Below are 54,677 nucleotides of genomic sequence, written 5' to 3'. Positions count from 1 at the left end.
GGTGAACTCCTCCACCGACAGCCCGCGGTCGTCGCTCTTGTAGGTCGCGGCGAGCATGCCGATGTCGATCTGCGAGGGGCCGAGGTCGAGCGTGGTGAGGGCCCGAAGGAAGGGCATCGTCTCGGTGACCGACAGCTCCGCACCGGCGATCTGCCGGGCGAAGCGGTGCGTCTTGAGAATGCTGACCACCGACTTGTTCACCAGGGAGCGGCTGTGCAGCAGGACGGTGACGTCCCGCTCACGGTGCAGCTTCCCGATCATCGGGATCATCGACTCCGCGATCTCCTCGCGGTTCTTCCAGTTGGTGAACGAGTCGTCGTTGACAGTCACGTCTCTATCTTTCGAGCTAGGCGGCGCTCATATGCTAACCCGACCGCCCCTGTGATCGATCAAGTGGGCCCCCTGGCGATCAGATGAGTGCCCGGCGCGTCCGCTTCCGGGCTGGCCCGGCCGCCCCGCCGACGGAAGCGGGGGGTCGTGCACTCCACCCGGGTCCCCTGGCGCGCGAACGCCCCGCGCACCGCCGTGCACCGGGCGTTGCTGGACGCGGACGCCGTCGCGGCGGGTGCCCCCGTGGGCGCCACTCATCACATTCCGGGCGAATCGTCGAACAGGATTGCGCCCCGGGCGTTCGGGTACGCGAGGCTGGACCGCCCCCGCGCCGATCACCGGGGCGGAGGCATTACCGCCGCTACCAGGGATCTGTCATGGAAACACCCGCGAACGACAACTCCGTCTCGCCCGCCCACCGCGCGCTGGACGCACTCGCCGAGAACACCGAGGACACGGCGGCGCTCGACACGCTCGCCAGCAGCGACGTCCTCGTCCCGGTCCCCGACGACGCGAACGACCAGGAGTCCGCCGACCCGGGGATGCTGGCGCTCCCGGTGCTGGAGCAGCAGGGCGGCCGACAGGTGGTGCCTGTCTTCACGTCCGAGCTCGAGATGGCGGACCTGCTGCCGTACGTCTCCCGCTACCGCATGGTGCCGCTGGGCGCCCTCGCCGCGCAGTGGCCGGCCGACGACCTGTCGCTGTCCATCGACGCCGGCTCCGAGCACCGCCTCACGCTCACGTCGGACGGCGTGCGTACCCTGCTGGCCCGTCCCTAGGAGCGGGAGCCCTACCCCCAGGGGTGAGGGTCCGCGTCGTCGCCGAGCATGCGGGCCAGTACGGCCCGCTGCAGCGGCAGCACCTCGGTGTGCAGATCGCGGCCCTTGCGGGTCAGGGCGATGTACACGCCGCGCCGGTCCTCGGCGCACATCGAGCGCACGACCAGCCCGTCCTTCTCCAGCCTGGCGATGAGGCGCGACAGCGCGCTCTGGCTCAGATGGACATGGCCGACGAGGTTCTGCACCCGGCACTGGGAGCCCTCCTCGGGCCCCTCGGTCGCGAGGATGTCGAGCACCTCGAAGTCGCTCGCGCCCAGGCCGTGCGGATGCAGCACGCGGTCGATCTCGCAGAGCGTGCGCGCGTGCACCGAGAGGATCTCCCGCCACCGTTCCGCGAGCCGCGCACCGGCCGTCCTGGCTGCCATGTCTGCACCGTAACACCGAAACCCCGGCTCGTTTCCCGTGCAACAAGTGTGCGCGCAAGCGCGAGGGCAGGGGGGCCGAACCTCGCCGGGTGGCCGGCACCCACCTGGCACTGCTCGCGAGACTCGGGCTGCTCCGCGCCACCCGCATCCGGCGGCGGACGTACTGCCGGCGTGACGAGGTGCGCTTCGCCGAGGTGGCGCGGTTGTCCGAGTCCGAGAAGGGCTGGTAGCGACGCTCACGGGGGTGACACCGGCCGACGCGCTCCGGCGGTGAGGGGATCCTCTTACCCGTCTGTAGTAGGACATGGATCCCATGAGCGCCATCAGCATCGGTCAGGCCGTCCTCCTCGGAGCCGTCGAAGGGGTGACCGAGTTCCTCCCGGTCTCCTCCACCGGCCACCTCAAGATCGTCGAGGGGCTGATGGGCATCCCCGTCGACGACGACGCCGTCATCGGGTTCTCGGCGGTCATCCAGGTCGGCGCCATCGCGGCCGTGCTGGTCTACTTCCGCAAGGACATCGCGCGGATCGTCTCCGCGTGGCTGCGCGGGCTGACCGACCGGGAGCAGCGCTACCACCACGACTACAAGTTCGCCTGGTGGGTCGTCCTCGCCACGATCCCGATCGTGCTGGTGGGCCTCGCCGCCAAGCCGCTGATCAAGGGGCCGCTCGCCTCGCTGTGGGTGGTCGCCGGCTCGCTGATCGTCGGCAGCGGCGTGATGTGGGTGGCCGACCGGACCGGCCGGCACAAGCGGGGCGAGGACGACACCTCGTTCAAGGACGCGATGCTGGTCGGCGGCTCCCAGATCCTCGCCCTGCTCTTCCCCGGCTTCTCCCGCTCCGGCGCCACCATGTCCACCGCCCTGATGCTCGACCTGGACAGGGTGGCCGCCACCCGGCTCTCCTTCTTCCTCGGCATCCCGGCCCTGACCGGCGCCGGTCTCTACGAACTGAAGGACGCCCTCGGCGCCGGTACGGGTGCCGCGCCCCTGGTGGCCGGCACCCTCGTCTCCTTCGTGGTGGCCTACGCCTCTGTCGCCTGGCTGCTGAAGTTCGTCGCCAAGCACTCCTTCAACGCGTTCGTGATCTACCGGATCGCGGTCGGCCTCCTGCTGTTCGGGCTGCTCGGCACGGGCGTACTGCAGAGCTGACCGCGGCACGCCGGGACCCGGCACGCACCGCTCAGCGGGCGTTGCGCAGCGGTTCCCCCACGCTCCTCATGTGGCGCAGTGCCTCCCGGTGCGAGGCCAGCAGCCCCGTCTGGTGGTACGGGACGCCCAGTTCGGCGCAGTACCGCTCGGTGATGACCTGCGCCTCGCCGAGGGCCGGGGTCGGCATGCTGGGGAAGAGGTGGTGCTCGATCTGGTAGTTGAGGCCGCCCATGAAGGCGTCGACGAGGAATCCGCCGCGTACGTTGCGGGAGGTGAGGACCTGGCGGCGCAGGAAGTCGAGCCGCGTGCCCTCCTCGATCATCGGCATGCCCTTGTGGTTGGGAGCGAAGACCGAGCCCAGGTAGATCCCGAACAGGCCCTGGTGCACGGCGATGAAGGCGAGTGCCTTGCCGGGGGAGAGGACCGTGAACAGGCCGCCGAAGTACAGGACGAAATGGGCGACGAGCAGCGTGCCCTCGAGGACCGGACGTTTCATGGACGGGCTGCGCAGGGCTTTGAAGCTGTTGAAGCTGAGATTCAGCCCTTCCAGCGTCAGCAGCGGGAAGAACAGGGCGGCCTGGTGCCTGCCGATGAAGCGGGGAAGCCCCTTGGCCCTGCTCGCCTGGCCACGGGACCAGACCAGGATGTCGGGCGAGACGTCCGGGTCCTTCTCCTCGTGGTTGGGATTGGCGTGGTGGCGGGTGTGCTTGTTCATCCACCAGCCGTAGCTCATGCCCAGCAGCAGGTTCGCCACCAGCAGGCCGCCCGTCTCACTGGGGCGCCGGCGGGTGAAGACCTGCCGGTGGGCGAGGTCGTGGGCGGCCAGCCCGAGCTGGCCGAAGACGACGGCCAGCCCCACCGCCACGAACAACTGGCTCCAGCTGTCCCCCAGTACGAGAAACGCGGCGACACCGGCCGCGAGCGCCAGGGCGACCACGCCGAAACGCACCGTGTAGTAGAGCGGGCGGCGCCGCAGCAGCCCCGCGTCGGCCATACGCCGGTTGAGTTCGGAAAAGTCGCTTCCCTTCGCGCGTCCCGTTTCCTGGTCGCGCGTGGGCAGGCTCTCGACGAGCACCGTTGGATTCACCATGTACTTCAGTATGTGAACGGATCCCCGGCCGCAGAATGACGCTTGCCCCCGAGCGGGGGTGCAGCCAGCACCACCCCCCGGCCTGGGGTCCTCCCCGCCGCTGCGCGCCGGGACGGGCCCGGAGGGACAATGGCGATCATGAGTACGCCGACGACCTTCCAGCCGGTCCTGGAACGCATCGCCGAGGAGATCGAGCGGACCCCGGGCAGCGGCCGGCCCGCGGACTACATCCCGGCGCTGGCCGCCTGCGACCCGCGCCGCTTCGGCATGGCCGTCGCCGAGCCGGACGGCACGGTGTACGGGGTGGGGGACTGGCGCGAGCCGTTCTCCGCGCAGTCCATCACCAAGGTGTTCACCCTCGCCCTCGACCTCTCCCGCGAGGGCGACGCCCTCTGGGAGCACGTGGGCCGCGAGCCGTCCGGCAACCCGTTCAACTCCCTGGTGCAGCTGGAGTACGAGAACGGCATCCCGCGCAACCCGTTCATCAACGCCGGCGCCCTCGTCGTCACCGACCGCCTGCACACCCGTACCGGAGACGCCGCGGGCGAACTGCTGGCCTTCCTGCGCGCCGAGAGCGGCAACCCGGACCTGACCTACGACGAGGACGTCGCCGCCTCCGAGACCGCGCACGGCGACCGGAACGCGGCCCTGGGCCACTTCATGGCGTCGTACGGCAACATCGACAATCCCGTGCCGGTCCTGCTGGAGCAGTACTTCCGGCAGTGCTCCGTCGCCGCGTCCTGCGCGGACCTCGCCCTGGCGACCGGGTTCCTGGCCCGGCACGGCATCCGCGCCGACGGCACCCGGCTGCTGAGCCGCAGTCAGGCCAAGCAGGTCAACGCGGTGATGCTGACCTGCGGGACGTACGACGCGGCCGGCGACTTCGCCTACCGGGTGGGCCTGCCGGGCAAGAGCGGGGTCGGCGGCGGCATCATCGCGGTCGTGCCGGGCCGCTGCACGCTGTGCGTGTGGAGCCCCGGCCTGGACGAGCGGGGCAACTCGGTGGCCGGGGTCGCGGCCCTGGACCGCTTCACGACACTGACGGGCCTGTCGGTCTTCTGAGGAAGCGGTCGCCGAGTGGCGTCAAGTCCTGTTGGCCCGGACGAGCTTGAGCCGCAGGACCAAGGCCACGGCACCCGCGCCGAGTCCGGCGACGCCCACGATCGCACCGGTCTCAGGCCAGCCCGGCTCCTCCCGTGACGGCCGGGCAGTCGCGACCGCCGCGGGCACGGCCCCGGGGCCCGGCCTCGGGCGGGCGGCCGCGGGGACCAGGGACCCGACCGGTTCCACGCGACCGCCCGCCGCGAATCCCCAGTCGAGCAGTGCCCGGGCCTCCTCGTAGACGGCGTGGCCGCCGCCCTCCTGCGGGTTCATCACGGTCACCACCAGGGTCCGGCCGTCGCGGCGGGCGGCCGCGATGAGCGTGTTGCCCGCGTTGCTGGTGTAGCCGTTCTTGACGCCGATCAGACCCGGGTACGGCTCCACACCGTCAGCTCCGGTGAGCAGGCGGTTGGTGTTCATGATTCCGTACGAGCCCCCGTTGCGGCCGGGGAACATCGCGTCGACCTTCGCGCAGTACCGGGCGAAGTCCGGGTTCCGCAGCCCCGCCCGGCCGAACACCGCGAGGTCGTACGCCGACGACACCTGCCCCGGCGCGTCGTAGCCGTCGGGTGAGCGCACATGGGTGTCGTGGGCGCCGAGGGCGCGGGCCTCGGCCTGCATCCGGGCGGCCGTGGCGCGCCAGCCGCCGGTGAGCGAGGCGAGGACGTGGACCGCGTCGTTGCCGGAGTTCAGGAACACACCGTTCCACAGGTCGGACACCCGGTAGGTACGGCCCTCGATGACACCGACCAGGCTGCTGCCGGGTCCGATGCCGGACAGTTCGTCCGCGCTCACCTCGTGGCGGATGCCGCCCGGCAGGACCGGCAGCACCGTGAGTGCGAAGAGGGTCTTGAGCGTGCTGGCCGGCGGCAGCTTGCGATGCGCGTCGTGCGCGGCCAGCACATCGCCGGTACCGGCGTCGGCCACCACCCAGGACAGCGCGGAGACTTCGGGGACCCCGGGCGCGCCCGGCCGGGGCCGGACCTGGGTGCCGGAGCGGTACAGGAGCGCCTGCCCCGGCGCCGCGGCCCGTGACCCGCCGGGCGGACCGGGGTCCGGCCGTTCCGCGCGGGCGGCCGCCGCGGCGGGCATGAGCGTCAGCAGCCCGGCCGCACAGAGCACACAGGTGGAGCGAACCGCCCGAGTTGAGAATCCGATAGTCATACCGCAAACGTAGGAACGGGCCCTCGGACCGCCACGCTGCCCGGGCCGAGTCGCGTCCGCTAGCACCCGGATGCCGTAGGGAGGGCGCGCACGGCCGCGTCGGACGGACACGTTCCCCGGCCAGTCACACGGCCGCGTCGGACGGACGCGTTCCCGGCCAGTCACACGGTCCCGTCGGACGGTGCGCTCTCCGAGCCGCCGCACGGGCCGCGTCGGACGGCCGGCTCCCCGAGCCGGCGCCGGGTCGGTCGACGCGCCGTCAGTCGGCGTCCCCGCCGGACGACGGCCGTCAGCCGGCGGGCAGCGTCGGCTGGACGGTGCGCAGGAAGGTCGCGTTGTCCGGCGTCCGCCGCATCCGCTCCAGCAGCGTCTCCAGGCCCGACTGCTCGTCCCGGGTCTGAAGGGCTCGCCGCAGCCCGGTCACGGCGGCCGACTCGGCGGGGGACAGCAGCAGTTCCTCGCGGCGGGTACCGGAGCCGGTCACGTCCACGGCCGGGAAGACCCGGCGGGCGGCGAGCTCACGGCTGAGCCGCAGCTCCATGTTGCCGGTGCTCTTGAGCTCCTCGAAGTAGTAGTCGTCGGCGCGCGAGCCGGTCTCCACCAGGGCGGTGGCGAGGATGGTGAGGGAGCCGGCCTCCTCGGTCTGCCGGGCGGCACCGAAGAACCGCTTCGGCCCCAGCAGCGCCCCGGCGTCGACACCGCCGCTGAGGGTGCGGCCACCGGAGGAGGCCGCGTTGTTGTGCGCCCTGCACAGGCGGGTGAGGGAGTCCAGGAGGACGACGACGTCCTCGCCGGCCTCGACCAGCCGCTTGGCCCGCTCGATCACGAGCTCGGCGAGCGCGATGTGCTGCTTGGCGCTGTGGTCGAAGGTCGAGGCGTACAGCTCGCCCCGCACGGCCCGCCGCATGTCGGTGACCTCCTCGGGGCGCTCGTCGAGCAGCACCACCATCAGGCGGGCGTCGGGGTGGTTGCCGGCGACCGCGGCGGCGATCTGCTGGAGGAGGACGGTCTTGCCGGTCTTCGGCGGGGCCACGATCAGGCCGCGCTGCCCCTTGCCCACCGGGGCGAGCAGGTCGACGAGGCGTCCGGTCGGCCCGGCCGCCGGGTGCTCGAGGCGCAGCCGCGTGTGCGGGTGCAGCGGTGTCAGGTCACCGAAGCGGCGTCGGCCGCCCTGTCCGTCGGGTGTGCGTCCGCCCACCCGGACGACGTCGGACAGGGCGCGGCGGTCACCGCGTACGCCCTCGACCAGGTCGCCCTTGCGCAGGCCGTGGCGGCGGATCAGCGCGGGGGAGACGGAGAGGTCGGCCGGCTCGGGTTGGAGGCTCGGGCCTCGCAGGTGTCCCTTCCCGCCCGCGTCGATGTCGAGGACACCGCTCACGGTCTCGGCCGGGGACTGACGTACAGGGGGGTGTTCGAGTGTGGTGGTCATGGTGGTCGGTCCTTTCGAGGACGCGGGCACGGAAGATGCGGAAGGGGTGGGGGTGAGAGGCCGCGTGAGGGGTCGGACGACACTCCTCCGGGCGGCGGGAACAGCACCTCGGACATGGCGGGTCGGAATTCCCGCTCACGAGGTCGTGCTGAGAAGCTGACGCGCCGGTCGTCAGGACGGGCGGGTCGGCGAACCGAGGGAGAAACTGGCACCGGCGCCCGAGACAGGGCGTACACAAGTGCTTGTCGCACCGTACCACGGAATCCGTGGGGCGGCGGAGAGGTGGGCGCCTTTTCCGGCTCCCACCTTCCTCGACGCGGCGGGTGCGACGGATGTTCCGTCTTCCGTGCGGGCGGGGCGGGGGATCAGTCTCCCGGTCGTGCCCCGGCCTCCTGCGCCTCCCGGGCGATCCGCTCGAACTGAGCGCTCATCGCCGCCTGCAGTGCCTGCGCGCCCGAGAGCGGGCGCACCATCACCGTGAACTCGTCGATCAGGCCGTGCGCGTCGAGGTGCAGGAAGTCGCAGCCGTCGATCTCGCGGTCGCCCACCCGTGCCGTGAAGACCAGCGCGTGGTCCCGCCCGTCGGCCTCCCCGATGACACGTTCGTAGCGGAAGTCCTCGAAGACGCGGGTGACCGCGCGCAGGATCGCCACCGTGATCGCCTTGCCGCGGTACGGCTTGAACACGACGGGACTGGTGAAGACCACGTCCTCGGCCAACAGGGCTTCGACGGCGTCGAGGTCATGGGCCTCGACCGCCGCGCGGAATGCCTGCATCACAGCTCCTGGGGTCGGTGATACCTGAAGTGATACCCAACTTTTTGAATAGGTGCGGAGCAGAGTAGTCCGTGCTTGCTAGCGTGTCGACATGTCTCTCAAGTACGCCGTCCTGGCCGCCCTGCTGGAAGGCGAGGCCTCGGGCTACGAGCTGTCCAAGGTGTTCGACGTCTCGCTCGCCAACTTCTGGCCGGCCACGCCGCAGCAGCTCTACCGCGAGCTGGAGCGCCTCGCGGGCGACGGACTCATCGAGGCCCGGACGGTGCCGCAGGAACGCCGGCCCACCAAGCGGCTCTTCTCGCTCACCGGAGCCGGCCGCGAGCAGCTGAGCGCCTTCGCCGCCGAGCCGACCCGGCGCCCCACCGCCGTCCGTGACGAGTTCCTGATCAAGATGCAGGCCATGGACGGCGTCGACCCGGAGCGGGTCCGCGCGCTCGTGGAGGAACGCAGGGCGTGGGCGCTGGGCAAACTCGCCCGCTACGAACGGGTCCGCGAGCGCCTCCTGGACGGCCGCACCGAGGAGGAGCACCTGCGGGAGTCCGGCCGCGTCGGGCCGTACCTCACGCTCCTCGCCGGGATCGCGTTCGAGCGCGAGAACGCCCGCTGGTGCGACCACGTCCTCACGGTGCTGCGGGAGCGGCGCGCCCCCGCGGGCCCCACCGGTCAGGCCCTAGGCTGAGCGGATGTTCAGCCCCGAAGGCCCCACCTTGCGCGAACTCGCCGTCCAGGCGCTGTCGTCGGTCGAGCACGGCTACGACCTGCTCGCGCCGAAGTTCGACCACACCCCGTACCGGACGCCCGACCGGATGCTCGACGCCGTGGCCTCGGCCCTGGAGCCGATGGGGCCGTTCGGCGCCGGACTCGACCTGTGCTGCGGCACCGGCGCGGGTGTGGACGTGCTGTCCCGGGTGTGCCGGGAGAGCGTCACGGGCGTCGACTTCAGCGCGGGCATGCTCGCCGTCGCCCGGGAACGCGCCGTGCCCGAGGAGCCCGCGGTCTCCTGGGTGCGCGCGGACGCCCGTGCCCTGCCCTTCGGCCCCGCCTTCGACCTCGTCGTCAGCTTCGGCGCCTTCGGGCACTTCCTGCCCCGCGAACTGCCGGGGCTGTTCGGCCAGGTGCGTTCCGTGCTGCGGCCGGGCGGCTGCTTCGCCTTCCCCGTCGTCGCCCCGCCCCGGCCCGGCTCCCGGGGCTACTGGACGCTGCTCGGCTTCGACGCCGCGATGCGGGTGCGCAACGCGCTGTGGCGGCCGCCGTTCGTCATGTACTACCGGACGTTCCGGCTCGGGGACGTGGGCCGGGAGCTGGCCCGCGCCGGTTTCCGCGCGGACCTGCGGGCCCTGCCCGAGTTCGGGTACCGGCCCGACGGCAGTCCGCGCGCCCGGCTGGTCGTGGCCAGACGGCTGCCGTGAGGACGGGGCGGGAGGGGGCCGGCCGCCTGCCGTGAGGACGGGCGCGGACGGGAGTCAGCCGGCCGCCGGAAGCGTGAACTCGTAGACCAGCGCGTCCTGCCGGGCGTCCAGGAGGAGGTCCGTGATCTCCAGGGGCCGCGCGTACTGGTCGTGCACCCGCCGGACGACGCGCACCGACGGCGTGTCCGCGAGCCGGCTGATCGTGTCGCGGTGGTGCAGGGTCAGGCCCGCCCCGCGCATCCAGTCGTACGCCCGCAGCAGCTGCGCCGACGCGGAACCGTCGGCGCGGTCGCGGTACCGGGCCAGTTCCTCGACCTCGGCGAGGGCCACGGCGGAGAACGAGGTCACGGCCGTCCGCCGGCCGCTCCCGTCGGCGGTCGAGGACGTGTAGCGGTGCACCAGGGTCGGCCGGCCCGGCGCCAGCCCCAGGGCATCGGCGTGCTCCCGTGACGGAGGCTCCCAGCTGACGGTGGCCCGGTCGCCGGTGCGCGGTTCCGCCGCCCGGGCGCCGACCGGGAAGGCCAGGGACGCCGGGCTCTGCGGGGCCGGCCCCGGCAGGGCGACGTGACTGCCCCGCCGGTCGGTGGCGAGCAGCCCGTCCCGGCGCAGCACCTCCAGGGCCTGCCGTACGGTCTCCCGGCTCACCCCGAAGTGCTCGGCCAGCCGACGCTCACCGGGCAGCCGCCCGCCCGGCGGGAAGGTCCCGTCGCGCAGCTCGCCGAGCAGCCGTACGGCCACCCGCCGGTACAGGGGCGGCGCGTCGGCGGGGGAGTGGTCGTGCGGGGCGGTGCGGGCCATGCCGCGCCCTCCTGTCGGTGACGTGCGGTAGCCGCGCGGGCTCGGTGCGCCACCAGAAGTATCATTGGTCTAAACCAGCAGGGAAGAGTCGCCTCCCGGTTCGGCCGAAACCTCACCCGCGCGTCGACCGTCCGTCACCACCCCACAAGGTGCCGTACAGGGCGCCCCCGCCCCGTCCCGGTCAGAGGCGGGCACGCAGCCAGCGGAGCTTGGCGGCCTCCTGGAAGGGCCCGCCGCCCTCGTGGTCGTTGAAGTCGTACACCTCGATCGCCTTGTCGTCGTGCGCCCAGGCGTTGAACGCCGCGAAGACGGTCGACGGCGGGCAGGTCTGGTCCTCCAGGGCCGCCGAGAAGAGCGCGGGGGCCCGGCCGCGCGCCGCGAAGTGCACCCCGTCGAAGTAGGACAGCGTGCGCAGCGCGTCCTCGGTCCGGCCGCGGTGCGTCTTGAGGTACAGGCCGATCTCCCGGTAGGGGTGCCGGTCGGTGAGCGTGGTCGCGCGCGGGAAGTCGCACAGGAACGGCACGTCCGGCGCGACCGCGCTCAGGTCCGGCACCAGCCCGCCGACGGCGATCGTGATGCCGCCGCCCTGGCTCCCGCCGAGGGCGACCGTGCGGGCCGAGTCGGTCAGCGGGTGGGACCGCGCCGCCTCCACCGCGCGCACGGCGTCGGTGAAGACGCGGCGGTAGTAGTAGTTCTCCGGGGCGTCCAGGCCGCGGGTCATGAATCCCGGGTACGCGGGGGAGCCGCCGACCGGGTCGGCGGTGCCGCCACCGCCGCCCCACGCGCTGCCCTGACCGCGGGTGTCCATGACGAAGTGGGCCCGCCCCGTGGACGCCCACAACAGGTGCTCGTGCGGCAGTCCGCGCCCGCCGCCGTACCCCACGAACTCCACGACCAGCGGCAACGGCTCCTCCGCCCCGGCGGGCAGCGTCAGCCAGCCCTTCACCGGGTGACCGCCGAACCCGGCGAAGGTCACGTCGTACACCCGCACCGTGGACAGTCCCGTGTCCACCGGCTCGAAACGGGCGGCAAGTTCGTGCTCGCGGGCCTCGGCGAGCGTCTTGCCCCAGAAGGCGTCGAAGTCCTCGGGCTCGGCCGACGCGCTGCGGTACGCGCGGAGTTCGTCGAGCGGAAGGTCGAACTGGGCCATCGAGAACCGCCTTTGCTGGGAGTCGGTGCCGGACCGTGCGGATGATCACACCGTACGTGAGTGATCGGATGTCTCGCCAGATCCCCTGGCGGATTCCGCTGGTGTTCGGTCCGTCGAACCGCAGGTCACAGGCGTGTGGCCGCGCGTACGGCGAGTCGGCGGCCATCGGCGGCCGGTACCGGAGGTCGGGTCAACGGCCCCTCGTTCAGGCCCGGCGATGGGTCCACTGCGGTTCGGTCAGGGCCCAGTCGCGGTCCCACTCGGCCAGCCGGCGCCGCAGGGTCACCTTGCGCACGGCGCAGTGCGCGAGGAGCACCGCGAGCGCCGCCCCGATGGTCGTGCAGGCACCGACGGTCACGCTGTGCTGCAGGACGGCGGAGGCGTCCGTCGGCGCGGGCACGTTCCGGCCGCGGGAGTCCAGCCACACGTCCACCGCGTCGCCGTGCCGGCTACCGGCCGGGACCCGGGCCGTGGTCGTCCGCTCCGTGCCGTCCGCCGTGGTCCAGCGCACGGTCGCACGGTAGGAGTACTGCCCGCCCCCCTGTACCGACGGGAGGGCGTCCGGGGTGGTTCTGTCGGCCACCGTCGCCCGCACGCGCTGCCGCTCGGCCCGCTGCTCCGCCGCGACCGCCTGAGCCCCGCCGTGGCTCCACAACGCGGTGGCCGCCCCCAGCAGCGGTGCCCCCAGGAACAGCAGGAGGGCGAAGGCCAGCATCGTCCACGCCTCGACGACGTCCGACCGGCGTCGCAGCGGATTGCGCCGCAGGCGCCAGCCGCGCACCCGGGTTCGCATGTCGACCTCCGCGCCTCGTGTGCGAGTGCCCGCAGTGGTCTGGTACCCCGTACGGCCGACCTCGTTCGCCCCGTCGGCACGCAGATCGCGGCGCACCCAGATCACCGCGCACCCACGTCGCGGCGCACCCAGATCATGGCGCACCCACGTCGCGGCGCACCCGGAAGGCGCCGCCCCCGGACGCGGTGGAGTCCGAAAGCGGCGCCGGATCAGCCGAAACGTTCGATCCGGATGCGTTCCACCGGCTGGCCGGCCGCCACCAGCAGGCGCGAGGCGTGCTCCGCGAAGGAGTTGGAGCCGCACACGTACGCCTCCCAGCCCCCGACGGGCGGGTCGGACAGCAGCGGCGCCAGGTGCGCGGCCGTCATCCGGCCCACGGGCGTGCCGGCCGGCGCACTCCGGGTGAACACCGGGGTCGTCTCCGCGCCCAGCTCACGGGCGTAGATCAGTTCCTCGGGGCTGCGCGCGGACACCAGCATCCGCAGCGGAACCGTCAGGGCCCGCTCCCGGTGGTGGCGGACCATCGACATCAGGGGCACGACCCCGGAGCCCGCGCCCAGCAGCAGGGCGGGCCGGTCGCCGGGCCAGGCGAAGAAGCCGCTCAGCGGGCCGCGCACCTCGATGCGGTCGCCCGGTCGGGCCACCCGGTGGAACCAGCCGGACACCTCGCCGTCCTCGACGTGGTCGAGGGTCAGCTCGATGTGCCCCGAGTCGTCCGGCGCGGACGCCAGCGAGTAGTGCCGCTGGGCCGCGTACCCGTCCTCGGCGGTGAGCCGCAGCATCAGGTGCTGGCCGGGAAGGTGGCCCGCCCACCCGGGCACCGCGAACCGGAAGGTGGACGCTCGGGGCGTCTCCCGGCGGATCTCCGTGAGGGTGGCCGTCTGCCACCTCGCGGCCACATCGCCCGCCACCTCGATGCGTCCCGGCACGGCGAACCGCGTCGGGGGAGTGAAGGCCGCCGTCGTGTGCGTCGTCGTCTCAGTCACCGGAGTACCGCTGCTCCTGCCAGGGGTTGCCGCGCGCGTGGTAGCCGTTCTGCTCCCAGAAGCCCGGCTCGTCGTGGTCGAGGAGCTCCAGGCCGGCGATCCACTTGACGCTCTTCCAGAAGTAGAGGTGCGGCACCACGAGGCGTGCCGGACCGCCGTGCTCGGGGGCCAGCGGCTGTCCGCCGTACTCCCAGACGATCCACGCGCGCCCGCCGGTCAGGTCCGCGAGCGGCAGGTTCGCGGTGTAACCGGTGTGCGCGTAGGCGACGGCGTGCGTGGCGGAGGGCAGGGGAGCCGCCGCCTCCAGGAAGGCGTCCAGGGACACGCCCGCGAACCGCACCCCGAACTTCGACCAGCCGGTCACACAGTGGATGTCGCCCTCGTACGCCGACGCCGGAAGGCGGTGGGCGCCCGCCCAGTCCCAGGTGCGCGCCTCGGCCACCAGGCCGCCGACGCGGAAGGTCCAGTCGGCGGGTGCCAGCTCGGGCGTGACCTCGGCGGACAGCACGGGCCAGTCGTCGCCGGCGTCGTACTGGCCGGGCGGCAGCCCCGGCCGGGCGCCGCGCGGGCGCCCGGTGAAGCCTCGGGTGGTGTTCATGCGGTCGGGCCTTTCGAACCGGCGCGAGCGGATGACGCGGCCGGCGTGGTCAGTGCGTACGCGGTCAACCGTACGTGTCTCCGGACCGGAGCTCAGTCCCGGTCCTCGTGGTCCGGGGAGCCCTGCCACGCGTTGTACCGCTCCAGATACGCGGCGAAGCGGACCAGGTCCTCCTCGGGCCAGTCCGCGAGCCGCTCCCGGAAGGCGGTGCGGCGGCTCTCGGTGACCTGGGCCAGGATGCGCCGCCCGGCCTCCGTCAGGTGCAGGACCTGGACGCGGTGGTCGTCCGGGTCGACGCGCCGTTCGACGAGTTCGGTGCGCTCCAGGGCGGAGACCTGGCGGCTGACGGTGGACTTGTCCAAGGCGTAGTGGGCGGCCAGGTCGGTGGCCCGGCAGCCGCCGCGTTCCTCCAGATGGCCGAGGAGCGTGTACGACACCAGGGACAGCTCCGGGTGCATGCGCCCGGCGGAGGCGCGGGCGCGGCGGGCGAAGGCCGTCATCTCCCGCTGGATCGTCTCCACGGCCGCGTCCGCCGGGCGGTCGCCGGGGGTGACAGTCGTCTCATCGGGCGTCCCGTCCGTCCTCACAGGTCCTCCTCCGCATTGCTAGTTGTAGAGTACAACTTGAATTAGAGGTTGTATAAGCCAACCATCACGGTGAACCTTTGGAGGTTGTGCGCGATGAAGTCGCACGCCCTGCGCCACGTACTGACGCACCTGATCACCCCGCTCCTGATGTGCGTCGGGATGGGACTCGCGTACATGGGGGCCTTCGTCACCCCCGAGCCGAACCACCTCCCGGTCGCCGTCGTCGGCTCCGGACCCGAGGCGAAGGTGCTCGCCCAGTCGGTGAAGGACGAGGCCGGTGACGCCCTCGACGTGCGCACCGTCGCCGACCGCGCCGACGCCGTCGACCTGCTGAAGGCCCGTGACATCACCGGCGCCTACGTGCCCGGCGCCGAGACCCCCGAGGTCCTGGTGGCCACCGCCGCCTCCGACATGGGCGCCATGGCCGCCGAGAAGGTCTTCACCCCCATCGCCGAACAGCAGGGCGTCCCCCCGAAGGTGACCGACGTGGCCACCCCGGTCGACGACGACCCCACCGGACAGGGCCTGTTCTTCCTGCTGATCGCGGTCAGCATCGGCTCCTACGCCTCCGTGGCCGCGCTCGGCGCCGCCGGCGGCGCCCTGCCGATGCGCGTGCGGGCCCTGCTCACGCTCGGTGTCTCCGTCGTGGTCAGCGGCATCGGCGCCCTGCTCGCCGGACCGGTGTTCCGGCTGGCCCACCACGACCTCGCGGGTGTGTGGGGCATGGCCTGGATGTACGCGGCGGGCATCCTCTTCATCGGCGTGGGCCTGCACACCTTCCTCAAGCGGTGGACCACGCTCGCCATGATGGTGCTGTTCGTGATGCTCAACTTCACCAGCTCCGGCGGTCTGTTCCGGCCCGAGCTGCAGAACGGCTTCTTCGGCACCCTGCACGCCTTCTGGAACGGCGCCGGGTTCGTCGAGGGCGCCCGCAGCCTGCTGTACTTCGACGGCGACGGGCTGGGCCGCAGCGTCTGGACGCTGACCGCCTGGCTGCTGCTCGGCCTCCTGGTCACCGCTCTCGCCGCCCTGCGCGAGCGGTCCGGCACGGCACCCGCACCGGCCCCCGCCCAGCCGAAGCACGCGCGGTCCGGCGAACGTGGGAGCGCGTCCCCGTCCACGGCCCTCGAGGAGGCGGAGGAAGAGGCCGAGGAGACCGTCGGCGTCTGATCATCTGGGGTAGGGTGACCGTCGGCCGCGGGCAGCCCCGGCCGTCGGACACCAAGGAGGTGAGACCCATTACCGCTGTGTCGCCCCGGGTGCTCTCACCTCACGGCAGTGCGGTCACCGGCAACGGATGACCGTGAGAGCGCCCTTCGGTCTGCGAAAGGCTCTCGGCTTCCATGCCCCCGCTGTCTCCATCGTCCCCTTTCCCCTCTCCCTTCTCCGCGTCCCTGCCCTCCCCTGACGCCGTCGTGGCCGCGCTGCGCACCGCCGGCTGCGTCTTCGCCGAGGACGAGGCCGAGCTGATCCTCGCGTCCGCCCGCACCGCCGGGGAACTCCTCGCCCTGGTGGACCGCCGCGTCAGTGGCCTGCCCCTCGAACTCGTCCTCGGCTGGGCCGGCTTCCGCGGCCTGCGCATCGCCGTCGCGCCCGGCGTCTTCGTGCCCCGCCGCCGTACCGAGTTCCTGGTGGCCGAGGCTCTGGCGCAGGCGCCGGACGCGGCCGTCGTCGTGGACCTGTGCTGCGGCTCCGGCGCGGTCGGCGCCGCCCTGGCCGCCGCACTGGACCGACCCGAGGTGCACGCCGCCGACGTCGACCCCGCCGCCGTGCACTGCGCCCGCGGCAACCTCGCCGACGCCGGCGGCCGGGTGTACGCCGGGGACCTGTTCGACGCGCTGCCCGACACGGTGCGCGGCCGCGTCGACATCCTCGCGGCCAACGTGCCCTACGTCCCCACCGGCGAGGTCCCCCTGCTGCCCGCCGAGGCGCGGGAGCACGAGCCGCTGGTCGCCCTCGACGGCGGCGCCGACGGCCTGGAGGTCCTGCGCAGGGTCGCCGCCGGGGCACCGGACTGGCTCGCGCCCAGTGGCTGCCTACTGGTCGAGACGAGCGAACGCCAGGCACCGGCGGCCGTCGACGCCTTCACCCGGGCGGGGCTCGCGACCCGTCTCGCGGTCTGCGAGGAGCTGTACGCCCATGTGGTGATCGGCGTCAGGGAGCCTGGCCCGGCCTAGGCGCGTCCGGCGGCGTGGCCCGGGCGATCAGCAGGGCCACGTCGTCGGAGTTCTCCGGCTCGTGCAGCGTGCGCAGGAGCAGGTCGCACACCTCTTCCAACGGGCGGTCCGGGCCCTCCAGCAGTGCCAGGAGCGCGTCGAGCCGCTCGTCCAGCGGATGCCTGCGCGTCTCGACGAGACCGTCGGTGTAGAACACCAGCCGGTCACCCGGCTCCAGGTCCACCGTGGTGGTCGAGAACCGGACCCCGCCCACCCCGAGCGGCACGCCGGTGGGCAGGTCCAGCAGTTCCGGCCGACGGCCGGCCCGCAGTCGGACCGGCGGCAGGTGGCCGGCGTTGGCGATCCGGCACTGCCGCAGGTGCGGGTCGTGGACGGCGTAGACACAGGTGGCGATGGCCTGGTCCAGGCCGGCTGTGGTCCGGTCGAGGTGTTCGAGCAGGAACGCCGGATCGAGGTCGAGGGCGGCCAGGGTGTTCGTCGCCGTGCGCAACCGTCCCATGGAGGCCGCCGCCGCGATGCCGCTGCCCATCACGTCGCCCACCACGAGCGCGGTCTTGCAGCCCTCCAGACCGATCACGTCGAACCAGTCACCGCCGACCTCGCTGGTGGCCTCGGCCGGCTGGTAGCGGGAAGCGACCTCCAGCCCGCCCGTCACCGGCGGATGACTGGGCAGCAGACTGCGCTGGAGGGTGAGGGCGGCGTCGCGGGCGTTCTGGTACCAGCGGGCGTTGTCGATCTGGAGCGCCGCCCGGACGGCCAGCTCGCGGGCGAGCAGCAGGTCGTCCTCGCCGAACGGCAGCGGATTGCCCATCCGCTTGAGGTCCAGCGCACCGAGCACCTCGCCCCGCGCGATCAGCGGCACGGCCAGGTAGGAGTGCACGCCCGCCCGGCGCAGCAGCTCGGCCGCCTCGGGAGAGCGGGCGATCCGCGGCAGGTCCTTCTCGGTCACCCGCTCCACCATCACCGGCCGGCCCGTGCGCACGCACTCGGTGACCAGGCGCTCCGGCCCGTACCGGGCGACGTGACCGGGCTGGTCCGCCGCCCGCAGCGCCTCGGGCGCGTCGAGCGCGTGCACGGCCAGCGCGCGGATCACGGCGGGTTCGGCCGGCCCCAGGGTGCTGCGACGGCCCTTCACCACGGCCTCCAGCAGATCCACGGCAGCTATGTCGGCGAGGCCGGGCACGGCCACGTCGGCCAGTTCGTGCGCCGTGCGGTCCAGCTCCAGGGTGGTCCCGATCCGGGCCGAGGCGTCCGCGACGGCGGCCAGCCGGCGCCGTGCCGCCTCCGCCTCGACGCTCGCCCGGTACTGCTCGGTGACGTCCACGACCGACACGGCCACGCCCAGCACGGCACCGACGGCGTCCTCCAGCCGGTACAGCGAGACCGACCAGGCGTGGTCCTCGTCCGGGGCGGCGGGGGTACGGCCGGTCGCCGACCGGTCGACCACCGGCCGCCCCGTCTCCAGCACCCGGCGTGCCGCCTCCTCGATCGGGGCGGCGTCCACCGACGGCAGCACCTCACGGATCGTGCGGCCGATGTGCTCCTCGGCGGGCAGGCCGTTGAGCCGCTCCAGGGACGGGTTGACCGACAGGTAGCGCAGCTCGGTGTCCAGCACCGCCAGCCCGATCGGGGACTGCCGGATCACCCGCGTGGACAGCGCCACGTCCTGTTCCAGACGGCGTACCGTCGACCGGTCCACCGCGAGCCCCAGCGCGTAGACGTCCCCCCGGTCGTCCAGGAGCCGCATGTTGCGGAACTCCACCAGCCTCGTCCCGCCGTCCTTGCGGCGGACCGGGAACGCCCCGGCCCAGCTCTTGCCGGTCCGCATGACGTCGGCGAACAGCTTCACGACCAGGTCGAGGTGGCGTTCGTGGACCATGATGCGGGCGGCGTACTGCCCGAGCGCCTCCGGCGCCGAGTAGCCGAACAGCTCCTCGGCCTGCGGGCTCCAGAGCACGATCCGGCCCTCGGTGTCCAGCACCACCGAGGCCACGTTCAGCACGTCGAGCAGTCCGCTCGGCCGCACCGGTCCGCGCGGCACGGCGTCCCCGTCCGACCCGGCAGACCCGGCTGCACTCATCCCACGCCCCGCCTTCGCCGTTCCACGCGGCACGCCCTGTCGATGCCGACTCCCTTGTTCTACCGCGTTCCACCGCGCACAGGGCCGATTCGCCGAGGCCGCTGCCGCCTCCTTCCAGCATCACCCGGCACGGAGGTGACCGCCGCACGGAGCAGGGGAGGGGCCGGTCCGGGCGGACCCGACCGGAGTTGGTCTGTACATGACTTCCGCGTCCGGCCAGACTGTGCGCCGAGCGCGTCCCGCCCGCCGTGTCGCCCACCCCCACCCGAGGAGCCCGCCCATGCGCCCGCACGCCCGGCAACGTTGTCACGCAGTCCTCACCGGACTCGCCGCCCTCACCCTCGCCCTCGCCGGCCCGTCCGCCCAGGCCGCCCCCGCGGCCGAGACCTGGACCGAGGTGGGCTCCGACCGCGCCGACCCGCTGACCGAGAGCCAGGGCCTGGCCTCGGTCGAGGTCCCGGCCGGCAGCCCCAACCGCTACACCGGCATCGGCACCATCCCGCTGAGCCTCAGCACCCGGGGCTGGAACCACGTCGGCGACCCCGACGCCTCCTACGACGGCCACTACGTCGAGCCCTACCAGCGGGACGACGGGAACACCAAGATGTTCCGCGTGCAGGCGCCCGACGGCAGCTGGTCGGAGTACGTGCACACGCTGAGCCCCGGTGAGGCGCTGAACAACTCCTGGTCCGCCGTCTCGCCGGACGGCCAGTGGATGCTGGCGGGCGAGTGGGGCACCATGAACCGGCTGCTGGTCTTCCCGACGCCCGGCGCCAACCCGGCCACCTCCCCCTCGGCGAACCTGCCGCAGGCGGCCACCGTCCACCTGGACCACGCGGTGCGCGACGTCCAGGGCTGCGACTTCCTCGACGAGACGACGCTGCTGTGCTCCTCCGACGACCCCGAGGGGGCACTCTTCGGCGTCACCAAGCCCCTGCTGCGTATCGACCTGTCCGCCGCCCCGAACGGCAGCGCGGACGTGACCGGCCACGTCACCGCCCTGCGGCAGCTGCCCCTGCGCAGCGCCTGCTCCGGCGCCTTCGAGGCGGAGGGCATCGACTACGACCGCCGCACCGGCACCCTGCGCGTGATCGTCGTGTCGCCGGGATTCTGTGTGCTGACCGACAGCAAGACGTACCGCTTCACCCAGGGCTGACCCGCGCCGGTAGTGCTCGGCCCCGGGTGGTGCTTTTCTGGGGATATGGGCCACGAGAGGAGCGATCACGATGGCCGGTGAGCGACTGCATCCGGAGTCCGTCTCCGTGGAGCTGAGCGGGTGCAGCAAGGAGGATGCCCGAACCGTGTTCGACGCCCTGTGTGCGTGCTTCTCGTCCGACCGCCGCTCGGACGAGGTGCCCCGGGACTACCACGAGGTCCGCCCCACCGTGTGGCTCGGCACGTTCGACGTGGCCGACGCCCACGGCGGATGCGACCCCGCCCGGCTCCGGGCGTCCGTCGAGGCCGACGTGCAGGGCGGCTACTGGGCGATCGAGCGTTTCCGCACCACCCTGGACTCCCTGTTCACCGTGCACGACCTGAGCACGGTCTCCGGGGACCAGGAGCGGGAACTGCACGTCCGGCTGGAGAGCCACTGACGCGAGCCCGCCGCCGGGGCGGTGTGGTGTACGCCGCCTCTTTGTGCAACTAGTTGCACAAAGAGGCGGCGGTCATCTACAACAGAGGCACCACACCGCGCACGGAGGGCCCGATGAGCCGTTACCCCCACCTGCTGAGCCCGCTGGACCTGGGCTTCACCACCCTGCCCAACCGGGTCCTGATGGGCTCCATGCACGTCGGCCTGGAGGAGGCCGAGCGCGGCTTCGAGCGCATGGCGGCCTTCTACGCCGCCCGGGCCCGCGGCGGAGTGGGCCTGATAGTCACCGGCGGCATCGCCCCCAACGACGAGGGCCGCCCCTACCCGGGCGGCGCCAAGCTCACCACCGAGGACGAAGCCGAGCGGCACCGGACCGTCACCGACGCCGTACACCGCGAGGGCGGCCGGATCGCCCTCCAGATCCTGCACTTCGGCCGGTACGCCTACCACGCCGACCTGGTCGCCCCGAGCCCGCTCCAGGCACCGATCAGCCCGCACGTGCCCCGCGAGATGACCGACGCCGACATCGAGCGCACCGTCGACGACTACGTCCGCACCGCCCGCCTGGCCCGCGCGGCCGGCTACGACGGCGTCGAGATCATGGGCTCCGAGGGCTACCTCATCAACGAGTTCATCGCCGCGCGCACCAACCACCGCACCGACCGCTGGGGCGGCTCGTACGAGAACCGCACGCGCTTCCCCGTCGAGATCGTCCGCCGGGTGCGCGAGGCGGTCGGCGAGGACTTCATCCTGATCTACCGCCTGTCCATGCTGGACCTCGTCCCCGGCGGCTCCACCCTCGACGAGGTGATCACCCTCGCCAAGGCCGTCGAAGCCGCCGGAGCCACCATCATCAACACCGGCATCGGCTGGCACGAGGCCCGCATCCCCACCATCGCCACCTCCGTGCCGCGCGGCGCCTACACCTGGGTGACCGAGCGCCTCATGGGTGAGGTGTCGGTGCCGCTGGTCACCACCAACCGCATCAACACCCCCGAGGTGGCCGAGCGGCTGCTCGCCGAGGGCACCGCCGACATGGTCTCGATGGCCCGCCCGATGCTCGCCGACCCCGACTTCGTCGCCAAGGCCGCGGCCGGCCGCCCGGAGGCGATCAACACCTGCATCGGCTGCAACCAGGCCTGCCTGGACCACACCTTCAGCGGGCAGATCACCTCCTGCCTGGTCAACCCGCGCGCCTGCCACGAGACCGAGCTGGTCCTCACCCCGACCCGGCGGCGCAAGCGCGTCGCGGTCGTCGGCGCCGGACCCGCGGGCCTCGCCTGCGCGGTCAGCGCGGCCGAACGCGGCCACGAGGTCACCCTGTACGACGCCGCGAGCGAGATCGGCGGCCAGCTCAACGTGGCCCGCAAGGTCCCCGGCAAGCAGGAGTTCGACGAGACGCTGCGCTACTTCCGTACGCAGCTGGCGGCGCACGGCGTCGACGTGCGCCTGAACACCCGGGTCGGCGCGGACGACCTCGACGGCCACGACGAGGTCGTCGTCGCCACCGGCGTCACCCCGCGCACCCCCGACATCCCCGGCGTCGACCACCCGAGCGTCGTCGGCTACCTCGACGTGCTGCGCGACGGCGCCCCCGTCGGCGACCGCGTCGCGATCCTCGGCGCCGGCGGCATCGGCTTCGACGTCGCCGAATACCTCACCGACGGCGGCGACAAGGCCCACGAGGACCCTCAGACGTACTTCCGCCTCTGGGGCGTCGACACCGACTACCGGACCGCCGGCGGCCTCGCCGCGCCCGAGCGCCCCGCGCCGCCGCGCACCGTCCACCTGCTGCAGCGCAAGACCAGCAAGGTCGGCGCAGGCCTCGGCAAGACCACCGGCTGGATCCACCGCACCGAGCTCAAGCACCGCGGCGTCACCATGGTCCCGGGCGTGCGCTACGACCGGATCGACGACGCCGGACTCCACGTCACCGTCGGCGACGAGTCCACGGTGCTGGAAGTCGACACGATCGTCCTGTGCACGGGCCAGGAGCCGAGCCGGGGCCTGTACGAGGAACTGGTCGCCGCCGGCCGCGGCGTCCACCTCATCGGCGGCGCCGACGTGGCCGCCGAACTGGACGCCAAGCGCGCCATCAAGCAGGGCACCGAGCTCGCGGCGGCGCTGTAGGCGGTGCGTGGGCCGTCCCTAGGATGAGCCCATGTCACTCCCGCACGCGATCCTCACCGCCCTGGTCGAAAAGCCGTCGTCGGGACTGGAGCTGACCCGCCGGTTCGACAGGTCGATCGGCTACTTCTGGTCGGCCACGCACCAGCAGATCTATCGCGAGCTGGGAAAACTGGAGGCCGACGGCCTGATCCGGGCCTTGCCCGGTCAGCAGCCGGCCCGCGGGCAGAAGAAGTCCTACGAGGTGCTGCCCGCGGGCCGCGACGAACTGGCCCGGTGGGCCGCCACCCCGCAGGACCCCAAGCCCCTGCGGGACGCGATGCTGCTGCGGCTGCGGGCCGCGGCCGTGGTCGGCACCAGCGGTATCGAGGCGGATCTGCGTCGCCATCTGGAACTGCACGAGAGGCAGTTGGCCGAGTACAAGGAGATCGAGAAGCGCGACTTCCCGCCCGGCAGGGACAGCAAGGAGGACCGGCTGCGGCACCTGGTGCTGCGCGCGGGCATCGATCTGGAGACCTTCTGGACCCAGTGGCTCGCTCACGCCCTGGCGGAGTTCGCCGGACTGGCGGACGGGGAAGGGCGGGGCTGACGGCTCAGTAGCGGTACGGCTCAGTAGCGGTTACGACTCAGTACTGGTACGGCTCAGAACCGGTAGGGCTCAGAACCGGTAGGGCTTCGAACGCCGGCGCAGGAACCAGGCCGCCCCGATCACGCCGGTGCCGACCAGCGCGCCGCCCGCCACCAGGGTGGCCGTGCCGTAGTCCTGGACGGCCCCGCCGAGACCGCCCAGGACACCGCGTGACGCCGAGGCCGAGGGGGAGGAAGAGGGGGAGCGGCTGGGCGAAGGAGAGGGCGCGGCCGAGACGATGACGGTCTGGGTGCCGGCGGTGCTGTTGTTGGAGCACATGACGATGACGGTGTACGTGCCCGGGCTGATCCCCGACCAGCTGGCGCCCTGCCCGGTGCTGTTCCCGGTCAGTGCCACCTGGCGTCCCTGGGCGAAGTCCCCCTGACTGCCGGTGATCAGCGAGGCGGTGCCCCAGCTGCCGTTGAGCTGGGCGCAGGCGGTGGTCGTGACCGACACGGTGGTCCCGGTGGTGCTCACGGAGATCCCGGGGCCGGCGGAGGCCGGGCCGGTGGCCAGGGTGACGGGCAGCGCGGCGGCTGCCACGGTCAGGCCGGAGCGGAGAAGTGGCGAAGAGATGCGCATGTGGACTGCCCTCCGGCGGCACGGTCGGCGGTACGTCCTGTGCGCCGCCGAGACCGGAAACGCCCGTGCTGCCTCACGGGAAGCCAACAGGGCGCCGCCCGTACCCGCATGCCGAGCGCGACCGCCCAGGTGACGCGTTCCACGCCCGGGCGCACGGCCGTACCGGTGCACGGCCGTACCGGCGTCACCCGCCCGCGCCCGTCGTCACCTTCCGTTCCGCCGAGAAGCCGCCCCAGGTGCCGTCCGACAGCCGGGCCCGGACCTTCACCCGGTGCGTGACGCCGGCCTCCCGCCCCGCGTAGAAGCTGTACTCGGCCCGGTCGCGCGGCGCGTCGTCGCCGTAGACGAGGGACGTCGCCGGACGGCCGTCCAGGTGAATCTGATACTCAGTGATGAGACCGTCCGTGCGCGGCGGGATCCAGGTGAGGTCGATGTGGTGCGCCCCGTCGGCGAGGCGGGATGCCGCGCGCAGGTCCGTGGGCGCGGTGGCGCTGCCGTCGTCCGAGCCCGGCGTGGTGAGCCGCACGACGGCGCCGGCGGGGGAGACGTTGTCGGCGGCGTCCCGCGCCCGGACCGTGAAGGAGTAGCGGGTGCCCGCGCGCAGTCCCGTGACCACGGCCGCCGTCTGCCCGCCTCCCACGCTGTGGATCTTCGTGCCGCCCTGGTGGACGTCGTACGACACCACCCCGCGGTCGTCGGTCGCGGCCGACCAGGTCAGTTGGACCGCCCGACTGCCCACCGCCCGGCCGCGGGTGTTCGCCGGGCGGGTGGGTGCCGAGTCGTCGGTGACGGCGGCGGGGGTCGTCGCCCGCACCTCCCGGCTGCGTGGGCCGAGGCGCCCGTCGGCGTCGCGGGCCCGCACGGTGAAGGCGTAGGCCGTCGAGGGGCGCAGCCGGGTGACGTCCACCATGCGTTCGGCGGCGGGCACCTCCTCGACCAGCGTGTCGCCGCGGTACACCTCGTACGTCTCGACCCCGTCGACCGCGTTCCACATCACGTGCACGGTCGTCGCGCTGCCCGCCTCGGCGGTGACGCCCGTCGGTGCCCCGGGCGGCGGGCCGGCTTCCTCGCCGTCGGCGCCCGTGGCCCAGCCGCAAGAGGCGACCAGGGTGAGAGTTCCGCAGAGCAGGGCCCAGCGGTGCGGGATGCGCGGGAGGCGGGCGGGTCCGGGGGAGGGGACGGCGGGATCGGGAACGTCTCGCACGGCGCTGCCTCCGGGGTGGGTTCGGGCCGGGGTTCGGGGCCGGCTTCGATGTGGCGGCAATGGTCCGGACCAATATGCCGTCAGTGACGCGGTCACATCAAGGGGGTGTCGTGGGCAACCCCTGGGCGAGTTTCGTATGCTGAAGCATCTTGAGACCGAAGTCCTCAGGCGAGTAAGGGAGTTCGGGTCCGTGGCGCGGACCGCTGTCGTCGCTGATTCCGCGCCGGCGCGGGCGGCCGGGCGGGCCGGAGCCGGTACGGCGCCGACCCGCCCGCCCCCGGTCGCCCGCGCGGAGCGCTGTGTGCACCGTCTGGCCCACAAAAGGTGGCGGCGTGAGCGATTCGGGGACAGATGTGGCGGAGTGACCCGTCCATGTCCCCCAGGAGAGGCCACATCGTGCGTGTCCAGTCGCTGACACTGGTCGCGGCCAGCGCCGCCCTGCTCGCCCCCACGACGTTCCCCGACGCTCCGCCCCCGACCCGGCCCGGACCCCAGGCCCAGTTCCGCTCCGGCCACCAGCCCCAGAGCGGACCCGTCCGCGCGGACCGTTCCGGCCCCCGGATGGGACCGGTACCGCCGCCGCAGACCGGGCCGTTTCCGCGGGCCGGCATCCCCGGGCACGGGGTCGCGCCCGGAGAGGACGCCCGCGACGAGGGACCCGTCAGCGCCGCCGACCTGCTGGCCAGGGTGCGCGACTGCGAGCCCGTCTCGGAGGGGCGCTACCGCAGCGACGCCGGAGCGCCGGCCGACATCCCGGTCTGCGGCGCGCGGGACGCCGTGTACTGGAAGGCCGACCTGGACGTCGACTGCGACGGCCGGCCCGGCGACCGCTGCAACAGCCGCACCGACCCGCACTTCACGCCCGCCACCGCCTACACCCGGTCGGACGGCCGCGCCCTGGACGCCGAACGCCTGCCCTACGTCGTGGTGCCACAACCCAGCGACATCTGGGACCACCGTGAGCACGACGTCCGCGGCGGATCGGTCGCGGCCGTCGTCCACGGTGACCGGGTGCGGTACGCCGTCGTCGGCGACATCGGCCCGCGCGAGCTCATCGGCGAGGCCTCATACGCCGCAGCGAAGTCGCTCGGCATCCCCGCCGACCCGCACGCGGGCGGCACCGACTCCGGCGTGACGTACATCGTCTTCAAGGACAGCGAGGTCGAGCCGATCGAGGACCGGGCCGCCACCCGGGAGACGGGGGAGCGGCTCGCGCGGGAGTTCGTGGGCGGCCGGTGAAGCACGCGAGTCCCGATGCCGGGGACTCCTGACGAACCACCGTTCGCGCCCGCCCGAGCGCGGAGGCGGGGCGGGAAGTGTCCTCCCCGCCCCGCCTCCCCGCGCACGTGACGTGCCCGGTCAGGCCTCCTCGGGCACGCGACGTTCCGGTCAGGCTGTCCGGCACGCGACGTCCCGGTCAGGCCTTCCGGTAGGAGTACGCCTCCGCGGCGGCCGACTCCACGGCCGCGAGGTCGGCGCCCGTCGCGGCCGTGACCACCGCGGCCACCGCGCCCTCCACGAACGGGGCGTCCACCAGCCGGGTGTTCTCGGGCAGCTCGTCGCCCTCGGCGATCAGCGCCTTCACCGTGAGGACCGCGCTGCCGAGGTCGGTGAGGACGGCGACCCCGGCGCCCCGGTCCACCGACGCGGCAGCCGCCGACACCAGCTCGGAACTGGTACCGAACTCCCCGGACGCGGTCCCGCCCGCCGGAGCGACGGGCACGGCGACGCCGCCGCCGGAGAGGGCCTTGGCCAGTTCCGCCACCGACGCGGCGACCTGGGCGCTGTGCGACACCAGCACGATCCCGACCAGCTTCTCGTCACTCACCGGCGGCCTCCTCCAGCGCGGCGACGAGCAGTGCGGCAGAGGTGGCGCCGGGGTCCTGGTGCCCGATGCTGCGCTCACCGAGGTAGCTCGCCCTGCCCTTGCGGGCCTGCATCGGAGTGGTCGCCTCGGCCCCCTCCTGCGCCGCAGCCCGAGCCGCGGCGAAGGAGTCACCGAGGGCGTCCACGGCGGGCACCAGGGCATCGATCATGGTCTTGTCGCCCGGTTGGGCGCCGCCGAGCGTCCGGACCGCCTCCACCCCCGTCCGCAACGCCTCCGCAAGCTGCTCCGGGCTCACCTCGGCGGCGTCACCCAGGGCCTTGCCGGTACGGCGCAGCAACGTCCCGTACAGCGGCCCCGAGGCGCCGCCGACCGTCGAGATCAGCTGCCGTCCGGCGAGGGTGAGGACCGAGCCGGGCGTGTCCGGTGCCTCCTTCTCCAGCGTGGCCGTCACGGCCGTGAACCCGCGCTGGAGGTTGCTGCCGTGGTCGGCGTCGCCGATGGGCGAGTCGAGGGCGGTGAGCCGTTCCGCCTCGCGGTCGACCAGCGCGGCGGTCGCCGTCATCCAACGGCGGAAGAAGTCGGCGTCGAGCACAGGATCTCCTTGCCTGGTAGGTACGTTCCGATCTCTTCCCCGTTCACCGTCACATGCCCCACCTCAGACCCGGCGTCCGCACCGGCGCGTCCCAGAGTCCGAGCAGTTCCTCGTCGATCTCGCACAGGGTGACCGAGGCGCCCGCCATGTCCAGCGAGGTCACGTAGTTGCCGACGAGGGTGCGGGCGACGGCGACACCGCGCTCGCCCAGCACCCGCTGCACCTCGGCGTTGAAGCCGTACAGCTCCAGCAGCGGCGTGGCCCCCATGCCGTTGACCAGTACCAGTACGGGGTTGCGCGGTTCGAGGTCGGTCAGTACCGCTTCCACGGCGGCCTCGGCGATCTCGCCCGACGTCATCATCGGGCGACGCTCCCGGCCGGGCTCCCCGTGGATGCCGATGCCCAGCTCCAGTTCACCGGCAGGCAGGTCGAAGGTGGGGCTGCCCTTGGCGGGCGTGGTGCAGGCGGCGAGCGCGACCCCGAAACTGCGGGAACGGTCGTTCACCCGGCGGGCGATCGCCTCCACCCGCTCCAGCGGCCGGCCCTCGTCCGCCGCCGCCCCGGCGATCTTCTCCACGAACAGCGTCGCACCCGTGCCGCGCCGCCCGGCCGTGTACAGGCTGTCCGTCACCGCGACGTCGTCGTTGACGAGTACCTTGGCCACCTGGATGCCCTCGTCCTCGGCCAGCTCGGCGGCCATGTCGAAGTTGAGGACGTCACCGGTGTAGTTCTTGACGACGAACAGCACTCCGGCCCCGCCGTCCACGGCCGCCGCGGCCCGCACCATCTGGTCCGGCACCGGCGAGGTGAACACCTCACCCGGACAGGCCGCCGACAGCATCCCGGGCCCCACGAACCCACCGTGCAGCGGCTCGTGCCCGGAGCCACCGCCGGACACCAGGGCCACCTTCCCGGCGACGGGGGCGTCCCGCCGCACGATCACCCGGTTCTCGACGTCCACCGTCAACTCGGGATGCGCGGCCGCCATACCGCGCAGCGCGTCCGCGACCACGGTCTCGGGGACGTTGATGAGCATCCTCACGGGTACCTCCCAGGTACGTAAGCAGATTGATCATGGGCCGGGGTTCTTGCAGGTCAGGGCAAGTGGTTAGTTCGTGATCTCGGCGGTCCGTGGCGGTCATGAGCGGGTCGCGGCGGTAGTGATGCCGACTTCGGTGACGTGGCGTCAGGTGCTTGCGGTGTGTCGACTGCGTATCGGCTTTAGTCCTGCAGGGGCAGTATCGGCCTTGCGACCGCGAAGGTCACGCGAGGCGACGTCCGGAGAGGCGGGGAAGCACCGACCTGGCAGATGCGGCCGAGCCTCGGAACTGTCGTACGCCGGGCCGTGCCCCGAGAGGCTGTCACCGTCCCGGGTGCGGTGTCCCGTCGGTCGCTGAGGTCATGCCTCCCGCTGCGCGTCGATCTCGGCGACGAGGGCCTCGATGCGGGTCCGGATCTCGTCGCGGATGGGGCGGACGGCGTCCACGCCCTTGCCGGCCGGGTCTTCCAGGGCCCAGTCGAGATACTTCTTGCCGGGGAAGACGGGGCAGGCGTCGCCGCAGCCCATGGTGATGACGTAGTCGGACGCCTGGACGGCCTCGGTGGTCAGGATCTTCGGCTCGGCGTCGGCGATGTCGACACCGATCTCCTTCATCGCTTCCACGGCGGCAGGGTTGACCCGGTCGCCCGGGACGGAGCCGGCGGAGCGGACCTCGATGCGGTCGCCCGCGAGGTGCTGGAGGAAGCCGGCGGCCATCTGGGAGCGGCCGGCATTGTGGACGCAGACGAACAGCACGGAGGCGAGCGGAGCGGAGGACATGCGTTCTTCCTTCACAGAGTGAGTGGCAGGGGGTTCAGGTGCTCGGCAGACCGGTGAGCGGGATGTCGGCGGCCCTCACGGCGTCGTCGGTCGGTGGCTCGGGAAACGCCCCGGCCGGATCGGCGCCCGCCTCGATGAGGACCTCCACGACGTACGGCTCGACCTCGGGCCCCGGGTGGGTTCCCGCGGACGAGACGGCCGGCGGCAAGGCGCTCGTCGGGCAGGGCGGGAGTGGGGACGACGGGCACGGGAAGACCCTTTCGACGGGCCACGAGTCAGCCCCGGCTGGTATCAGTGCCGGGTGATGTGACAGTATCAGCCCATGATGACGTCAGTCGACACTGACCTGATCCGGGTGCTGGCCGACCCGCTCAGGCTCCGGATCGTGACCCTGCTCGCCCGCGAGACGCTGTGCACCACCCACCTCGTCGAGGAGACCGGCGCCCGGCAGACCAACCTCTCCAACCACCTGAGGGTCCTGCGCGAGGCCGGGGTCGTGGAGACCGAGCCGTGCGGGCGCTTCACCTACTACAAGCTGCGCCCCGACGTCATCGCCCAGCTCGCCGGGCAGTTCGCCGATCTGGCCGAGTCCGCCCGTACCGCCGCCGACAACAAGAGGGCCTGCCCGTGACCTCCACCGAGCCCACCACTTCCGCTCCGGCAGGGGTGGGGGACGACTCGATCGTCAAGAAGCTCTCCACCCTCGACCGCTACCTCGCGGTGTGGATCCTCATCGCCATGGCCGTCGGCCTGGGGCTCGGGCGACTGATCCCCGGACTGAACGACGCGCTGGCGAAGGTGGAGGTCGGCGGCGTCTCCCTGCCCATCGCCCTCGGTCTGCTGATCATGATGTATCCGGTCCTGGCCAAGGTCCGCTACGACAAGCTGGACACCGTCACCGGCGACCGCAAGCTGATGATCTCCTCCCTGGTCATCAACTGGGTCCTCGGACCCGCGGTGATGTTCGCCCTGGCGTGGATCTTCCTGCCGGACCTGCCCGAGTACCGCACCGGTCTGATCATCGTCGGTCTGGCCCGCTGCATCGCCATGGTCATCATCTGGAACGACCTGGCCTGCGGCGACCGTGAGGCCGCTGCCGTACTGGTGGCGCTCAACTCGGTGTTCCAGGTGATCGCGTTCGGTCTGCTGGGCTGGTTCTACCTCGACCTGCTGCCCGGGTGGCTCGGGTTCGGTGACGGGGAGCACCTGGACATCTCGATGTGGGAGATCGCCTTCAACGTGGTCGTCTTCCTGGGGGTCCCGCTGCTGGCCGGTTTCCTGACCCGCCGGGTCGGCGAGAGGAAGATGGGCCGTGAGGGCTACGAGTCCCGCTTCCTGCCGAGGATCGGCCCCTGGGCGTTGTACGGGCTGCTGTTCACGATCGTGATCCTCTTCGCCCTGCAGGGCAAGACCATCACCTCCCAGCCGCTGGACGTCGCCCGCATCGCGCTGCCGCTGCTGGTGTACTTCGCGGTCATGTTCTTCGGCACCTTCCTCCTCGGCAAGAGCCTGGGGCTGGCCTACGACCGGACCACGACCCTGGCGTTCACCGCGGCGGGCAACAACTTCGAGCTGGCCATCGCGGTCGCCATCGCCACCTTCGGCGTCACCTCCGGCCAGGCCCTGTCCGGCGTCGTCGGACCGCTCATCGAAGTCCCGGTGCTGATCGGCCTCGTCCACGTCGCGCTCGCCTGGCGCAAGAAGTTCACCGCCGACGCGGTGACGACGGCTCCGTGACGCAGCACGTGGGCGTGGCGGTGGCCGGCGGCGGCCGAGCAGGGCTCGCCGTCGGCTGTCACCGGCCTCGTCAGGGCGTCGACTCCACCGTTCTCAGCGCCGGGCCGGCGCCGGGCGGGGCCTGGCAGCACATGGGGGACTTGCCGCGCCTGTTCTCCCCGGCCGTCCGCTCCTGCCTGCCGGGCCGGCTCATGCCCGCGCAGACCGGCGGGACCCGCCCCGACGCCGGTCTCGCGGGCACCTGCCGCGGCCCTTCGCCGGCGTAACGCGTCAGGAAACAGCAGAGGACCCCGGCCCGACCGGCCGGGGTCCTTTGGTGCTGGGTTTCAGTGGCTGCCGGCGAGTTCGCCGGTGAGCTTGCCGTGGAGGTCGGCGCTGGGGTCGTTCAGGCCGATGATCTCCACACTCTTGCCGCGCTGGGCGTACTTGGTCTCGATCGCGTCCAGGGCGGCGACGGAGGAGGCGTCCCAGATGTGGGCGGCCGAGAGGTCGATGACGACCTTCTCCGGGTCGCCCGCGTAGTTGAACCGGCCGACGAGGTCGTTGGAGGAGGCGAAGAACAACTCGCCGGTGACCCGGTAGACGACCGTGGCGTCGTCGGGGTCGGTGACGGCGGTGACGTCGGCGAGGTGAGCGACGCGCTTGGCGAAGATGACCATGGCGGTGACGGAGCCGACGACGACGCCGATGGCGAGGTTGTCGGTGGCCACCACGACGATCACGGTGATGGCCATGACGGCGATCTCGCCGGCGGGCATCCGCTTCAGTGTCCTGGGCGCGACGGAGTGCCAGTCGAAGGTGCCGAAGGCGACCATGACCATGACGGCGACCAGGGCGGCCATGGGGATGTCGGAGACGACGGGGCCGAAGGCGATGCAGAGCACCATGAGGAAGCCGCCGGCGAGGAAGGTGGAGACGCGGGTGCGGGCGCCTGAGACCTTTACGTTGATCATCGTCTGGCCGATCATGGCGCAGCCGCCCATCCCGCCGAAGAAGCCGGTGACGATGTTGGCGATGCCCTGGCCGATGGACTCGCGGGTCTTGGACGAGTGGGTGTCGGTGATGTCGTCGACGAGCTTGGCGGTCATCAGCGACTCCATCAGGCCGACCAGCGCCATGGCGAGGGCGTAGGGGGCGATGGTGGTCAGGGTGTCGAGGGTGAAGGGTACGTCGGGCAGTCCGGGCACCGGCAGGGAGGAGGGCAGTTCGCCCTTGTCACCGACGGTGGGGACGGCGATGCCGGCGGCAACGGTGATCACGGTGAGGATGACAATGGACACCAGGGGTGCCGGGATCACCTTGGTGACCCTCGGGAAGAACACCATCAGCGCCAGGCCGCCGATGATCAGCGGGTAGACCGGCCAGGGCACGTCGTGCATCTCCGGCACCTGTGCCATGAAGATCATGATGGCGAGGGCGTTGACGAAGCCGGTCATCACCGAGCGGGGCACGAACCGCATGAGCTTGGCCACGCCCACGGCACCCAGGACGATCTGGAAGACGCCGGCCAGGATGACGGTCGCGACCAGGTAGCCCAGACCGTGTTCGCGGTTCACGGGGGCGATGACGAGCGCGACGGCGCCGGTGGCGGCGGAGATCATCGCCCGTCGGCCGCCGACGACGGAGATCGTGACGGCCATGGTGAAGGACGCGAACAGGCCGATCGCCGGGTCGACGCCGGCGATGATCGAGAAGGAGATCGCCTCGGGAATCAGGGCCAGGGCGACGACCAGGCCGGCCAGAATCTCGGTGCGCCAGACCTTCGGGTCGTTCAGCCAGTCGGGCTTGAGGCCGCGCAGCCGCGCGGCAGGACTCACAGCAGCAGAAGACAAGGAGACGCGTACCTGTCGTGCTCGGGCACACCCGCCGGCAGGCCGGGCGTGCGGGAAGGACGCGCGGGAGCCGGGCCGGCGCCCCGCGGGCGACCCGCAGGGCGGGCCGGAAGTCAGGGGGAGGAGGCGGGACGACGCCGGCTCGGGAACGCGGAGCCGGATGCCTCACATCCAGAGGCGAGGGGTCACGGCGGGCAGGCGGCGGCGATCGGCGTCATGGGCTCGCGCACGCTCTCTCCTGCAACAATCGAATCCTCGCCGGGGGCGTCATCGGCCCCGGAACGGCAGCGGCAGGGCAGCCGGGCCGCCCTCACCGTCATCAACTCTACCCTAACGTTAGAGTAGACCTCGGCGGGTCGCACGGGACGCGGTCGCCGCGACGAGAAGGGCCAGGGAAACGGGCGTGGACGACAAGCACATGCAGATCGGCGAGGTCGCCACGCGCACGGAGCTGTCCCTGCGCACCATCCGGCACTACGAGGAGGCCGGCCTGGTCATCCCCTCCGCCCGGTCCCAGGGTGGCTTTCGCCTCTACACGGAGACCGATGTCGCCCGGCTCATGGTCATCCGCCGGATGAAGCCGCTCGGCTTCACCCTGGAGCAGATGCGCGACCTGCTCGACGCCACCGACCGCCTGGACGGCGATGACGCGCTCGACTCCGGCGAGCGCGAGGCCCTGCTGGAGCGCGTCCGCACGTACCAGCAGGCCGCCGCCGAACAGGTGGAGAAACTGCGGGTCCAACTCTCCCGCGCCGAGGACTTCGCCACCACCCTGAGCGCCCGCCTGGAACGGGACACTTCCCCCGCCCGCGTCCATGCGTCCGTTGGGCAGGAAGGCGAGCCGCATCAAGTCGCGGAAACCGAGGGGGCCCGTGCGGGGGTTCGCTGCCGGTGAGCGCTTCGCGTAGCCGGACGCCTTCGAGTCGGCAGTGACTCAGAAGGAGGGCACCGGCTCTCCGACGGTGTGTCAGGTCGGTCGGACCGCCCGTCCCCGAGGCCGAACTCGATCTGATCCAGGCGCTGTCCGTCGCGGTGAACGTCGAACCGCCACACCTCGATGGCCGAACAGGGCTGCGCCCACATTCAACTGACGGGCCGTCACCATCAACCCCGCCCGAAACGGGCCGGACTCGCACTTGCGCGGGAAAATCTTTCCTCGAAAAAGTTGAAACTTTGTCCTTGACGAGTTGAAAGTAAACGCTCTAGCGTCCAACCGACTTACAACGCACGGACTTTCACCTGGTTTCACCAAGGCCAAAGGAGTTCCCAGTGCGCAACAAGCGGATCGCCACCCTCGTGGGGGCGGCCACCCTGGCCGGAGCCGTCGGGCTCCTGCCGCTGTCTCCGGCCCAAGCCGCGAAATCCGACCCCGCACCACCGGCCCCGTCGGCCTTCCAGAAGGTCACCCTCAACGACCGTCCGGGCGAGCCCATGGCCCTCGCCGTCCTGCCCGACCGGCGGGTGCTGCACACCGCGCGTACCGGCGAGGTACGTATCAACGACCCGAAGAGCGGCGTGAACTTCCTCGCCGCCGACATGAAGAAGAGCCCCGCCGGGCTCTACCAGCACGACGAAGAGGGCGTGCAGGGCATCGCGGTCGATCCCGGCTTCAGCAAGAACCACTGGGTCTACCTCTACTACTCGCCCCGCCTCGACACTCCCGTGGACGACCCGGCCACGGCGGGCGTCAACGAGGGGGACGCACCGGAGTACGGCACGGCCGAGGACTTCGCCAAGTACAAGGGCGTCACGCGGCTGTCGCGCTTCAAGCTCGAGGGCAACAAGCTCGACTTCACCACCGAGCAGAAGATCCTCGACGTCCCGGCCGACCGCGGCATCTGCTGCCACGTCGGCGGCAAGATCGACTTCGACGGCAAGGGCAACCTGTTCCTGTCGACCGGTGACGACTCCAACCCGTTCGCCTCGGACGGCTACGCACCGCTCGACGACCGCCCCGACCGCAACCCGGCCTTCGACTCGCGACGCACCTCGGGCAACACCGACGACCTGCGCGGCAAGGTCCTGCGCATCAAGGTCAAGAAGGACGGCACGTACACGGTCCCGAGAGGCAACCTCTTCGAGCCGGGCACGCCGAAGACCCGCCCCGAGATCTACGCCATGGGTCTGCGCAACCCGTTCCGCTTCTCGGTGGACGACAGGACCGGCGACGTCTACGTCGGCGACTACTCGCCCGACGCCAACGAGGCGAACCCCGACCGCGGCCCCGCCGGCCACGGCCGCTGGATGGTCATCGACCGTCCCGCCAACTACGGCTGGCCGTTCTGCGTGACCCGGGACATGCCGTACCAGAACTACGACTTCGCCACCCAGAAGTCGAGCGGCGCGTTCAACTGCGCCAAGCCGGTCAACGACTCGCGGCACAACACCGGACTGAGCAAGCTGCCGCCGGTCACGGACGCGGAGATCGTCTACGGCTACGGCGCCTCGGAGGCGTTCCCGGAGCTCGGCACGGGCGGCATCGCCCCCATGGGCGGCCCGGCGTACGACTACGACAGGCGGAACAAGGCCCAGAACCGCTGGCCCGAGTACTTCGACGGCAAACCGCTCTTCTACGAGTGGACCCGCGACCAGATGCTCGCCCTCACCCTCGGCAAGAGGAACGAGGTCGACAAGATCGAGAACGCGATCCCCACGATCACGACGGACGGCCCGATCGACGCGGAGTTCGGCCCGGACGGCGCGCTCTACGTCCTCGAGTACGGCACCGGCTACTTCGCGGAGCTGCCCGAGGCACAGCTCTCCCGCATCGACTTCACGCGAGGCAACCGCACCCCGGAGCCCAAGGCCGCCGCGGACGTGACCAACGGCACCAGCCCGCTGACCGTCCAGTTCTCCAGCGCCGGCACGAAGGACGCCGACGGTGACGCCCTCAGCTACGCCTGGGACTTCGACGCCGACGGCACCGTGGACTCCACGGAGGCCAACCCGAAGCACACGTTCACCGAGAACGCCGTCTTCGACGCCACGCTGAAGGTCACCGACAGCACCGGCCGTTCGGCTGCCGCCTCGGTTCCGGTCGTCGTCGGCAACAAGGCGCCGGTCGTCTCACTCACCACCGACCCCGCTCCGCACGGCGGCACGGCGTTCCACTGGGGTGACACGGTCACCTGGGAGGTGACCGTCACCGACGACCAGCCGGTGGACTGCTCGAAGGTCACCGTCTCGTTCATCCTGGGCCACGACACGCACGGACATCCGCTCTCCTCGAGCACCGGCTGCTCCGGATCGTTCAAGACGTTCGTGGACGGCGGTCACGCCGGTGCGGACAACCTGAAGGCGGTCTTCAACGCCAGCTACACGGACTCTCCCCCGGACGGCCTGCCCTCCCTCTCGGGCAGCGCCGAGGTCGCGCTGACGCCGGCCGACTGACCGGCGGCGGAAGCCAAGGAGGCGGAGTCACCGAGGCGGGGCGCCATCCCGGGGGGATGGCGCCCCGGCCGTACGGGAGGGCGAACACGCTCGTCCGAGAGGAGCGTGGTCCGCGAACAGGGCGTGCCGTCGTCGGGCGATACGCTCAGGGGGTGACTCAGCGATCCGTACCCGACGAGCGGCGGCCCTCGAACGACGGGCGCAGGGTCGCCGCCCGCAACCGGGCCGCCCTCGTCGCCGCCGCGCGCGAGATCTACACGGAGTACGGTCTCGACGCCCCGTTGTCCGCGATCGCGCGCCGCGCCGGAGTCGGGCAGGGCGTTCTGTACCGGCACTTTCCCGACCGGGCGGCCGTCGCCACCGCGGTCCTGGAGGAGAACGTCCGTCAGATCGAGCAGGCGGCGGCGGCGCCGGACGCGGACATCGCGGGAGTCCTCGGTGTACTCACCTGGCACCAGACCGAGTCGGCGGCCTTCATCAGCGTGTTGCACACCGACGCGGCGGCCGGCGGTACCGACATCCCCGCGTACGCCGCGGCACTGTCCGGGCGGGTCGAGCGGGCCCTGCGGGCACACCTGCCGGACGGCCACCGGCTGGCCGCGGCGAAGGGCGACCTGATGATCGCCGTCGCCATGGTCTCGGGCGCCGTCACCGGCCCCACTCGCGAGCAGCGGGAACACCGGGCACTGGCGGCATGGCGGCTGCTCGGTGTCGAGGTGGGACCGGTGCGCCCCTTCGGCGCGTGAGGGGCGGTCAGCCGCCGTTGGACTGACGTACACCTTCCGCCAGCGCGTCGAAGGTGTACAGGTACCCTCCGGCGGGCCCGCTGACGGTCATGTACGCCTTGGTCCCTCCGGGTGTGATGGCCACGTTGGTCGCCGACTCGAGCCCTTCGGCGGCGCGGGCGGGGACCTCGACGGTCGCCAGGCGCTCACCGTGCCGGTCGTACACCGCCATGGCGGGGCGGCCGTGCAGGGCCTGGTAGAGGTTGCCGTCCGCGTCCACGGCGATCGAGTCGGTCTGGGCGACCCCGCCGTCCACCCTGATCGCCGTGTGCCGGGACGCGACCCGGTCCTCGCCGTCGAGGAGAAGGTAGGACACCCGGTTCTGCGTGAGTTCACTGACCCACAGGCCGCGGTACTCCGAGTCGAACGAGATCCCGTTCGGCGCCGCCAGTTCGTCGGCCAGGACGGTGGCGTTCTTCCCCTCGCGGTCGATGCGCACCACGCGCCCCTTCGCCTCGCCCTCGGACATGCCGCGCGAGTCGCTGACGTACAGGTTGCCGTCCTGGTCGAAGGCGAGATCGTCGGGGTTCATCGCCGCCCCGTCGACCTCGCCCGAGAAGAAGGTCCGCGGGTCGCTCCCGTCGGGGGCCATGCTGACGATCTCGCCGTGGGCGAAGTCGGTCAGGTAGACGCGCCCGTCGTAGGGGCTGAACTGGGCGGAGGTGTAGGCGCCGCGGTCGTCGGTGTGGACCTGGGCCGACGTCTTCTTCCGCACATCGACGCGCAGCACCTTCGGTTCGCCGGCCGGTGCGGTGACGTCGACGACGAGCAGACTGCCGTCCGCGTCGAAGGTCGGGCCCTCGAGCAGGGTCATGCCCGTCTCGGGGTGCACCGTCGTCAGCCGCATCACCTTCTGGGCACGGACGGTCCGGTCCGCGCCGCCGGCCGCAGCCTCCTCGGGGCCGCCGCTGCCCGTGTCCGTACCGCATCCGGTGAGGGCCAGCAGGCCGATCGCCGCGAGGCCGGTGAGGGATCGGATCGGGAGTCGTCGCATGGGGGTCACTCTTCCTGTCCGAAGTGTGCGGAATCTGTCTCCACCGCAACCGGACAGTGTTGTCCGGTTCTTGTTACGGTAGTGCATGCCCGCTCAAGTCCGTTGTCCGCGTGCGCCTTTGGCGGACGGAGCGGCTTCCTGGCAGCGAACCGGAAGGATCGAGGTCCCCCCACATGACGAACCCGGTAACACCCTCCTCCGAGGAACTGGCCGAGCTGAGGCGGCGCTATCGCCTGGAGAGGGAGCGACGCGTGCGCCCCGACGGCGCTCGGCAGTACCTGACCGCCGACGCCGAGTTCGGCTACTACGCCGACGACCCGTACGCGGCCGAAGCGGGTGAGCGTGAGCCTGTGCGGGACAGGGTGGACGTCGCGGTCGTCGGCGGAGGGTTCGGCGGCATCCTGGCGGGCGCGCGCTTGCGTCAGCAGGGCATCGGGCGGGTCCGCGTGCTGGAGAAGGGCGGCGACTTCGGAGGGACCTGGTACTGGAACCGGTACCCGGGCATCCACTGCGACATCGAGTCGCACGTGTACCTGCCGATGCTCGACGAGACCGGTTACGTTCCGGAGTGGAAGTACTCTCCCGGAGAGGAGATCCGCCGACACGCGGTACGGATCGCGGAGCAGTTCGACCTCTACGCGGACGCCCTGTTCTCCACGTCGGTCACGTCCCTGACCTGGGACGAGACCTCGCAGGCATGGATCGTCGCGACCGACCGGGGCGACAAGTTCCGGGCCACCTACGTCATCACGGCGACGGGCACCCTCTCCGAACTCAAGCTCCCCGGCATCCCCGGGATCGAGAACTTCGAGGGGCACACCTTCCACACGTCGCGCTGGGACTACGGCTACACCGGCGGCACGCCGGACGGCGGTCTCGCCGGCCTCGCGGGCAAGCGCGTGGGTGTCGTCGGCACCGGTGCCACCGGCGTCCAGGTCATCCCGAAGCTGGCCGAGGACGCGGGACACGTCTATGTCTTCCAGCGCACCCCCTCCACCGTGGACGTACGCGCCAACCGCCGTACCACCGCACGGGACGTCGGCGCCGACCACGACGGATGGGCTCGCGAGCGCCGCGACAACTTCCTGCGCATCGTGTCCGGAGAGTCCGTCGAGGACGATCTCGTGGCGGACGGGTGGACCTCGTCGGCCGGTCTCCTGGAGAAGCTCCTGCCGAGCTTTTGCCGTCCGGCGGACCGGCGGGCCTTCGAAGCGGCCTATGAGATCGCGGACGCGGCGAAGATGAACGAGGTCCGTGCCCGCGTCGAGCGGATCGTCGCCGACGCGGGCACGGCGGAGAAGCTCAAACCCTGGTACCGGTACGCCTGCAAGCGCCCCACCTTCTCCGACAGCTACTTGCAGGCGTTCAACCGCGACAACGTCACCCTGGTCGACACCGCGGACACCCACGGCATCGAGCGGATGACCGAGCGCGGTGTCGTGGTCGGCGACAGCGAGTACGAACTCGACTGCCTGGTCTTCGCGACCGGGTTCTCCGTCGGGGTCTCCGGCGTCCATTCCGGGAAGCTCTCCGTTCGCGGCCGGGACGGCGTCCAGTTGCTGGACGCGTTGCGGCAGCGGGGGCCGCGGTCCCTGCACGGCTTCACCATCAACGGCTTCCCGAACCTGATCCAGTTGGGAGCCATGCAGAGCGCACCCAGCGTCAACTTCACGCACGTGCTCGACGAGCACGCCGTGCACGCGGCGGCACTCGTCGCGGGCGCCGAGGCCAAGGGCGCCGTCATCGAACCGTCCCGCGAGGCCGAGGACGCCTGGATCGCGGTCCTGGCCGAGGGCGCGCCCGACCACGAGTGGTTCCACGCCGAGTGCACCCCCGGGTACTACAACGGTGAGGGACGTGGCCGCCCGAACGCGCCGAGCGCCTACCCGCACGGCGCGGCTGCCTTCCACGACCTGCTGAAGCGCTGGCGCGAGGAATCCATGGACGAGGTCCTCGAGGCCGGCCGGGCTTCCTGAGGCCGGGCGCACCGACCGCGAGTCGGTGCGGTTCGGGGCCCGGTCGACGGCGACCGGGTCCCGCACGGTTTCGGCAGTGGCCGAGTGAGGTGCCGCGCGCTCCTGGGGAGGCGGCGGCGCCTCGCCGGGAGCGGCCGGCGGCCGAGTCAGACCGCGGACCAGCCGTCGTCGACGGGCAGGATCGCGCCGTTGATGTTGCTCGCGGCGTCCGAGGCGAGGAACAGGATCGCGGCAGCCTGCTCCTCCGGCTGCGACACGCGGCCGAGGTTGACGAAGTGCGGTCCGATCGCCGCCGGTCCGTGCGCCGCGCGGTCGGCTTCCACCGCGATGGCGGTGGCGGTGCCGCCCGGGCAGATGGCGTTGGCGCGGATGCCGTTCTTGCGGTACATCACCGCCAGCGACTTCGTCAGCCCCACCACGCCGTGCTTGGAAGCCGTGTAAGCGGCGCCCGCCGCGCTGCCGCGCAGGGCTGCCTCGGAGGCGGTGTTCACGATGGCGCCGCGGCCCGCGGCCAGCATGTGGGGCAGCACCGCGCGGGTGAGCATGAACGGCGCGGTCAGGTTGACCCGGATGACCCGGTCCCACTCGGCGTCGCTCACGTCGGCCGGTGCCGACATGCTGTCCATGATCCCGGCGTTGTTCACCAGGACGTCCACGCCGCCGAACCGCTCCACCGCCGTCGCCGTCACCCGGTCCACGACGTCCTGCTCGCCCAGGTCGCCCGTGACGGCCAACGCGGTGCCGCCGGCCTGCTCGATCTCCGTGACGACCGCGTCGGCTCCGTCGGCGTTGAGGTCCGCCACCACGACGCGGTCGCCCTGAGCGGCGAAGGCTAGGGCTGCCGCGCGCCCTATGCCCGATCCCGCTCCGGTGACGATCACGCTGCGTCCGTTCAGATCGCCGGTCATGAAGTGCTCCGTCCAAGAAGTGCCGACGCGGCGGACTCGTGTCGCACCGCACCGGCACCCTATCTGTTTATGTCTCTGAGTGACATAAAGTCTTGGTGGGGGAGAATGCCCATGGCATTGATCACCGGCGCCGGAGGGGCAGATGACCGCAGCTCGCGGACGGACGGGGCGGCCACCCCTGACCGAGGAGCGCAAGACCGCCATCAGGCTGGAGATCGCCCGGGCCGCGGTCGACCTGTTCATCGCCCAGGGCGTCGCCGCGACGACGGGGGAGCAGATCGGACAGGCGGTCGGCGTCTCGGCGCGCACGGTGTGGCGCTACTTCCCGACCAAGGAGAGCTGCGTACGGCCGCTCTTCTCCACCGGCATCGACACGATCGCCGACGCACTGCGGCAGTGGCGTCCCGGCCGCCCCCTCGAGGAAGCCTTCGACGGACTCTGGACCCGTGACGCGCCCCTGCCCGGCCCGGACGTGGGCGCCCTGCTGCGGCTGACCCGGACCGAACCGGGGCTGCGCGCGGTCTGGCTGCAGACCCACGACGAGGCGGAACCCGCCTTCGCACGCGCCCTCGCCGAGCGGGCCGGGCTGCCCGCCGACGACGTACGGCCCGCGATCTGGGCCGCCATGCTCAACGCCGCGCTCCGTGCGGCGGTCGAGCACCATGCCTACCGGACGACCGAGCCGGGCACCGAACCCGCGACCGCCCGGGCCGACCTCGCGGAGACCTTGCGCACCGCCCTGGCCGTCACGGCGGCCGGCCTCACCTGAGCCACCGCGGTGGCCCTGCGCTCCTGCGCGGTGCGGAGGCCGGCGACCGGTGGCCCAGAGGCCGTCGATCGGTGGCCGGAGGCGGCGGCCTTCTTCCGGTGCTCGGGTGGCGGTCAGGCTCCCTCGGGCCGACGGCTGCGGGGAGCCGAGGCGAGTGCCAGGTCGTAGGAGTCTGTGACCAGGTTCTCGACGAGGGCGGTGGTGAGGCCCGGGCCGGCACCCACGGAGACCCAGTGCCTCTTGTCGAGGTAGCGCCCGGCGGTGATCGAGGGATGTGAATCCCGTAGGCGCCGTCCCTGCTCCGGATCGGCCTTGACCGTGATGATCCGTTCGTCGGGGTCGTCCGTGACGATCAGGAAGACCTTCCCGGCGACCTTGTGGACATCGAGCTTCTCGGTGAACGGGCGCCCGCTGCTGGTGCCGGGCAGCGCCTCGGCCGCGCGGCGTGCCGCCTGCTGCAGCCGCACCCCGGTGAGGGTCATCGCTGGGTCCGGTCACGCCCGGCGAACGTTGCCGGGTCCACCGGCTGCTGCGCCTTCGGGAGATTGGCGACCACCAGCAGATAGGAATCGGTCACCAGCTCCTCGACCAGGCTGCGGTCGAGGGAGCCGCCGCCCTCCAGGGTGATCCAGTGCTTCTTGTTCATGTGGTAGCCGGGGGTGATTCGGAGTGCTGCTCCCGCAACGCCGCCGCCTCGTCGGGGGCGGATTTGACGATCACCATCGGCTCCCCGGTGACGTCGGTGATCAGCATGAAGACCTTGCCGCGCACCTTGTGCACGTCCCACTCCGGACCGAAGGGATGCTCCAGCGCGGTGCCGGGCAGGCCCTCGGCGCACTCGGCGGCCATCTGCTGCAGCTTCTTGCCGTTCACGATGTTCAGCTCCTTGCCGGTGTGTATCCCCGGCACCGTGCGGCACCGGCGGCCCGGTTCACCGGGCCTCACCAGCCATGATTCCCTGAGGTCGGGCATTTCGGGCGGCACCGACTGCGCGAAAGCCGAGCGGTCGGTGTCGCGAGGCGTCGGGTGTCAGGCGGGCTGCCAGACCTCGGCGAGCGCCGACGCGGTCAGCACGCCGTCGGGGTGGCCCTGTCCCGCCAGGCTGCCGTCGCGGAGCAGGAGGCACGCGTCCGCCGAGCGCGCTGCCTCCAGGTCGTGGGTGGCCTGGACCACGGTCACCCCGTCGGCGACCAGCTCCGTCAGCAGCGTCGAGATGCGCTCCCTGGCCTCGGGGTCGAGCCCCGTGGTCGGTTCGTCCAGCAGCAGGAGGTCCGACTCCTGGGCCAATCCCTGGGCGATGAGGGCGCGTTGGCGCTGACCGCCCGACAACTCCCCGAGCTGGCGCCCGGCGAGGTCGGCGATGTGCAGCCGGTCGAGGGCCGAGTCCACGGTCGCACGGTCCCCGCGGGTCAGCCGGCGCCACGGGCCGCGCTCGCCCCAGCGTCCCATCTCCACGGTCTGCCGGACGGTCAGCGGCAGGGTGTCCGCGACGGCGCCGCGCTGCGGCACGAAGGCCGGCGGCCGGCCCCCCTCGTGGTGCAGATCTCCAGCAGTCGGCTGGATCACACCGGCCAGGACGCCGAGCAGGGTCGACTTCCCGCTGCCGTTCGGGCCGACGAGGGCAGTGGTGGCCGACGCCGGTATCTCCGAGGTCAGCCGGTGGAGCACCGGTCGCCCGGGGTAGCCCGCGCTCAGCCGGGCGAATCGGACGCGCGCCGTCCGGTGGGTGGGAGCGGACGGCGAGGGGAGTGGTTTTTTGAACATGATTTTCATTGTAGTGTCCTCGCATGGAGTGGTTGACAGCCCCGTTCGAAGTGACGTTCGTTCAGCGCGCCCTGTGGGGCGGCATCCTCGTGTCCGCGATCTGCGCGCTGGCCGGTACCTGGGTGGTGCTCAGGGGGATGGCCTTCCTCGGGGACGCCATGTCCCACGGGCTGCTGCCGGGGGTCGCGCTGGCCGCGCTCCTCGGCGGCAACCTGCTGGTGGGCGCGGTGGCGAGCGCGGCCGTCATGACAGCGGGCGTCACGGCGCTCGGGCGCGCGCCGAGGCTGTCCCAGGACACCGGGATCGGGCTGCTGTTCGTGGGGATGCTGTCGCTGGGCGTGATCATCGTGTCCCGGTCGCAGTCCTTCGCCGTGGACCTGACCGGCTTCCTCTTCGGTGACGTCCTCGCCGTCCGGGAACAGGACCTGCTCCTGCTGGGCGTCGCCCTGCTGGTGGCCCTGGTCGTCTCGGTCCTCGGCCACCGGGCCTTCCTGGCCCTCGCGTTCGACCCGCGCAAGGCCCGCACCCTCGGCCTGCGCCCCCGGCTCGCACACGCGGTGCTGCTCGGCCTGCTGGGCCTGGCGATCGTCGCCTCGTTCCACATCGTGGGGACGCTGCTGGTCCTGGGACTGCTCATCGCCCCGCCGGCGGCGGCGCTGCCCTGGGCGCGCGGCGTTCGCGGCGTCATGGTCCTGGCCGCGCTCCTCGGCGCCACCGCCACCTTCGGCGGGCTGCTCCTGTCCTGGCACCTGAGCACCGCCGCCGGCGCGACCGTCTCGGCGCTCGCGGTGAGCCTCTTCTTCCTCTCCCACGTGGCGTCCGGTCTCCTCCGCCACCGCCGAGCCCGCCCCGCCGCCCCCGCCCCGACACCGGTCAACTGAAGGAATACAGACGCGATGGTCCTGACCGTCCGAACGAACACGACAACCTCACGGGCATCGGCCGCGCTCGTCCTCACCGCGCTGCTCACCGCCGGCTGCGCCGGGGGACCCGACGACACGTCCGCCCCGGCCGAGAGCTCACCGTCCGTCACCCCCCACGGATACGTCGAGGGGGCGGAGGAGGCCGCCGAGCAGCAGTCCCGTCTGCTGCTCGGCGACCCCGGCAGCGGCCGCACCCGGGTCCTCGACCTCATCACCGGCAAGGTGCACAGGACGGCGGACGCGGCGGGTGCGACCCGGCTGAACACCGACGGCCGCTTCGGCTACTTCGACACCTCCCGCGGTACGCACGTGGTCGACACCGGTGCCTGGACGGTCGACCACGGCGACCACGTGCACTACTACCGGGCGGCGATACGCGACGTCGGCGACCTCCCCGTGGGCCCGCACGCCGAGGTCCGCAGCGACGCCACCGTGACCGCGGTGACCGACCGGGACGGCCGGACCAGGCTGTACGACCGGACGGAGCTGGAGGGCGGCGGGGTACCGGCCGCCCGGACCCTCGACGGGGTGCACTCCGGCGCCGTGGTGCCCTACGAGGAACACCTGCTCGCGCTCACCGGCGACGACGGCACCACGAAGGTCACGGTGTACGACCGCGAGGGCAAGCGCGTCGCCTCGCCGGACGCGGAGTGCGACGAACCCCGGGGCGACGCGGTCACCCGGCGCGGAGTCGTCCTCGGCTGCGCCGACGGTGCCCTGCTCGTCAGCGCGGACGACGGCGCGTTCACCGCGCGGAAGATCCCGTACGGCGCGGAGACACCCGCGAAGGAACGCGCCACGGCCTTCCGCCACCGGGCCGGCAGCGACACCCTCACCGCACCGGCCGGTGACCGCGCCGTGTGGGTCCTGGACGTCACCGACCGCACGTGGACCCGGGTGGAGACCGGGCCGGTCGTCGCCGCCAACACGGCGGGGGAGGGCTCCGCGCTGCTCGTCCTGGAGACCGACGGCGCGCTGCACGGGTACGACATCACCACCGGGAAGGAAGTCGCCGCGACCGAGCCCCTCCTGGCCGCGCCCGGCAGGACCGGCACCGGCGGCAGCGGCCCCGTCATCGAGGTGGACCGCAGCCGCGCCTACGTCAACGACCCCGCGGGCCGGCGGGTGTACGAGGTCGACTACAACGACGACCTGCGCATCGCCCGCACCTTCGACCTGGACATCGAGCCCGGCCTGATGACGGAGACCGGCCGATGAGGGGCACGACGCGCGCACGGGTGCGGATGGCCCGGCTGCGCAGTCTGCTGATGGGCCTGCTCGCCCTGACCACGGCGGCGGCCGCCACGGCGTGCGCCACCACCGACGACAAGGCCCGCATCGTCGTCACCACCAACATCCTCGGGGACGTCACCCGGCAGATCGTCGGCGACGAGGCCGAGGTCACCGTCCTGATGAAGCCGAACGCGGACCCGCACTCCTTCGGCCTGTCCGCCGTACAGGCAGCCGAACTGGAGGGGGCCGACCTGGTGGTCTTCAACGGCCTGGGCCTGGAGGAGAACGTACTGCGGCACGTGGACGCGGCCCGAGAGGCCGGGGTGGCCACCTTCGAGGTGGGCAAGGCCGTCGACCCCATCAGCTTCCACACGAGTGACGACGGCGGTCCCGCCGACGAGGCCGGCCGGCCCGACCCGCACTTCTGGACCGACCCGGACCGGGTGCGCAAGGCGACCGGCCTCATAGCCGACCAGGTGGTGAAGCACGTCGACGGCGTGGACGAGACGGCGATACGCGCCAACACCACCCGCTACGACGAGCAACTCGCGGACCTGTCCGCCTGGATGGCCGACTCCTTCGACCGCGTCCCCGACGACAGACGCGCCCTGGTCACCAACCACCACGTCTTCGGCTACCTCGCCGAACGGTTCGGCTTCCGCGTCATCGGCGCCGTGATCCCCAGCGGTACGACGCTGGCCTCGCCCAGCTCCTCCGACCTGCGCTCCCTCACCCGGGCCATGGAACAGGCCGGAGTGCGCACCGTGTTCGCCGACTCCTCCCGGCCCAAGCGGCTCGCCGAGGTGCTGCGCACGGAAATGGGCGGCGACGTACGGGTCATCGAGCTGTACTCGGAGTCGCTGACCGCGAAGGGCGAGGGCGCCGACACCTATCTGCGGATGATGCGCGCCAACACCACCGCCATGACCGACGGACTCGCCGGCGGCTGACTCCGCTCCCGGCTTCCCAGTTTCCGGCCGACCGGCCGGCACCCCTTCCTCATCACACGCCGCCACACCGCGGCCCGGAAAGGAACACACCGGTGAACACATCGATACGCAACAGGACGCTCACGGGGGCGGCACTCGCCCTGGCGGTGTCCACGGTGCTGACCGCCTGCGGCGGCGACAGCTCCTCGTCCGACGCGAAGGCACAGGACACCGCGAGCGTCACACCCGCCGCCGCGGTCACGGACCCGCTGGTGGCCACCTTCGACGGCGGCCTGTACATCCTGGACGGCAAGAGCCTGAAGCCGGCCAGGACCATCGAGCTGCCCGGCTTCAACCGGGTCAACCCCGCCGGGGACGAGGACCACGTCATCGTCTCCACCGACAGCGGCTTCCGCGTCCTGGACGCCGCCGGCCAGACCCTCACCGACATCGAGTACCCGGGCGCCAAGCCCGGACACGTCGTACGCCACGCCGGGAAGACGGTGCTCTTCACCGACGGCACCGGCGAGGTCAACGTCTTCGACCCCGCCGGCCTGAGCACCGGCAAGAAGCCGGAGGGCCGCACCTACACCACGGCCGAGGCCCACCACGGGGTCGCCATCGAACTGGCGAACGGCGAGCTCCTCACCACGATCGGCAACGAGGAGAAGCGCACCGGAGCCCTCGTCCTGGACGAGAACGGCGAGGAGATCGCCCGCAACGAGGACTGCCCCGGCGTGCACGGCGAAGCGGCGGCCGAGGGCGAGGCGATCGCGGTCGGCTGCGAGGACGGGGTGCTGCTCTACAAGGACGGGAAGTTCACCAAGGTGGACGCCCCCGACGACTACGGACGGATCGGCAACCAGGCCGGCAGCGACGCCTCGCCCGTCCTGCTGGGCGACTACAAGACCGACCCGGACGCGGAGCTGGAGCGGCCCACGCGCATCTCGCTGATCGACACGGAGAAGGCGAAGCTGCGCCTGGTCGACCTCGGCACCAGCTACTCCTTCCGCTCACTCGCCCGCGGACCGCACGGCGAGGCACTCGTCCTCGGCACCGACGGCGCGATCCACGTCATCGACCCGGGCAGCGGCAAGGTCACCGAGAAGATCCCCGCGGTGGGCGAGTGGCAGGAGCCGCTGGACTGGCAGCAGCCGAGGCCCACGCTCTTCGTCCGTGACCACACCGCCTACGTCTCCGAGCCGAGCACGCGCGGCCTGCACGCCATCGACCTGGAGTCGGGGGAGAAGGTCACGTCCGTGACGCTCCCGAAGGGCACCAACGAACTGTCAGGAGTGGTCGCCGGTCACTGACCCGGCACTCCCGCGCGGTGACGAGCGCGGTGGGTCGACCCGGCTCCGGGCGACCCACCCGCGTGTGTAGGGCACACTCGGATGGAGGGGGGCCGTCCCTGCGGATCACTGCGAGGCCCGCATGTTCGATGTGCCGTTCTGGCTCTGGGCGGTTTTCGCCGCCACGGTGGTCGTGTCACTCGTCGTCGACCTGCTCGCCCACCGCAGCGCCCACGTCATCGGCTTCAAGGAAGCCGCCGCCTGGAGCGGACTGTGGGTGGGACTCGCCCTCGTCTTCGGCGCGGTCGTCTTCCTCGTCCTCGGCGGCACGGCGGGAACGGAGTACACCACCGCGTGGCTGCTGGAGAAGAGCCTCTCCGTCGACAACCTCTTCGTCTTCGCCCTGATCTTCGCCTATTTCAAAGTGCCCCGCGAATACCAGCATCGCGTCCTGTTCTTCGGAGTCATGGGCGCCCTGGTGTTCCGCGGTGTCTTCCTGGCCGCCGGCGTGGCCGTGGTCAGCCGGTTCACCGCCGTCCTGTTCGTCTTCGCGGCGATCCTCTTCTACAGCGTGTACAAGATTCTCAAGGGCGAGGAGGAGAGCTTCGACCCGGGCCGGAGCTTCGCCGTCCGCCTGCTGCGCCGGTTCGTCCCCGTGCGCGACGAGTACGCGGGCCACAAGTTCTTCGTCAAGGAGGCGGGGAAGCGGGTGGCGACGCCCCTGCTGGCAGTCGTCGCCGCGATCGAGGCGGCCGACCTGATCTTCGCCGTGGACAGCGTGCCCGCCGTGCTCGCCGTCAGCGACGACGCCTTCATCGTCTACACCAGCAACGCCTTCGCCATCCTGGGCCTGCGGGCCCTGTACTTCATGCTGTCGGGCCTGCTGGACCGCTTCCACTACCTGAGCACGGGACTGGCGGTCATCCTCGGCTTCATCGGCGTCAAGCTCATCCTCCAGGCGAGCCACAAGATGATCAGCCCCTCCGTGCCGGAGATCCCGTCCACGCTGAGCCTTGCGGTCATCGTCGTGGTCCTGGCGATCTCGGTGATCATGAGCCTGCGGCGCCCCGAGAAATCCCGGTGAGGCCGGATCGGCGCTCCACTGTCCCCTTCGCACATTTGACCGTAAAGTGGGGGCAAAGGCTTTTCAAAACTCTCGCTGGTGTTGGTGAGAATCATGGCCAGTCACATGCAGAAGACGAAAACCGAAGGCACGAAAACGCAGCACACGGATTCGCCGCGCGAGGACGTCTGCCCCCGCTGCGGCCACCATGTGCCCCCGGAGGTCACGCGCCACAAGACCCTCGGCATCTACGTCCCGGTCTGGCACCGGGGCACCTGCCGGAACCCCGACTGCGGCGCGTCCGACCAGGAGCGGCGCCGCTAGGCCCCAGGGTCCGGAACGCCTGGCGCGGCCCCGGCGCCGTCCGGCCCGGAGCCGCGTGCGCGTGGCGCAGGTCACGTGTGAGAGGTCCGCCGAGCGCGCACCATCACGCCATGCCCGTTGACACCACGCTCACCGACCACGCGGCGGACGGCACGGCGGCCCTCGCCGGGTTGCGGATCGCCGACTTCTCCCGCGTGCTCGCCGGACCGTACGCGACGATGCTCCTCGCCGATCTCGGCGCCGAGGTCGTCAAGGTGGAACGCCCCGGCACCGGCGACGACACCCGCGCCTGGCGCCCGCCCGCTGACGCCTCCGGCACCTCCACCTACTTCCTGGGCGTCAACCGCAACAAGCGGTCTGTCACCCTCGACCTCGCCACCGACGAGGGACGGGACCGGGCGCGCGAGCTGATCGCCCGCTCGGACGTCGTGGTGGAGAACTTCCGCCCCGGCACCATGGCGAAGCTCGGCCTCGGCCACGAGGAACTGCTCGCCGCCGACCCCCGGCTCGTCTACTGCTCCGTCACCGGCTTCGGCACCGGAGCGGGCGCGGAGCTGCCCGGCTACGACCTGCTGGTGCAGGCCGTCGGCGGACTGATGAGCGTCACCGGGGAACCGGACGGCGAACCCACCAAGACGGGTGTCGCCCTCGTCGACGTCATCACCGGACTCCACGCCACCGTCGGCATCCTCGCCGCCCTGCGCCACCGCGAGCGCACCGGCGAGGGCCAGCTCGTCGAGGTCAGCCTGCTCGGCTCACTGCTGTCGGCGATGGCCAACCAGGCCTCCGGCTACGTCGCGGCGGGCGTCGTACCGGGCCGGCTCGGCAACGCCCACCCGAGCATCGCCCCGTACGAGACCTTCCACACGGCGGACCGGCCGATCGCCCTCGCGGTGGGCAACGACCGGCAGTTCGCCGCGCTGGCCGCGCTGCTCGGCGCGCCGGAACTCGCCGACGACGCCCGGTTCCGCACCAATCCCGACCGCGTCGCCCACCGCGGTGAACTCCGGTCGCTCCTCCAGGACCGGCTGCGCACCCGCGGCGCCGACCACTGGGCCGGCGCACTGCCCGCGGCCGGAGTGCCGGCCGGCCCGGTCAACGCCCTCGACGAAGCCTTCTCCTACGCCGAACGGCTGGGCGTCGAGGTCGTCGTGGACGTCGCCGGCACCCGCCAGGTGGCCCATCCGATCCGTCTCGTGGCCACCCCGGCGCGCTATCGCCTCGCACCACCTGAGCTGGGCGAACACACTGACGACGTCTTCCCGGCCGCTGAGGGGACGGGCACCTGACGCCGACCCCGGCGCGCCCTGCGACTGCGCCCGGGGCGCCTGGGTACCCTCCGCCGCATGGCGGTGGACAGGAGGACGGAGCCGCCGCGTCGGGCTGCGGCGCGGCAGCGGACCGACCGCACGCTCGGGCGGGCGCTGGCCCGATGGGCGACCACGACCGATCACAAAGTGATCGGCAACCTCTACATGACGACGTCCTTCGGGTTCTTCCTCCTCGGCGGCGTCCTCGCCCTGCTGATGCGCGGTGAGCTGGCCCGCCCCGGCCTCCAGCTTTTCACCGCGCACCAGTACAACCAGCTCTTCACCGTCCACGGCACCGTCATGATGCTGCTGTTCGCGACCCCGCTGTTCGCCGGGTTCGCCAACGCGATCATGCCGTTGCAGATCGGTGCCCCGGACGTGGCGTTCCCCCGGCTCAACGCGCTCTCGTACTGGCTGTACCTGTTCGGCGGCCTGATGGTGGTGGCCGGGTTCCTGACACCCCAGGGAGCGGCCGCCTTCGGCTGGTTCGCCTACGCGCCGCTGAACAACGCGGTGTTCAGCCCGGGAGCGGGCGGCGACCTGTGGACCATGGGGCTGGTGGTGACCGGCGTGTCCACCACGCTCGGCGCGGTCAACTTCATCACCACCATCCTGTGCCTGCGCGCCCCCGGCATGACCATGTTCCGGATGCCGATCTTCACCTGGAACGTGCTGTTCACGTCGATCCTGGTGCTGCCGGCCTTCCCCGTCCTCACCGCCGCGCTGCTCGCGCTGGAGGCAGACCGGAAGTTCGGCGCGCACATCTTCGACGCGGCGAACGGCGGGGCGCTGCTGTGGCAGCACCTGTTCTGGTTCTTCGGCCACCCCGAGGTCTACATCGTCGCCCTGCCGTTCTTCGGCATCGTCTCCGAGATCATCCCGGTGTTCAGCCGCAAGCCGATCTTCGGCTACGTCAGCCTGGTCGGCGCCACCATCGCCATCACCATGCTGTCCGCCGTGGTGTGGGCCCACCACATGTTCGCCACCGGCGCGGTGCTGCTGCCGTTCTTCTCCCTGATGTCCTTCCTCATCGCGGTGCCGACGGGAGTGAAGTTCTTCAACTGGATCGGCACGATGCTGCACGGCTCGCTGTCCTTCGAGACACCCATGCTGTGGTCGTTCGGGTTCCTGATGACGTTTCTGCTCGGCGGCATGAGCGGCGTCCTCATCGCCTCCCCGCCCCTGGACTTCCACCTGACGGACTCGTTCTTCATCGTCGCCCACCTGCACTACGTGCTGTTCGGCACGGTCGTCTTCGCGATGTTCGCCGGCTTCTACTTCTGGTGGCCCAAGTTCACCGGCAGGCTCCTCGACGAACGGCTCGGGAAGATCCACTTCTGGACGCTCTTCGTCGGCTTCCAGACCACCTTCCTCGTCCAGCACTGGCTCGGCGAGCAGGGCATGCCCCGCCGCTATGCCGACTACCTGGCCGCGGACGGGTTCACCGCCCTGAACACCATCAGCTCCGTCGGCGCCTTCCTGCTCGGCCTGTCCACCCTGCCGTTCCTCTACAACGTGTGGCGCACCCGCCAGTACGGCCCGAAGGCGGAGCACGACGACCCGTGGGGCTACGGGCGTTCCCTCGAATGGGCCACGTCCTGCCCGCCCCCGCGGCACAACTTCACCTCGCTGCCCCGGGTCCGCTCCGAGTCCCCGGCGTTCGACCTGCACCACCCGGACATCGCGCGACGCGACCAGCGGCACGAGCAGAGGAAGCAGTAGCCCGGTGAGGACCGAAGCCCGACTCTTCACCGGCGTGGCGGCCTTCTTCGCCGTCACCGCCGCCGGCTACGGCTGGTTCTCCCACGAGCCGGCCGGCACCGCCGCCCTGACCATCGCCTTCCTGATGGCCTCGCTCGTCGCGTTCTTCCTGCGCGTGCAGTACCGCAAAAGGGGCCTGCGGGCCCAGGACCGCGCGGACGCCGAGGTCCTGGACGCCGCGGGGCCGCTCGACTTCTTCCCGCCGCACAGCCCCTGGCCCGTCACGACCGCCCTGGGCGCCGTCGTCCTCGCCCTCGGCATCGTCTACGGCCTGTGGCTCGCCCTCATCGGATTCGGCCTCCTCGCCCTGGCCGTGTTCGGCCTCGTCTTCCAGTACGCCGGCCGGGACGCTCAGCGCTCCAGCGCCTCCGGGGAGGGATCCGGCCGGGAATCCTCCGGCTCCGCCTCCTCCACGTCGACCCGGTCGCCGTAGTACCACTCGCTGAGCGCCGCCCGCAGCCGCCCCACATGCGGTGCCTCACCGTCGGGCGCCGTCGGCGCCAGCGGCTCCGGCTCCCGCCGCGACCGCAGCACGTACCGCTCCTCGCTGTCGAGGGGCACATGGCTCTCGACGTAGCCCCCCGCGAGCGTCTGCGACAACCGGCCCGTCTCCGCGCCCTCGCCGAGCCGCTCGCGCTCCCGCTCCTGCAATGCCAGGCACACCCGCTTGGTCACCATGAACGCGATCGGCGGCAGCAGCACCAGGGAGATCCGGAACACCCACGTCAGCAAGTTGATCGAGACGTCGAAGACATGAGCGAGGATGTCGTTGCCGCCCGCCAGCAGGAGCACCCCGTAGAAGCAGATCGCGGCGACGCCCAGCCCGGTGCGCACGGGCTTGTCCCGGGGCCGGTCGCACAGGTGGTGCTCCCCGTGGTCGCCCGTCACCCAGCGCTCGAAGAACGGGTAGGCGTACAGCACCGCGAACAGGGCGCCCGGCAGCACCACCGCGGGCACCAGGACGTTCCACATGACGGTGTGACCCCAGACCGCCGTCTCGAACGGCGGCATCAGCCGCAGCGAACCCTCCAGGAAGCCGACGTACCAGTCCGGCTGCGAGCCGAAGGAGACGACGTCGGGCCGGTAGGGACCGTACGCCCAGATCGGGTTGATCTGCGCGACCGCCGCGAGCGCCGTCAGGACGCCGGAGACCATGAAGAACAGGCCCGTGGAGTTGGTCACGAACTGCGGGAACATCGGCTTTCCCACCGCGTTGCGGTCGGTGCGGCCGGGCCCCGCCCACTGGGTGTGCTTGAGATGGAAGACCAGGATCAGATGGAGCGTCACCAGCGCCAGCAGCAGCCCGGGGACCAGCAGGATGTGCAGCGAGTACAGCCGCGGAACGATGTCCTCGCCCGGATACTCCGCGCCGAAGGCGAACATGCTGAGGTATGTCCCCACCACCGGGACGGACAGCATGATGCCCTGCGCGATGCGCAGCCCCGTCCCGGACAGCAGGTCGTCGGGGAGCGAGTAGCCGGCGAAGCCCTCGACGAGGGCCAGCAGGAAGAGCGTCACGCCGATCAGCCAGTTGACCTCACGCGGCCGGCGGAACGCCCCGGTGAAGAAGACGCGAAGCAGGTGCACTCCGATGGCCGACAGGAACACCAGCGCCGCCCAGTGGTGCAGCTGCCGGATCAGCAGTCCGCCGCGCACGTCGAAACCGATGTCCACCGTCGAGCGGTACGCCTCCGACATGCTCAGCCCGAGCAACGGCTCGTACGACCCGTCGTAGACGACCTCCGTCATCGAGGGCTTGAAGAACAGCGTCAGCCACACACCGGTCAGCAGCAGCACCACGAAGCTGTAGAGGGCGATCTCGCCCAGGAGGAACGACCAGTGCTCCGGAAAGGCCTTGCGCAGCAGTCGCCCGCCCTCGGAGACGGGAAGCCGTCCGTCGGCCCGGTCAACGGCGCGTTCGGCCGCGTGGCGGGCCCGCGCGCCGGCGCGGGCCCTTCTCCTCTTCAACAGCACGGCGCATGGGTTCCCGCCCGTGCCGGAAACTACGCCCGTGGGGGCACGGGCTACGTACGGTCACCCTTCGGCTTGCCCCGCTGGTCCGGCGTACCGTGCGGCGGCGGGGAGAACGGCTGCGGTGAGGTCGAGGGCGACACGGGGGAGCCCGTGCGGCCCTGCCCCTGCTCCGGACGTACCGCTCCCGGGTCGCCGGAGGACGGCTGCGCGCCGGACCTCAACTGCTCCAGCCGGGCCGTCAGCAGCTCCGTGGCGGGGAGGCGGTCGGCGTGCGACCGTTCGTACGCCAGCAGCTCCTCCACCTCCTCCGCGCCCAATGACCGGATCCGGCTCTCGAGGCCGCCGATCGGCAAATGGTCGTAGTCGGGCAACGGCAGGGTGTTGCGAGCAGGGTCGGCCATGGTTCTCACTTCTCTCTGTACGGGCTTGCTCAGTGGGTCAGCGTCCGCCCGGCCCGCCGCTGCCGAAGGAGCCGCTGCCGCCCTCGTCCCAGCGGGGCCGCTCCTGCCCGGGGGCG

The 54,677-nt window shown here is 71.8% G+C and carries 57 protein-coding genes and 2 pseudogenes (2 of these 59 cut by a window edge); 30 read left to right on the top strand and 29 right to left on the bottom strand.

Annotated elements, in window-relative coordinates; genetic code table 11:
* Positions 1-330, bottom strand: the beginning of a protein-coding gene (locus ACLIN4_RS03760; RefSeq protein WP_269960800.1) for a glyceraldehyde-3-phosphate dehydrogenase. It extends 1,116 nt beyond the left edge of the window; the window shows 330 of its 1,446 coding nt (coding positions 1-330); the start codon lies at positions 328-330; its stop codon lies beyond the left edge, outside the window.
* A 377-nt stretch (positions 331-707) separates the two neighbouring features.
* Here ACLIN4_RS03760 and ACLIN4_RS03755 point away from each other — a divergent pair, with 377 nt between their 5' ends.
* Positions 708-1,109, top strand: a complete 402-nt coding sequence (locus ACLIN4_RS03755; protein WP_107477608.1) for an SseB family protein — start codon at positions 708-710, stop codon at positions 1,107-1,109.
* A gap of 11 nt (positions 1,110-1,120) precedes the next feature.
* Here ACLIN4_RS03755 and ACLIN4_RS03750 read toward each other — a convergent pair whose 3' ends face one another.
* Positions 1,121-1,534 carry a MarR family winged helix-turn-helix transcriptional regulator gene (locus ACLIN4_RS03750; RefSeq protein ID WP_107477607.1) on the bottom strand — a complete coding sequence of 138 codons (414 nt, stop codon included), beginning with the start codon at positions 1,532-1,534 and terminating at the stop codon, positions 1,121-1,123.
* A gap of 83 nt (positions 1,535-1,617) precedes the next feature.
* On the opposite strand from ACLIN4_RS03750, the pseudogene ACLIN4_RS03745 reads away from it, so the two are divergent.
* Both ACLIN4_RS03745 and ACLIN4_RS03740 read left to right on the top strand, forming a co-directional pair.
* A pseudogene (locus ACLIN4_RS03745) lies at positions 1,618-1,764 on the top strand (ArsR family transcriptional regulator); the annotation flags it as partial.
* An 83-nt stretch (positions 1,765-1,847) separates the two neighbouring features.
* Positions 1,848-2,684, top strand: coding sequence for an undecaprenyl-diphosphate phosphatase (locus tag ACLIN4_RS03740; RefSeq protein WP_381939730.1), 837 nt, complete (start codon positions 1,848-1,850; stop codon positions 2,682-2,684).
* Between the two features lie 31 nt (positions 2,685-2,715).
* Here the strand turns inward: ACLIN4_RS03740 and ACLIN4_RS03735 are convergent, their stop codons facing one another.
* Positions 2,716-3,774, bottom strand: coding sequence for a fatty acid desaturase family protein (locus ACLIN4_RS03735; RefSeq protein ID WP_179342419.1), 1,059 nt, complete (start codon positions 3,772-3,774; stop codon positions 2,716-2,718).
* 129 nt (positions 3,775-3,903) lie between these two features.
* On the opposite strand from ACLIN4_RS03735, the gene ACLIN4_RS03730 reads away from it, so the two are divergent.
* The gene (locus tag ACLIN4_RS03730) at positions 3,904-4,836 is read left to right on the top strand and encodes a glutaminase (RefSeq protein ID WP_179342418.1); all 933 of its coding nucleotides are present in this window, start codon (positions 3,904-3,906) and stop codon (positions 4,834-4,836) included.
* A gap of 21 nt (positions 4,837-4,857) precedes the next feature.
* On the opposite strand, the gene ACLIN4_RS03725 is transcribed toward ACLIN4_RS03730, so the two are convergent.
* From ACLIN4_RS03725 to ACLIN4_RS03715, 3 genes are all read right to left on the bottom strand, one after another.
* Positions 4,858-6,039 (bottom strand): D-alanyl-D-alanine carboxypeptidase family protein, encoded by a 1,182-nt coding sequence (locus ACLIN4_RS03725; RefSeq protein WP_411575486.1) that lies wholly within the window; start codon positions 6,037-6,039, stop codon positions 4,858-4,860.
* Positions 6,040-6,328: 289 nt separating this feature from the next.
* Positions 6,329-7,468: a transcription termination factor Rho gene (rho, locus tag ACLIN4_RS03720; RefSeq protein WP_100044621.1), complete on the bottom strand. Its 1,140-nt coding sequence runs from the start codon at positions 7,466-7,468 to the stop codon at positions 6,329-6,331.
* Between the two features lie 365 nt (positions 7,469-7,833).
* Complete coding sequence (locus ACLIN4_RS03715; RefSeq protein ID WP_107477604.1) at positions 7,834-8,244, bottom strand: nuclear transport factor 2 family protein; 411 nt, start codon at positions 8,242-8,244, stop codon at positions 7,834-7,836.
* A gap of 91 nt (positions 8,245-8,335) precedes the next feature.
* Between ACLIN4_RS03715 and ACLIN4_RS03710 the strand changes: the two genes are divergently transcribed.
* Entirely contained in the window at positions 8,336-8,923 is a 588-nt protein-coding gene (locus ACLIN4_RS03710) for a PadR family transcriptional regulator (protein ID WP_100044619.1), read from the top strand.
* A gap of 4 nt (positions 8,924-8,927) precedes the next feature.
* Positions 8,928-9,653 carry a class I SAM-dependent methyltransferase gene (locus ACLIN4_RS03705; RefSeq protein WP_289908343.1) on the top strand — a complete coding sequence of 242 codons (726 nt, stop codon included), beginning with the start codon at positions 8,928-8,930 and terminating at the stop codon, positions 9,651-9,653.
* A 54-nt stretch (positions 9,654-9,707) separates the two neighbouring features.
* Here ACLIN4_RS03705 and ACLIN4_RS03700 read toward each other — a convergent pair whose 3' ends face one another.
* The 6 genes from ACLIN4_RS03700 to ACLIN4_RS03675 all read right to left on the bottom strand — a co-directional run bounded on the left by ACLIN4_RS03700 (position 9,708) and on the right by ACLIN4_RS03675 (position 14,478).
* Complete coding sequence (locus ACLIN4_RS03700) at positions 9,708-10,451, bottom strand: GntR family transcriptional regulator (protein ID WP_411575485.1); 744 nt, start codon at positions 10,449-10,451, stop codon at positions 9,708-9,710.
* A gap of 181 nt (positions 10,452-10,632) precedes the next feature.
* Positions 10,633-11,601, bottom strand: coding sequence for an acetylxylan esterase (locus tag ACLIN4_RS03695; RefSeq protein ID WP_411575484.1), 969 nt, complete (start codon positions 11,599-11,601; stop codon positions 10,633-10,635).
* 205 nt (positions 11,602-11,806) lie between these two features.
* Positions 11,807-12,394, bottom strand: coding sequence for a DUF3592 domain-containing protein (locus tag ACLIN4_RS03690; RefSeq protein WP_100044660.1), 588 nt, complete (start codon positions 12,392-12,394; stop codon positions 11,807-11,809).
* Positions 12,395-12,603: 209 nt separating this feature from the next.
* A complete protein-coding gene (locus ACLIN4_RS03685) occupies positions 12,604-13,323 on the bottom strand; it encodes a ferredoxin reductase (protein WP_382021209.1) in 720 nt (239 codons plus the stop codon).
* A 49-nt stretch (positions 13,324-13,372) separates the two neighbouring features.
* The gene (locus ACLIN4_RS03680) at positions 13,373-13,978 is read right to left on the bottom strand and encodes a sulfite oxidase-like oxidoreductase (RefSeq protein WP_100044615.1); all 606 of its coding nucleotides are present in this window, start codon (positions 13,976-13,978) and stop codon (positions 13,373-13,375) included.
* Between the two features lie 92 nt (positions 13,979-14,070).
* Positions 14,071-14,478: a MarR family winged helix-turn-helix transcriptional regulator gene (locus ACLIN4_RS03675; protein WP_179342420.1), complete on the bottom strand. Its 408-nt coding sequence runs from the start codon at positions 14,476-14,478 to the stop codon at positions 14,071-14,073.
* 180 nt (positions 14,479-14,658) lie between these two features.
* Here ACLIN4_RS03675 and ACLIN4_RS03670 point away from each other — a divergent pair, with 180 nt between their 5' ends.
* Positions 14,659-15,735 (top strand): hypothetical protein, encoded by a 1,077-nt coding sequence (locus ACLIN4_RS03670; RefSeq protein WP_381912138.1) that lies wholly within the window; start codon positions 14,659-14,661, stop codon positions 15,733-15,735.
* 173 nt (positions 15,736-15,908) lie between these two features.
* Positions 15,909-16,742: a putative protein N(5)-glutamine methyltransferase gene (locus tag ACLIN4_RS03665; RefSeq protein WP_411575483.1), complete on the top strand. Its 834-nt coding sequence runs from the start codon at positions 15,909-15,911 to the stop codon at positions 16,740-16,742.
* Here the strand turns inward: ACLIN4_RS03665 and ACLIN4_RS03660 are convergent.
* Positions 16,720-18,822, bottom strand: a complete 2,103-nt coding sequence (locus ACLIN4_RS03660) for a SpoIIE family protein phosphatase (protein ID WP_411575482.1) — start codon at positions 18,820-18,822, stop codon at positions 16,720-16,722. The genes ACLIN4_RS03665 and ACLIN4_RS03660 overlap by 23 nt on opposite strands.
* Before the next feature lie 280 nt (positions 18,823-19,102).
* Between ACLIN4_RS03660 and ACLIN4_RS03655 the strand changes: the two genes are divergently transcribed.
* The 4 genes from ACLIN4_RS03655 to ACLIN4_RS03640 all read left to right on the top strand — a co-directional run bounded on the left by ACLIN4_RS03655 (position 19,103) and on the right by ACLIN4_RS03640 (position 23,132).
* Positions 19,103-19,978, top strand: coding sequence for a hypothetical protein (locus ACLIN4_RS03655; protein WP_289908349.1), 876 nt, complete (start codon positions 19,103-19,105; stop codon positions 19,976-19,978).
* 70 nt (positions 19,979-20,048) lie between these two features.
* Positions 20,049-20,417, top strand: a complete 369-nt coding sequence (locus tag ACLIN4_RS03650; RefSeq protein ID WP_100044610.1) for a hypothetical protein — start codon at positions 20,049-20,051, stop codon at positions 20,415-20,417.
* Between the two features lie 113 nt (positions 20,418-20,530).
* A complete protein-coding gene (locus tag ACLIN4_RS03645; RefSeq protein WP_307653234.1) occupies positions 20,531-22,546 on the top strand; it encodes an NADPH-dependent 2,4-dienoyl-CoA reductase in 2,016 nt (671 codons plus the stop codon).
* A 31-nt stretch (positions 22,547-22,577) separates the two neighbouring features.
* Positions 22,578-23,132 carry a PadR family transcriptional regulator gene (locus ACLIN4_RS03640; RefSeq protein ID WP_107477598.1) on the top strand — a complete coding sequence of 185 codons (555 nt, stop codon included), beginning with the start codon at positions 22,578-22,580 and terminating at the stop codon, positions 23,130-23,132.
* A gap of 69 nt (positions 23,133-23,201) precedes the next feature.
* On the opposite strand, the gene ACLIN4_RS03635 is transcribed toward ACLIN4_RS03640, so the two are convergent.
* Positions 23,202-23,753 (bottom strand): hypothetical protein, encoded by a 552-nt coding sequence (locus ACLIN4_RS03635; RefSeq protein ID WP_381915945.1) that lies wholly within the window; start codon positions 23,751-23,753, stop codon positions 23,202-23,204.
* Between the two features lie 184 nt (positions 23,754-23,937).
* Positions 23,938-24,957 (bottom strand): fibronectin type III domain-containing protein, encoded by a 1,020-nt coding sequence (locus ACLIN4_RS03630; protein ID WP_411575481.1) that lies wholly within the window; start codon positions 24,955-24,957, stop codon positions 23,938-23,940.
* A 396-nt stretch (positions 24,958-25,353) separates the two neighbouring features.
* Here ACLIN4_RS03630 and ACLIN4_RS03625 point away from each other — a divergent pair, with 396 nt between their 5' ends.
* The gene (locus tag ACLIN4_RS03625; protein ID WP_411575480.1) at positions 25,354-26,196 is read left to right on the top strand and encodes a glycoside hydrolase family 75 protein; all 843 of its coding nucleotides are present in this window, start codon (positions 25,354-25,356) and stop codon (positions 26,194-26,196) included.
* 178 nt (positions 26,197-26,374) lie between these two features.
* Here the strand turns inward: ACLIN4_RS03625 and ACLIN4_RS03620 are convergent, their stop codons facing one another.
* The 5 genes from ACLIN4_RS03620 to ACLIN4_RS03600 form a co-directional block, all read right to left on the bottom strand.
* Positions 26,375-26,785 (bottom strand): PTS-dependent dihydroxyacetone kinase phosphotransferase subunit DhaM, encoded by a 411-nt coding sequence (locus ACLIN4_RS03620; protein ID WP_100044605.1) that lies wholly within the window; start codon positions 26,783-26,785, stop codon positions 26,375-26,377.
* Positions 26,778-27,377 carry a dihydroxyacetone kinase subunit DhaL gene (dhaL, locus tag ACLIN4_RS03615; RefSeq protein ID WP_289908352.1) on the bottom strand — a complete coding sequence of 200 codons (600 nt, stop codon included), beginning with the start codon at positions 27,375-27,377 and terminating at the stop codon, positions 26,778-26,780. Before dhaL ends, ACLIN4_RS03620 begins: the two co-directional genes overlap by 8 nt.
* A 49-nt stretch (positions 27,378-27,426) precedes the next feature.
* Positions 27,427-28,419: a dihydroxyacetone kinase subunit DhaK gene (dhaK, locus tag ACLIN4_RS03610; RefSeq protein WP_307653237.1), complete on the bottom strand. Its 993-nt coding sequence runs from the start codon at positions 28,417-28,419 to the stop codon at positions 27,427-27,429.
* A gap of 357 nt (positions 28,420-28,776) precedes the next feature.
* The gene (locus tag ACLIN4_RS03605; RefSeq protein WP_107477675.1) at positions 28,777-29,196 is read right to left on the bottom strand and encodes an arsenate reductase ArsC; all 420 of its coding nucleotides are present in this window, start codon (positions 29,194-29,196) and stop codon (positions 28,777-28,779) included.
* A 34-nt stretch (positions 29,197-29,230) separates the two neighbouring features.
* On the bottom strand, positions 29,231-29,404 hold the full coding sequence (locus ACLIN4_RS03600) for a hypothetical protein (protein WP_381912403.1): 174 nt from the start codon (positions 29,402-29,404) through the stop codon (positions 29,231-29,233).
* Positions 29,405-29,518: 114 nt separating this feature from the next.
* On the opposite strand from ACLIN4_RS03600, the gene ACLIN4_RS03595 reads away from it, so the two are divergent.
* The 3 genes from ACLIN4_RS03595 to ACLIN4_RS03585 are packed head-to-tail and all read left to right on the top strand — an operon-like array spanning position 29,519 to position 31,199.
* Positions 29,519-29,827 (top strand): ArsR/SmtB family transcription factor, encoded by a 309-nt coding sequence (locus ACLIN4_RS03595; protein WP_100044601.1) that lies wholly within the window; start codon positions 29,519-29,521, stop codon positions 29,825-29,827.
* The gene (arsB, locus tag ACLIN4_RS03590; RefSeq protein WP_107477676.1) at positions 29,824-30,933 is read left to right on the top strand and encodes an ACR3 family arsenite efflux transporter; all 1,110 of its coding nucleotides are present in this window, start codon (positions 29,824-29,826) and stop codon (positions 30,931-30,933) included. Before ACLIN4_RS03595 ends, arsB begins: the two co-directional genes overlap by 4 nt.
* Positions 30,930-31,199 carry a hypothetical protein gene (locus ACLIN4_RS03585; RefSeq protein ID WP_179342430.1) on the top strand — a complete coding sequence of 90 codons (270 nt, stop codon included), beginning with the start codon at positions 30,930-30,932 and terminating at the stop codon, positions 31,197-31,199. The genes arsB and ACLIN4_RS03585 overlap by 4 nt, the downstream gene beginning before the upstream one ends.
* 60 nt (positions 31,200-31,259) lie before the next feature.
* Here ACLIN4_RS03585 and ACLIN4_RS03580 read toward each other — a convergent pair whose 3' ends face one another.
* Positions 31,260-32,750, bottom strand: coding sequence for a SulP family inorganic anion transporter (locus ACLIN4_RS03580; protein WP_107477677.1), 1,491 nt, complete (start codon positions 32,748-32,750; stop codon positions 31,260-31,262).
* Positions 32,751-33,168: 418 nt separating this feature from the next.
* Between ACLIN4_RS03580 and ACLIN4_RS03575 the strand changes: the two genes are divergently transcribed.
* The 3 genes from ACLIN4_RS03575 to ACLIN4_RS03565 all read left to right on the top strand — a co-directional run bounded on the left by ACLIN4_RS03575 (position 33,169) and on the right by ACLIN4_RS03565 (position 36,901).
* Positions 33,169-33,660: a MerR family transcriptional regulator gene (locus ACLIN4_RS03575; protein WP_381912408.1), complete on the top strand. Its 492-nt coding sequence runs from the start codon at positions 33,169-33,171 to the stop codon at positions 33,658-33,660.
* 374 nt (positions 33,661-34,034) lie between these two features.
* Complete coding sequence (locus ACLIN4_RS03570) at positions 34,035-36,155, top strand: PQQ-dependent sugar dehydrogenase (protein ID WP_307653242.1); 2,121 nt, start codon at positions 34,035-34,037, stop codon at positions 36,153-36,155.
* A 152-nt stretch (positions 36,156-36,307) separates the two neighbouring features.
* On the top strand, positions 36,308-36,901 hold the full coding sequence (locus ACLIN4_RS03565) for a TetR/AcrR family transcriptional regulator (RefSeq protein WP_100046079.1): 594 nt from the start codon (positions 36,308-36,310) through the stop codon (positions 36,899-36,901).
* A 7-nt stretch (positions 36,902-36,908) separates the two neighbouring features.
* On the opposite strand, the gene ACLIN4_RS03560 is transcribed toward ACLIN4_RS03565, so the two are convergent.
* Positions 36,909-37,934, bottom strand: a complete 1,026-nt coding sequence (locus ACLIN4_RS03560) for an SMP-30/gluconolactonase/LRE family protein (protein ID WP_107477679.1) — start codon at positions 37,932-37,934, stop codon at positions 36,909-36,911.
* Between the two features lie 173 nt (positions 37,935-38,107).
* On the opposite strand from ACLIN4_RS03560, the gene ACLIN4_RS03555 reads away from it, so the two are divergent.
* Positions 38,108-39,910 (top strand): flavin-containing monooxygenase, encoded by a 1,803-nt coding sequence (locus ACLIN4_RS03555; protein ID WP_411575479.1) that lies wholly within the window; start codon positions 38,108-38,110, stop codon positions 39,908-39,910.
* A gap of 146 nt (positions 39,911-40,056) precedes the next feature.
* Here the strand turns inward: ACLIN4_RS03555 and ACLIN4_RS03550 are convergent, their stop codons facing one another.
* Positions 40,057-40,818: an SDR family NAD(P)-dependent oxidoreductase gene (locus ACLIN4_RS03550; RefSeq protein WP_289908459.1), complete on the bottom strand. Its 762-nt coding sequence runs from the start codon at positions 40,816-40,818 to the stop codon at positions 40,057-40,059.
* 142 nt (positions 40,819-40,960) lie between these two features.
* Between ACLIN4_RS03550 and ACLIN4_RS03545 the strand changes: the two genes are divergently transcribed.
* Positions 40,961-41,587: a TetR/AcrR family transcriptional regulator gene (locus tag ACLIN4_RS03545; protein WP_107477681.1), complete on the top strand. Its 627-nt coding sequence runs from the start codon at positions 40,961-40,963 to the stop codon at positions 41,585-41,587.
* 113 nt (positions 41,588-41,700) lie between these two features.
* Here ACLIN4_RS03545 and ACLIN4_RS03540 read toward each other — a convergent pair whose 3' ends face one another.
* From ACLIN4_RS03540 to aztA, 3 genes and pseudogenes are all read right to left on the bottom strand, one after another.
* The gene (locus ACLIN4_RS03540; protein ID WP_107477682.1) at positions 41,701-42,069 is read right to left on the bottom strand and encodes an MmcQ/YjbR family DNA-binding protein; all 369 of its coding nucleotides are present in this window, start codon (positions 42,067-42,069) and stop codon (positions 41,701-41,703) included.
* A pseudogene (locus ACLIN4_RS03535) lies at positions 42,066-42,460 on the bottom strand (MmcQ/YjbR family DNA-binding protein). Before ACLIN4_RS03535 ends, ACLIN4_RS03540 begins: the two are co-directional and overlap by 4 nt.
* 156 nt (positions 42,461-42,616) lie before the next feature.
* Entirely contained in the window at positions 42,617-43,360 is a 744-nt protein-coding gene (gene aztA, locus ACLIN4_RS03530; RefSeq protein ID WP_107477683.1) for a zinc ABC transporter ATP-binding protein AztA, read from the bottom strand.
* A 14-nt stretch (positions 43,361-43,374) separates the two neighbouring features.
* On the opposite strand from aztA, the gene aztB reads away from it, so the two are divergent.
* The 9 genes from aztB (at position 43,375) to ACLIN4_RS03485 (ending at position 52,619) form a co-directional block, all read left to right on the top strand.
* The gene (gene aztB, locus ACLIN4_RS03525) at positions 43,375-44,232 is read left to right on the top strand and encodes a zinc ABC transporter permease AztB (RefSeq protein WP_289908461.1); all 858 of its coding nucleotides are present in this window, start codon (positions 43,375-43,377) and stop codon (positions 44,230-44,232) included.
* A gap of 15 nt (positions 44,233-44,247) precedes the next feature.
* Complete coding sequence (locus ACLIN4_RS03520) at positions 44,248-45,492, top strand: hypothetical protein (protein ID WP_411575478.1); 1,245 nt, start codon at positions 44,248-44,250, stop codon at positions 45,490-45,492.
* Positions 45,489-46,457 (top strand): zinc ABC transporter substrate-binding protein AztC, encoded by a 969-nt coding sequence (aztC, locus tag ACLIN4_RS03515; protein ID WP_107477685.1) that lies wholly within the window; start codon positions 45,489-45,491, stop codon positions 46,455-46,457. The genes ACLIN4_RS03520 and aztC overlap by 4 nt, the downstream gene beginning before the upstream one ends.
* Before the next feature lie 92 nt (positions 46,458-46,549).
* A complete protein-coding gene (gene aztD / locus ACLIN4_RS03510; RefSeq protein ID WP_411575477.1) occupies positions 46,550-47,749 on the top strand; it encodes a zinc metallochaperone AztD in 1,200 nt (399 codons plus the stop codon).
* Positions 47,750-47,870: 121 nt separating this feature from the next.
* Complete coding sequence (locus ACLIN4_RS03505) at positions 47,871-48,812, top strand: TerC family protein (protein ID WP_107477687.1); 942 nt, start codon at positions 47,871-47,873, stop codon at positions 48,810-48,812.
* Between the two features lie 105 nt (positions 48,813-48,917).
* Positions 48,918-49,115 carry a hypothetical protein gene (locus ACLIN4_RS03500; RefSeq protein ID WP_100046084.1) on the top strand — a complete coding sequence of 66 codons (198 nt, stop codon included), beginning with the start codon at positions 48,918-48,920 and terminating at the stop codon, positions 49,113-49,115.
* Between the two features lie 110 nt (positions 49,116-49,225).
* Complete coding sequence (locus ACLIN4_RS03495; RefSeq protein ID WP_107477688.1) at positions 49,226-50,404, top strand: CaiB/BaiF CoA transferase family protein; 1,179 nt, start codon at positions 49,226-49,228, stop codon at positions 50,402-50,404.
* A gap of 57 nt (positions 50,405-50,461) precedes the next feature.
* The gene (gene ctaD / locus ACLIN4_RS03490) at positions 50,462-52,147 is read left to right on the top strand and encodes a cytochrome c oxidase subunit I (RefSeq protein ID WP_411575476.1); all 1,686 of its coding nucleotides are present in this window, start codon (positions 50,462-50,464) and stop codon (positions 52,145-52,147) included.
* Positions 52,148-52,151: 4 nt separating this feature from the next.
* Positions 52,152-52,619 (top strand): cytochrome c oxidase subunit 4, encoded by a 468-nt coding sequence (locus tag ACLIN4_RS03485; protein WP_381915825.1) that lies wholly within the window; start codon positions 52,152-52,154, stop codon positions 52,617-52,619.
* Here ACLIN4_RS03485 and ACLIN4_RS03480 read toward each other — a convergent pair.
* The 3 genes in view from ACLIN4_RS03480 to ACLIN4_RS03470 are tightly spaced (at most 50 nt apart) and all read right to left on the bottom strand, a layout consistent with a single transcriptional unit that may run on beyond the window.
* Entirely contained in the window at positions 52,538-54,160 is a 1,623-nt protein-coding gene (locus ACLIN4_RS03480; protein WP_381915823.1) for a cytochrome b, read from the bottom strand. The genes ACLIN4_RS03485 and ACLIN4_RS03480 overlap by 82 nt on opposite strands.
* 50 nt (positions 54,161-54,210) lie before the next feature.
* On the bottom strand, positions 54,211-54,561 hold the full coding sequence (locus ACLIN4_RS03475) for a hypothetical protein (protein WP_107477691.1): 351 nt from the start codon (positions 54,559-54,561) through the stop codon (positions 54,211-54,213).
* Between the two features lie 37 nt (positions 54,562-54,598).
* Positions 54,599-54,677 carry the final stretch of a DUF6479 family protein gene (locus ACLIN4_RS03470; protein WP_107477692.1) on the bottom strand. The gene runs 278 nt beyond the window's last position, so the window shows 79 of its 357 coding nt (coding positions 279-357); its start codon lies off the right edge, out of view; its stop codon occupies positions 54,599-54,601.

Origin of the sequence: Streptomyces mutabilis (assembly GCF_046628145.1) — a bacterium.
Lineage (GTDB): Bacteria > Actinomycetota > Actinomycetes > Streptomycetales > Streptomycetaceae > Streptomyces > Streptomyces mutabilis.
This window is presented reverse-complemented; position numbering and strand designations above follow the sequence as displayed.

Bases quoted from the DNA above. Each gene is read 5' to 3' on its own strand.
- ACLIN4_RS03755 (WP_107477608.1), top strand. From the start codon at position 708: ATGGAAACACCCGCGAACGACAACTCCGTCTCGCCCGCCCACCGCGCG.
- ACLIN4_RS03750 (WP_107477607.1), bottom strand. From the start codon at position 1,534: ATGGCAGCCAGGACGGCCGGTGCGCGGCTCGCGGAACGGTGGCGGGAG.
- ACLIN4_RS03740 (WP_381939730.1), top strand. From the start codon at position 1,848: ATGAGCGCCATCAGCATCGGTCAGGCCGTCCTCCTCGGAGCCGTCGAA.
- ACLIN4_RS03735 (WP_179342419.1), bottom strand. From the start codon at position 3,774: ATGGTGAATCCAACGGTGCTCGTCGAGAGCCTGCCCACGCGCGACCAG.
- ACLIN4_RS03730 (WP_179342418.1), top strand. From the start codon at position 3,904: ATGGCGATCATGAGTACGCCGACGACCTTCCAGCCGGTCCTGGAACGC.
- ACLIN4_RS03725 (WP_411575486.1), bottom strand. From the start codon at position 6,039: ATGACTATCGGATTCTCAACTCGGGCGGTTCGCTCCACCTGTGTGCTC.
- rho (WP_100044621.1), bottom strand. From the start codon at position 7,468: ATGACCACCACACTCGAACACCCCCCTGTACGTCAGTCCCCGGCCGAG.
- ACLIN4_RS03715 (WP_107477604.1), bottom strand. From the start codon at position 8,244: ATGCAGGCATTCCGCGCGGCGGTCGAGGCCCATGACCTCGACGCCGTC.
- ACLIN4_RS03710 (WP_100044619.1), top strand. From the start codon at position 8,336: ATGTCTCTCAAGTACGCCGTCCTGGCCGCCCTGCTGGAAGGCGAGGCC.
- ACLIN4_RS03705 (WP_289908343.1), top strand. From the start codon at position 8,928: ATGTTCAGCCCCGAAGGCCCCACCTTGCGCGAACTCGCCGTCCAGGCG.
- ACLIN4_RS03700 (WP_411575485.1), bottom strand. From the start codon at position 10,451: ATGGCCCGCACCGCCCCGCACGACCACTCCCCCGCCGACGCGCCGCCC.
- ACLIN4_RS03695 (WP_411575484.1), bottom strand. From the start codon at position 11,601: ATGGCCCAGTTCGACCTTCCGCTCGACGAACTCCGCGCGTACCGCAGC.
- ACLIN4_RS03690 (WP_100044660.1), bottom strand. From the start codon at position 12,394: ATGCGAACCCGGGTGCGCGGCTGGCGCCTGCGGCGCAATCCGCTGCGA.
- ACLIN4_RS03680 (WP_100044615.1), bottom strand. From the start codon at position 13,978: ATGAACACCACCCGAGGCTTCACCGGGCGCCCGCGCGGCGCCCGGCCG.
- ACLIN4_RS03675 (WP_179342420.1), bottom strand. From the start codon at position 14,478: ATGACGGCCTTCGCCCGCCGCGCCCGCGCCTCCGCCGGGCGCATGCAC.
- ACLIN4_RS03670 (WP_381912138.1), top strand. From the start codon at position 14,659: ATGAAGTCGCACGCCCTGCGCCACGTACTGACGCACCTGATCACCCCG.
- ACLIN4_RS03665 (WP_411575483.1), top strand. From the start codon at position 15,909: ATGCCCCCGCTGTCTCCATCGTCCCCTTTCCCCTCTCCCTTCTCCGCG.
- ACLIN4_RS03660 (WP_411575482.1), bottom strand. From the start codon at position 18,822: ATGAGTGCAGCCGGGTCTGCCGGGTCGGACGGGGACGCCGTGCCGCGC.
- ACLIN4_RS03655 (WP_289908349.1), top strand. From the start codon at position 19,103: ATGCGCCCGCACGCCCGGCAACGTTGTCACGCAGTCCTCACCGGACTC.
- ACLIN4_RS03650 (WP_100044610.1), top strand. From the start codon at position 20,049: ATGGCCGGTGAGCGACTGCATCCGGAGTCCGTCTCCGTGGAGCTGAGC.
- ACLIN4_RS03645 (WP_307653234.1), top strand. From the start codon at position 20,531: ATGAGCCGTTACCCCCACCTGCTGAGCCCGCTGGACCTGGGCTTCACC.
- ACLIN4_RS03640 (WP_107477598.1), top strand. From the start codon at position 22,578: ATGTCACTCCCGCACGCGATCCTCACCGCCCTGGTCGAAAAGCCGTCG.
- ACLIN4_RS03635 (WP_381915945.1), bottom strand. From the start codon at position 23,753: ATGCGCATCTCTTCGCCACTTCTCCGCTCCGGCCTGACCGTGGCAGCC.
- ACLIN4_RS03605 (WP_107477675.1), bottom strand. From the start codon at position 29,196: ATGTCCTCCGCTCCGCTCGCCTCCGTGCTGTTCGTCTGCGTCCACAAT.
- ACLIN4_RS03595 (WP_100044601.1), top strand. From the start codon at position 29,519: ATGATGACGTCAGTCGACACTGACCTGATCCGGGTGCTGGCCGACCCG.
- ACLIN4_RS03560 (WP_107477679.1), bottom strand. From the start codon at position 37,934: ATGCGACGACTCCCGATCCGATCCCTCACCGGCCTCGCGGCGATCGGC.
- ACLIN4_RS03555 (WP_411575479.1), top strand. From the start codon at position 38,108: ATGACGAACCCGGTAACACCCTCCTCCGAGGAACTGGCCGAGCTGAGG.
- ACLIN4_RS03550 (WP_289908459.1), bottom strand. From the start codon at position 40,818: ATGACCGGCGATCTGAACGGACGCAGCGTGATCGTCACCGGAGCGGGA.
- ACLIN4_RS03545 (WP_107477681.1), top strand. From the start codon at position 40,961: ATGACCGCAGCTCGCGGACGGACGGGGCGGCCACCCCTGACCGAGGAG.
- ACLIN4_RS03540 (WP_107477682.1), bottom strand. From the start codon at position 42,069: ATGACCCTCACCGGGGTGCGGCTGCAGCAGGCGGCACGCCGCGCGGCC.
- aztA (WP_107477683.1), bottom strand. From the start codon at position 43,360: ATGAAAATCATGTTCAAAAAACCACTCCCCTCGCCGTCCGCTCCCACC.
- aztB (WP_289908461.1), top strand. From the start codon at position 43,375: ATGGAGTGGTTGACAGCCCCGTTCGAAGTGACGTTCGTTCAGCGCGCC.
- ACLIN4_RS03520 (WP_411575478.1), top strand. From the start codon at position 44,248: ATGGTCCTGACCGTCCGAACGAACACGACAACCTCACGGGCATCGGCC.
- aztC (WP_107477685.1), top strand. From the start codon at position 45,489: ATGAGGGGCACGACGCGCGCACGGGTGCGGATGGCCCGGCTGCGCAGT.
- ACLIN4_RS03505 (WP_107477687.1), top strand. From the start codon at position 47,871: ATGTTCGATGTGCCGTTCTGGCTCTGGGCGGTTTTCGCCGCCACGGTG.
- ACLIN4_RS03500 (WP_100046084.1), top strand. From the start codon at position 48,918: ATGCAGAAGACGAAAACCGAAGGCACGAAAACGCAGCACACGGATTCG.
- ACLIN4_RS03495 (WP_107477688.1), top strand. From the start codon at position 49,226: ATGCCCGTTGACACCACGCTCACCGACCACGCGGCGGACGGCACGGCG.
- ctaD (WP_411575476.1), top strand. From the start codon at position 50,462: ATGGCGGTGGACAGGAGGACGGAGCCGCCGCGTCGGGCTGCGGCGCGG.
- ACLIN4_RS03475 (WP_107477691.1), bottom strand. From the start codon at position 54,561: ATGGCCGACCCTGCTCGCAACACCCTGCCGTTGCCCGACTACGACCAT.